This is a genomic window from Mesorhizobium sp. WSM4810 (genome assembly GCF_055811235.1).
This window is the reverse complement of sequence record NZ_JBVVQV010000014.1, coordinates 138,962-184,216: the sequence shown is the minus strand read 5'-3', so window position 1 is coordinate 184,216 and position 45,255 is coordinate 138,962. Positions and strand designations below refer to the sequence as shown.

Sequence of the window (45,255 nt, the reverse complement as noted above, 5' to 3'; positions counted from 1 at the left end):
TCCGCCGCTCCGCTAAACACGGGGGCTGCGCGGCGGACACGCCAACGTCACCGCTGAATGCCACGCCATTTTTGCAGTACTTGACGCACACAACTCAATGCCCGAGCTACAGCTCTGGGGTAGATTTGGGGCCGAGGCAGCCCCGCCGCTTCTGGCCTCGAATATTGAAGAGTGGACCTTCAGGTCGGCGCAAGCATCATCGCGATCTGATCCAAGCAGACGTGTCAGTAAAATCCGACGTCGCGCAAATGGGCTCGATTGCCTCAGACGTTGTGCTAACCTTCGGTCCTCTCCACTCGGATCTAGGGGAAAAGGATGCGCTTTAACCATCGCCCAATCCAGATACTCGTAGAGCCGAGCGACTATGTGCTGCGTAATATCGGTGACATGGCGATGCTCTATGCTGCCACGGAGCGGCTTGCGCGGCTGTGCGACAATTCGACGATCAACGTTCTGACTGACGATCCGGACGCGCTTCGCCTCTTCTGTCCCTTTGCCACCCCCCTGTCCGCCGAAGGGCGCGCCCTATGGCTCAAGCCTGATTTCAGGCCGGCCAAGTTGAAGCGGTTCGTGCCCAAGCACTGGCCCGATCGCATTCGCCGACACGCGCCGAGACTCGTTTCTCTGTTCTGGAGCCTTAAGTTTAGGCACATGCCGGATGCGCGCGCGGCACTTCTTCGCTTCACCGATGCTGTGGACAGGGCAGACCTTGTGCTTGTAAGTGGAATGGGCGGAATCACAGACGCTTTCCCAGAATATGCCCTGTCGGTACTCGAAACTCTGAATCTCGCGCTTGCAAGGAAAGGACGGCCGGTGGTCATGGTCGGCCAGGGGATGGGCCCGCTTGCCAATGCCGAGCTAAGAGCGCGTGCATCGGCCATATTGCCAAGGCTCCACTTGATCGCGCTTCGCGAAACGCGAGCCGGGCTTCCTCTGCTCGCGGAGCTGGGTGTTTCCAAGGACAGGATCTGCGCAACCGGCGATGACGCCATCGAAATGGCGCATGAGATGCGAGTGGATGAGCTTGGCACCGGCATTGGCGTCAATCTACGTCTTTCCTCCTATTCAGGAGTATCAGTGGATATTCTCGAAGGGCTGCGACATGTCTTAGGCGCCACATCGGATTCGCTCGAGGCACCCTTGATCGCCGTTCCAGTCTCATGGGTGCCTCGCGAAGCGGACATCGACGCAATTCGTGGACTGATGCCCACCGATGAGACCGAGCTGAACCGGGCACTCGCGATCCGCACACCGATCGACCTCATTCGGCAAATCCAGCGTTGTCGGGTCGTAGTCACTGGCAGCTACCACGCCGGCGTTTTCGCGTTGGCCAACGGTATCCCGACGATCGGGCTCGCCAGATCCGACTATTATGTCGACAAGTTCCTTGGCCTCGCCGATATGTTCGGCACGGGCTGCGAGATGGTGGCACTCGATCATCCCAACTCTGCCGAGAAGCTTCGATCGGCGCTCCGGCGCCTGTGGGAAGAGGCGCCCGCTATTCGCCCGGCGATACTGGCCAGGGCCGAAGCTCAAATCGCTGCCGGCCATACCGCTTACCGTCGCATTCGCGACGTGATCGGGGACCAAGGCTGAAGCAGGGGCCGCCATGCTGAAATATAACGGTTGGTCGACAAGACTAAAAGCGCTCAGATGCAAGCTGTTCGGAAAGACCGACTTTGAGCGGTGGACCGATGCATCGGAATTCGAGGACTGGGAGGAAAGGACGAAAATCATTGCCCGGTTAGTGCTACCTGGGGCGAGGGTGATCGAGTTTGGCCTGGGAATGGGCAAGCTTCAACGTCATGTCGACCCAAGCTGCCAATACACCCCGTCCCCTCGGCATCGCCGTGGGGCGTGCGAACCAGCGCCGCGGTTCGTGAAGACTGTCGAGCAGGGCGCCGGGCGGGATTGCCTCGACGGGCTCGACCCCGATCCCGTCGAAGGCCTTCAACTCGGAGGCGCGAAGGCGAGCCCCTCTCCGAGCTGCGCCACGTAGAGCGGCTTGATGCCGCGCGTGGGTCGCGCGCCGCGATGATCCGCTCCGGCGTCGCCAGCACGAAAGCGAACATGCCATCAAGGCGGGTCACCCATCGCAGATCGGGGTGAATTCGAGGCAAATGATATCGGTCATTCAGCCTGGCCTATCGTAGCTGACGGGTTCGGACCTTGACGAAGCAACGCCAAATCCGAAAAACAGACAAGGATCGGTCGCGTAACGCCGCCTTATTGGTCAACCGGCGCCGCCGCGCGACGCCGAATGGCGGCGGCCCGCAATGCCGGCCGGGCGCGTGCGAGAGGCCGTGCCGGTCTTCGTTGTTGATGATTGCCAGGTCTTGGGCGACTATCTCAGTGATTGGCAGCGACACTATGCCACTGGGAACGGGTCACCTGGGGAGGCCGCGTCCAGATTGGCGATGCCAGCGATCTGCCGTTCACGATCAAACGGTCGCCGGTCCGCGAGCGACTGACCCTGATGTCCATCCCGGCGGCTTTGTCCTGGGCTGCAGCATGACGATGTACGGCGATCTTGCAGCCCGTATCGGGCTTTTGGACGAGCGGTGGTTGGGACCCGGGGACCACGTTGGGACGAGGAAGGTCATCACTCGGCCGGGCGCGAGACGTTTGTAGCCGCAGCCTTGCCTCGTCGTACCGGTCGCTTCCCCGATTGCGGATCGGATGCCTCCGTGCGATCCGGTGCCGAGACGTTTCCGACGAGCGATGCGAGCTCGGCCTCGCTGAGCGTCTCGATCTCGAGCAGCTTGCGCGCCGTCTTCTCCAGCAGGTCCCGTCGCTCGGTGAGGAGCCCGACCGTTCGCGCGAAAGCTGTGTCGACGCTGCTGCGAACCTCCGCGTCGATAGCCTCGGCGGTGGCCTCGCCGTAATCGTGCTCGCGCGGACCGCCGGCAAGTGGGTTGGGGCTCAGGAAGGAGCGCTGGTCCTTTTTCAGCGCCACATGGCCGAGCTTTTCCGACATGCCGTAACGCGTCACCATGGCGCGGGCGATATCGGTCACTTTGGCCAGGTCGTCGGCGGCCCCCGTCGACAGATGCCCGAACACGATCCACTCGGCCGCCCTGCCGCCGAGCAGCACCGCCATCTTGTTCTCCAGTTCCTCGCGGGTCATGAGGAAGCGGTCCTCGGTCGGCCGCTGGATCGTGTAGCCCAAGGCGCCTACGCCGCGCGGGATGATCGATACCTTGTGCACGGGGTCGACGCCGGGCAGCGCCATGGCTACCAACGCATGGCCCATTTCGTGATAGGCGACGACCTCGCGTTCCCTCGGGTTCAACAGCCGGTTGCGCTTCTCGAGTCCGGCCACGATGCGCTCGACCGCATTGTTGAAATCGTCCATCGTGACGACATCCGCCCTCCGGCGCGTGGCGAGCAGGGTTGCCTCATTGACCAGGTTGGCGAGATCGGCGCCGGTAAAACCTGGCGTCAGCGCGGCGACTTTTTCTGCATCGACATCCGCCGCCAGCTTCGCCTTCTTCATGTGGACCAGGAGGATCTGGACGCGACCTTGCTTGTCCGGGCGATCGACCAGCACCTGCCGATCGAAACGGCCGGCGCGAAGCAGTGCCGGGTCAAGGATTTCCGGGCGGTTCGTCGCGGCGAGCAGCACGACGCCGATCTTCGGATCGAAACCGTCGAGCTCAACCAGGAGTTGATTGAGCGTCTGCTCCTTTTCGTCGTGGCCGCCCATCATCGGGCTCGCACCGCGGGCGCGGCCCAGCGCGTCGAGCTCGTCGATGAAGATGATCGCTGGGGCCTTGGCGCGTGCCTGTTCGAACAGGTCGCGCACACGGGCGGCGCCGACGCCTACGAACATCTCGACGAATTCTGAGCCCGAGATCGAGAAGAACGGAACTTTTGCCTCGCCTGCAACGGCTTTCGCCAGCAGTGTCTTGCCGGTGCCGGGCGGTCCGACCAGCAGCACGCCCTTGGGCATGCGCCCGCCAAGACGGCCGTATTCCTGCGGGCTTTTCAAAAAATCCACGATTTCCTGCAACTCGGCCTTGGCTTCATCGACACCCGCCACGTCCTCGAATCTGACCCCGGTATTGGCCTCGACATAGACCCTGGCCTTGCTCCTGCCGATTTGCATCAAACCGCCCATGCCACCACCCATTCGCCTCATCAGCAGCATCCACAAGCCGAAGAAGACGAGGATCGGGACGATCCAGGAGAGCAGGTCGCTCAGGAAGGTGCTTTCGATCTGGCCAGTGACGGTGACGCCGTGTTCCTGCAGCTGCCGCGCGAGATTCGGCTCGACGCGCGTGGTGATGAACAGCGGCTTGCCGTCCTGCGGTTCCTTGAAGCGGCCCTGGATGAAGCGATCGGAAACCTGCACGTCGGCGATCTTGCCGTCGCGCAGCAGGGTCTCAAACTGGCTGTAGGGAATCTGCGCGATATTCTGCGTGGCAGTGTAGACATATTGGAACATCATCAGCCCGACGAAGGCGACGATCCAGTACCAGATATTGAACTGCGTCTTCCTGTTGCCCATGTCCATGGCGTCTCCTCCAGCGTCATACCGATGTAGGTCGCCGAACCGCCACGGCACGCTGGGTGCCGTGGCCAGCCAGCGAAGCCGTTATGGCTCCCTCGCTCCAGCAATTGGATTTGCAATTGGAGCCGCGACAATCGGCTTCGGAGCGTGCCTTGGGAGAACGTCGGGGAGCGCAAAGTGTTGCAAGGAGTGCTGCGAGGGAGCCTTGGGATTCGCAGTCGCCCGCGACAGCTATCCGCCCAATCAGGACCGTCTTGAACGGAAATCGATTGCCGAAGGAGACGTTGCCGGACTCACGATGCCGAGCCTGCTGCAAGCCAGGCATCGTTTGGTGATCCGCTCCTCAAGAGGCGGCTGCTTCGGGCACGCCTTCCAAACAAAGCCATCCATGCTTTCTTTGAGGCCAATGGAGCATTATCGGGGGTGGGAATTCCCGGTCCTCCAGGCAGCCGACCGATACCGACAGCGCATCCTTGAGCCCTTCTGCCCGCATGAAGACGACCGAGCCGCATGTGGTGCAGAATGTCTGCTCCAGCCATTGTCCCGACGAGCCGGTTCTGCGCCAGGATCTGGTCTCGCCTTTCTGGTCGACGAGGGCAGAACCGGCGTAGATGGCCCGGTACGAGAACGCCGTTCCGGTGCAGCGCTGGCACTCCATGCGACTGCACGCATAGACGCGTCGCGGCTCGCCGGCGAGGACAAGTTCCACGCTCCGGCATGAGCAGGTTGCGGTTCGCTTTGTGTTGCCGCTATGCATTCGCTGTCTCCCGGCTGTGGCGCGACGAGCCATTTCGAAACAGGGGTGCCAGAGATGCACAATCATCTTCTATGCGCCCGAGCGAAAGCGCCTGTCGAAAGACCATATCCATGGCGCGCGGCATAGCCGCGTCGAGCCCTCGCTCCTCGCATGCCTCAAGCAGATGCTGGAAGGCGCTGTAGTGGGCGCCCAACGACGCCAGCGTCGCGTCGTCGCCGGCAAAACGGCGTGCATTCGTTCTATCCACCAGGTCGAACAGAGCGGCATCGACAACAGGCTTGAATCCGGAAAGATGGTTCCTGAACGTCGCCAGGTCGAGACCTTCGGTCTCGGCGACGGCCATGCCCTGGAGTGCTCCGAAGAGCCCGCCCCACATGTGCGTGAGCAGAGCGGTATCAAGCGCTGAGGCTTGACCGGCAGTTCCCCGACATAGCTCGTGGCGCCGCCGAGTGCGAAAAGCAGGGGCTTGTGCTTCTCGTAAACGTCACGGGAACCCGAATAATGCAGTGCGGTCTCTGATTTGCCGATAAAGTCCGGAGTGGCCATGATCGCTCCGTCCAGATACCCGGCACCATGCGCTTCCACCCAGCCGGGCTTCTTCCCGCGCCAGACGCGGTGAGCCGGAGGTGAGTTGCACGACGGCTTTGCCGGCCAATGCCGAAGCGATGCCAACCCGCTTCAGCAAAGCGTCGCTGGCGGCATAGTCGAGAACATTGATGATCACGACGTCGGCCGCTCGGATCCTATCCTCCACTGAAGGGGCTACCTTCGCGCCAAGGGCCGCCAATGGATCGCACTTTGCCGCGGTCCGATTCCAGACCCATGTTGGATAGCCGCGATCGAGCAGCGTTCGAGCAATGGACGAGCCCATTCGGCCCGCGCCGAGCACGCAGACATTCGATGTCATAATTACTTCTCCGATAGACTGATGGCCCTTTCGACGAGGGTCCGTTTTATGTTCGGCGCGCTCGATCGGAAGATATAAATTCTCGCTGCGTTGAAGAACTCCAATACCTGTTAGCGCGAAGCGCCGGCATGCTCCAACTTCCACATGTGGTAGAACGAGCTGTCTTCGTCGCTGAGCAATTCTCTAGGAGACCCCTGTTCAATAACTCGGCCCTGATGCAGAACAATAACATGATCGGCAGACTGTATCGTGCTGAGACGGTGTGCGATGACAACGATCGTCCTTTTGCCCCTTAGCTTGTCTATGCTAGTCTCTATTGCTGTTTGCAAAGCAGCGTCTAAGGCGCTTGTCGCCTCATCCAGGATCAAGATTTCTGAGTTTTTTCTCAATGCTCGGGCAATAGCGATTCTCTGTCGCTGACCTACTGAAAAACGGTGACCTCGCCTACGGACTGGAGTATCAAGCCCATCCGGAAGGAGGGCAACAAACTCGTGAACCTGCGCAGCCCGCGCGGCATCTTGCACGCTGTCGCGATCCCAATCTTCTGCTCCATAGCTTATCACATCTAAAATAGTGTCCCCAAGAAGTTCAGCGTCCTGCCCGGCAAATGCGATCCGCTCTCTCCAGTCTGTTAACCTAATGGAACGAACATCTACCTCATCGACCGACATCGTACCCCGGGTGGGGTCAAAAAAACGGCACAACAGAGCTGCCACAGTACTTTTTCCAGATCCAGAAGAGCCGACGAATGCAGTCAGACGGTTCTTCACTATTTCAAAACTTGCGTCACAAATAGCTGCCGTGTCGCTACCCACGTAGGTGAAGCTCACGTTCTCAAATCGAATGCTCCTGGCCAGCCCACTGAATGCCCGTGACCCGCTTAATTCCTCCGGCTTTTGAAGCACGTCCCTGATATGATCCAGCGTCGGCAAAGCTCGGGACAATTCGACTCGCACATGATTCAGCATTCGAACGTGAGGCTGCAGCCGGTACAGAAGGACGAGAAAGGCGACTAGCGTACCCGCGGGGATACCCATGCTCCAGGAATAAGCTACGATAACCAAAAGGAGCGGCGCAAAAAGAACTTCTGTAATGGGGCCTATTATCGCGGCAGCTTTTTCCACGTCAACTGACGCTGCACGATCACGCGCTGCTATATTAGCGAATCTTCTGAACTCCCGCTTCTCTCGAGAAAATAGTTTAATTACCTTTAGAGCCTCCAACGTTTCGATCAGCCTCGATGAGAGCTCTGCGCTGGTTTCTTTTGCGATAGCGGCTCGACGCCTCACTCTCCTAGTAAGAATGATAGTAACAACACCAATGAGCGCTAAACCAGCTAGGGAGACTACAGTCAGTCGCGGAGACAGAAGAAATAGAATTACGCAAAATGCAGTAATGGAGAACAGGCTAACTAATCCTTTCGCTACTGCAACCACGAACTCACCTGCGAGCCACGTCTCTCCCTGGACGATGTTGAACATTCGGCCAGAACTGCTACTGCTGACAAACTGAAAATCGGCGCGAAGCAAACTGTCAAATAGTGACGCACGCAGGTCTAAAACAATCTTTTTGCTGATAATTAGCGCAACAAAAGAATATAAGTATTGAATAGCAGCCTTGCTTGCGAACAGGAGTAATACACCAAATAGCAATGATAGTAAAACGGTTGTCTGATTAGCTGCCGGCCAGATATCCGTTGCGCGACCAAGTAAAGGGAATACTACAGCCACATCGGGCGATCGAAACAGGTAGGATATAAGCGGAACGAGTATCGCAACCCCGATGCCCTCAACCGCAGCAGAAGCTACGCCGAGCATGACCAGTGTTGGGAATGCCCACAAGTGTGGTCTCAGAAAGGATCTTAGGAAATATGCGTAGGCGTGGTTCACGATGTCGGTACCACGCCAGCAACGGCCAATCGTGCGGCTACCGCCCGGCGTCGGTCGTGCCTATCCGGAATACGCGGTTCAGTCTGCAATCCCTCCTCCGGCGATATTTCATGAAAATGGCGGATATGCTGTCTCTTGCTTTTGACGGAGTGATCTGAAGACGTCCAGCCGAACCAATCTTTCAGTCGGCGCGAAATCCCTCGCGTCAACGATCGCGCTATTCTCAAATTTAATGCGGATTGAGGATCGATCAATATCGTTCTCGCTAGAAGCGCCAGGCCTTGACGAAACTTCCCTTCACGCAGCGACCCCTCCGCTAGCCAGCTAGCGTTCTCGCCCACCGCCCAGCGGAAGAGAAAGGCCGGGAGTTCGGGGTGCCGATTCCGTACTTCACGCAGGACAATCTGCCGCGATTTAAACATTTTGAAGATATTGCTAGACATACTGCCATCCGAGAGGCGGTACCCCATGAGATAGGAATCGACTATTCGTACCGTGTATCGCTCCGAGATGGCGAGAAACGCCCTTGTGTCCTCTGCCCCTTGTGCTCCCCTGGCCCGAAGACTGGGATCAAATCCTCCTATCTCCAGCAGGCATTTCCGCCTTACCAATACCGCGCTGCCCCCGCCCATGAAATTGAACAAAACGAGCAATGGGTAAACGTACCCCTCATAGGGTGGGAAGTGTGGGCTATTTATAATCGCTCCATCGGAATCGACCTCTCGGTACCTGCAGTAGACTATACCAATGTCGGCGCCCCCGCGCTGCATGACCTCCATCTGCTTAGAAATCTTTTCACGGTGCCAGAGGTCATCCGCGTCGAGGAAAGCAACGTAATCGCCTTGCGCAGACGCGATCCCCGCATTCCGGGCGACAGCGACGCCTCCATTCGCCTGATGTATCAATCGCACTCGCTTGTCGCGAGCAGCACACTCACGCACGACGCTGGCGGTGGCGTCCGTCGACCCATCATCAACCACGATGATCTCAATTGAGGGCCATGTCTGCTCCGCTGCGCATCGAACAGCGTTTTCTACGAACCCACAGCCATTATGGACCGGTATCACCACGGATACTAGCGCAGCGGATTCATCACTCAGATTGGCCATGGATCAACCGCACCTGAATCTAGTGGTGATAGTTTGCTGCCATCTTAGTGACATCAGCGTTCAGGAAATTCAAATCCAAAACCACACTACAATTCACTGGCTTCCCTGCCCTGGTATTGGTTTAGAAGCTCCGACCTAGCAAATCAGTCGCCTGCGAGAGGCGCGGCACCTGACGCCACCTGCTCAGCACGTCAATGGGGTCCCCGGGGATAACCTAGTGATGATGCTATCAGATCGATGTAAGCAGCCGGCGCGTGCTGGCCAGCCCACGCAAGGGTCAGAATTGCGCTCCTGAATTTCCCGCTTCTGTTTAGATCCCGCACAGCTGCCTTGATCATTTGCCTACCGTACAATCTTTTCCAAAAGCCTATGCCGTCTCTATAAGCTGCTTTATAGGATCGGTCGCTGCCGGTGTGCATCTTTTGGCGCCTTAAAACCAACAATGCGCTCCGCAGCATCTTTTGGTAATTACGTGACATGTTATAGTCGTGCTGGCGGTACTCGGCAACTATTTCGCTGTACACTTCGATCGGGTACTTTCGAGCAAGGCGCAGGTAAACGTCATAATCTTCGCAGGCTTCCAATCCCGGATCGAAACCTCCCTCCCGAACCAGGATAGAGCGATCGTAGAGTACCGTACCGTGCATCGCGATAAAATTGCCCCTAAGAAATCCTTTATAAGGATCGCCTTCGTATGCGGGCGACCGTTCCCACAGGGCAACTCTATCCAGCGACACCCCACGGTGCCCGCCACATACAAACGCGTATCCAGCCCGCGTGATGAGTGCCGCCACGCCCAGCTCGACTGCATTGGGCAACAGAATATCATCGGCGTCTAAAAACGTCACGTAGGCACCAGTCGACTTAAGCAACCCGGCGTTGCGCGCTGACGGCAATCCGGCGTTCCTCTGGTGAAGAACAATGGCATGTTCTAACTTGTTCGCCACCTCAAGCGAGTTGTCAGTCGACCCATCGTCAACCACCAGTATCTCGACATTTCGATAGGTTTGCCGTCGAGCACTGTGAAAGGCATCTTGCAAAAAGGTGCCGTGGTTGAAGCATGTGATAACAATACTAACGAGTGGATCCCGCTCGCCCACGGTAAGCTTCCTCTCTATCTCTAGACGCACCTCGTATTCACGGCGCGCTCGAGCTCGTCAGACTGCTGTACGCGCGGGTCAACGTTCTCGCGACTCGACTCATTACTGGGTGCCGATACCGCCAAAGTGCGCGCTGAAGTTTTCTCCACTCGTTTGATTGCTCCATCCCAACAGATATCATATGACCTTCCAACCAAACGAGAAACTGGTGCCGGCACTTATGAAACTCACCTTCTTGGCGTACGATTTGGCTGCTCGACGTAGACCTCTGTCTGTAATAGTCGCAACAGGCGCTGGAAACGTAAACAGGCGTCGAGGTGTATACCTTCGCCAGGAACACTTGGTCTGTGAATACCCGTTTGAATTCATCGTTCCAACCCCCAATTCGGTCGACAACATCCGATCTCACCAGCACAGAATTCATCGACGGCGACGCGCCTTCGCCCAAAGGGTACAACGCTGAGAGCAGAGCAGGAGGCCGCGCCAAGCTGTTCTGAGGTGCACCGACGAGCACAAACTCATCTTTGTCTTTGTCTTCAGCGCGACCCGTCCACCGATGCCAATATACCGTCGACCCAACCACCATACCGGCTTCTGCTATCATTTCAAAAATTGATAATTGTTGATCCAGTCGATCTGGAAGCCAAACGTCATCGGCATCCAAGTATGCAATGTACTCGCCTGACGAATGTTCGCGCCCCAGATTGCGCGATGAACTCGCCCCCAGATTTCGATGCCCGAAATGCTCTAAGTATCGAATTTTACCCGGCGACTGCTCCGCGTAACGTTTGGCGACGTCTGTGCTCTCATCTGTAGAACCGTCGTCAATAAGGGCTAATTCCCAATTTGTGTAAGTTTGATCCAACACGCTCTCGACTGCCTCCTGTAAGAAGGAACCTGCGTTTAGAAACGGGGTTATGATCGAGACCAGGGGACGATGCGATTCCACCAAGTACTTCCGTTCCTGTTTGGCAAGTGGCGTTATGCTCGACATTTCTGAAGTGCCTCAATCCTGGAGAGGGTCCAATACCCGAATGCGGGGTAGTATGCCGTTGGCAGTCCAGGAAAAGCAGGCTAACCATTATAGCAAGTTGGTGTGGTCTCCTCAACTAGGCGTGCAGTGGGTGCCAAGGATTGGAGGTGGAGCGAAGCGGAACCGAAGTGTTACCCCGCGATACCTCAGGTGACGGCTATCTGAACCCATCCCCCCGAAATAGGAGGCCGCCTGCGAGCAGGTTGGCCAGATATCACTGACGTCTTTGCGGATGCTTTCGGATTGCAACAAGCACCGCGCTGTCGTCCAAGCTACATTCAACAGAACCTACCGCGGCCAGCGCGTTAGTGGCATCCACCGAACCCCCACCCGGCCCAGGCCCTCTGATAACGAAGTGTCCTTTCTCACATGTGAAGTCCCACTTGTGCAGCTGCTTGTACGATTCCGTCTTACCTTCGTTTTCAGCATGATAAAGCACGACGAAACCATCATGTTTTGTGACCGAGAGCATTTGTTGTATTGCCTTGAGTGGACTAGCGGTGTGGTCTATACAATTCTGTCCATGAACAATGTCGAAACTGTAATCGCCAAATTGGGTGGTAAGGTTTTCGGCGTCACCAAAGACTGTTCGAACAATAGGTTGAATGCCAAAATCTCTCAGAACTTGATCATATTCTGATGCCAGCAGGTCAGTTGCAATAATCCTGATCTCTTTCGAAGCATGCACTTTGCCGAGCTTCGTCAACGGGCCAGCCCCCACATCGAGTATGTGAACTGGGTTGGTCGTCAACCTGTCGACATATCGCCCAACGTGATCCTGAATTGGTAAATTGGGGTCAAGACGTTCCTCGTAGTCCTCTGGCCAGAATGATCCCTGAGTGGAGAACCAGTGTCTCCAAAACAGAACTTCGTCTCTGAGCTGTTGGGATCGGCTGTCTCCCTCCAGCCAGCGCAGGATATTTCGTCCGAGCCGCCGAGCCCTAGTCAACACCGATGTCGATCTTCTCAGAGACCGTTCTCTAGCCATGACGGGACTCCTCGCGGTGAAGACGGTTTACGGTCCGCTCTGGTCGCGTTTAGGCGTTGCTCGCCCTCGCCATGGCGTAAGCCCCTCCGGAAGTCAGGTCAAGTGCAACAAGCAGGTTGGGCATTGCGTTCCGCCATCCGGATCGGGGTCCGAGATCGTCAGGTCCGAAAGGTCCCAGTCCTGCGGCCGGAGTGATGTCGACTTCGAGGTCCGGCTGCGGCCTCAGCCCTGCTTCCTCGTAGCTCCACCCGACCAAGTCCATCGCCTTCTCGCGCAGGCCGGCCTCGACCGGAGCCGTCGGTTCCGGCCACGGTTCCGTCGACTCGCCGCCGCAGATCGCGATCCGGTAGGGTTCGCCGCTGCCCGAGTGCATCAATTGGCTGACGTTGATCAGGTAACCATAGCCGCTCGCACGAAAGGCGTGTCGGTCCACTTCGTCCACGAGATCCTTTATCGAAAAGACGACATTGCGACCTCGGCAACCTCGTTCGAAATCTCGCTGCCGCAATGGACTTGATGGCGTAGCAGACGACATTGTCTGCAGGCGCGATGCCCGACACTTGGATCAACGGCCGCCAAACAAGACAAACTGTGCAGCCCTATAAGCTTCCGCTCGACGGCATCCGCTTTTCGATTTCCTTTAATATGTTGGTTGCGCGTGCGATGCGGCTATGCTTGGCCAGAAAGTCCGTCTCCGCCTGCAGCCTAATCTGATCCCGAAACACCTTGTCTGATCCCGAAACACCTTGTTTTCGCGCAGGCGCTGAAGGGCTTTGACCCAGTCCGACCGGTTGTCTGGGGCCACCAGAACGCTGTGAACACTATCCCTCAAACCTTCACGGATAACTGGCAGGTCGGAGGATACTATCGGTTTGCCGTGCGCCATATACTCGAAGATCTTGAGCGGCAACATTCCCTCAGCGATATTTCGACCGCCGCCCTGGCCCTGTACATTTCTGAGATAGGGCGCGAGTACTCAGAACTTCCGTTCGTTCTCTGAGAAGTACGCACCTTGAGGTAAGCTATCTCCATCATGACAGGAGCTGCTAAATGAGGCGCAAGGAACCAGACAGCTGCGGTTTTGCTGCCGCGCTGCAGGCCGTCGGCGGAAAGTGGAAGACCTCGCTGCTATGGGAACTGCACCTGCGGCCTTACCGCTTTGCCGAACTGCGCCGCTTGCTGCTTGGCGTCAGCGAAAAGGTGCTCACGCAACAATTGCGGCAGATGGAAGCCGACGGGCTGATCAGCCGGCGCGCCTATGACGAGGTGCCGCCTCGCGTGGAATATTCGATTACGCCGCTCGGCTTTAGCCTGAACGATGCGGTGACAGTCATGTCGGCGTGGGGCAAGCACCACGAGACATGGAAATCGCACCGTAAAGCGGCCTGACGCGGGCAGGCCGATGGAGGCTTTGGCCGACCGCCGCACGACATTCCTAGTCGATGCGCGGTCGCTGCTTGCTACGGCGGGCCAGAAAATTGGCGACGACGAGCAGCACGATCGACAGTGCCATCATCAGCGTCGCGGCAGCGGTGATTGCCGGGCTCAGCTTCTCGCGCAGGCCGATGAACATTTCGAGCGGCATGGTGCGCTGATTGGCGCTGGCCAGGAACTGCACCACGACGACCTCGTCGAACGAGGTGACGAACGCAAAGGCCGCCCCTGACAGCACGCCGGGCAGGATCAGTGGCAGCATCACCCTGAAGAACGACGTGATGGGCTTTGCTCCGGAGATGGCGGCGGCGCGCATCAGATTGCGGTCGAAGCCGGTGAGGCTCGCTCCCACCGTGACGACGACGAACGGACTGGCGAGCGCGGTATGCGCCAGGATAATGCCGGCATAGGTGCTGGCGAGACCGACGCGGGCATAGAACAGATACGAGCCGACGGCAGTGATCACCACCGGCACGATCAGCGGTGACAACAGCAGCGGCATGACGATGCGGCGGCCGGGAAATTTTTCGTCGGAAAGTGCGATCGCCGTCAATGTGCCTAATATCGTTGCGATCAGCGTCGTCCCGAACGCAACGATCAGGCTGTTGCCGATGGCTGCCTGCCAGCGCTGGGTTCCGAGCACGACCTCGTACCAGCGCGTCGAAATTCCCTCCAGCGGAAAGATGAAGAAGGCGCCGCTGTTGAACGACAAGGGAACGGGAATAAGGATCGGCACGAGGAGGAACAGGATCACCATGCCGCACCACAGCCATAGCAGGGTGATGCGGATTCTCTCGCCGGTCGTAGGATAGGGAGACAGCAACATGGCTACACCAGCTTGAGACGGTCGAGGCCGAGGATGCGGGCGAAGATGCCGAACAGCGCCAGTGTGAACACGAGCAGGATGAAGCTGAGCGCCGCCGCCATCTCCCAGTTTAGTTCGACATTGACGTAACTGGCGATGAAATTGCTGATCAACTGGTCGCTGGCGCCGCCGATCAGCGCCGGCGTGATGTAATAGCCGAGGCAGAGGATGAAGGTGAGCAGACAGCCGGCCATCACGCCAGGAAAGACCTGTGGAAGGTAGACGCGGCGGAAGGCGGTAAAAGGTTTTGCGCCGAGCGAATAGGCAGCCTTCATCTGCGAGGGCTGGATGGTGCGCATGACGCTGTAGATCGGCAGCAGCGTGAACGGCAGTTGGATGTGGGTCATGGCGATGATCAGTCCGATGCGGCTGTACATCAGGTCGAGCCGGTCGTCGGCAACGCCGAGCCACAGCAGCAGGTCGTTGACCAGGCCGAATTTCTGCAGGAGCACCGTCCAGGCCGCGGTTCGCACCAGGATCGACGTCCAGAACGGCAGCAGCACCGCGACGATGAGGATGGCGGCGAGGCCCTTGGGCACGGAGGCGATGAGGTAGGCGAGGGGGAAGCCCAGTATCAGCGTGGCCAGCGTCACCGCAGCGGCGACGAAGAATGTGCGCATGAACACCTGCAGGAAAATCGCCTGTTCGGGCGGCACCCTTTCGATGCCGCCATCGGCATTCCAGCGCAGATCAAGCGCGCTCAGCAGGTAGAACGACGTCACGCTATGGGTGCCGCTCTCGATGACCGGCCATGTGCCCGGCGCCGACCAGAACGGCACCGCTTTCATCACCTCCAGCGGCGGCCTTTCGGCGGCCTCGAGTTGACGCACCATCTTGAGCACTTGGCTGCGTGCACCTGGTAGACGGGCGTTCAGGCTCTTGGCGAGTTCGTAGGCGGTGCCCTTGGCCTGATTGCTCCGAAGATCGGCGGCAAGGGCCAGGAACGCAGTATCGTCGGGCAGTCCCGTGCCGTTCCAGCGGGCCAATGCCTGGCTGGTCTGCGGCAAGGCGTCGGCAATCGTCGGATCATAAACAGCGCGCGACAGAAGCAGGACGATCGGGATGCCGAAGCTCAGCGCCAGCAGCACAAGCAAAGGTGCCGCCAGCGCCAGCGACCGCAGACGGTCGCCGAGATCGGCGCCGCGAAGCGCCGCCGCGACCGACCTTGCTGTGCCGGAATCGGCGGCCGACCAGTCGCGGCTTGCCCGCGGCCGGTCCAGTTTCGTGGGCTCAAGCGCCGACATTTTCCCCTACTGCGCGAGCCAGGCGTTGAAGCGCTTGACCAGGTCCTCGCCATAGTCGCCCCAGAATTCGGTATCGGCGACCAGGTAAGCGGTCATGTGGTCGGGTGCGTTCGGCAATTTCGGCAGGGCGTCCGGCGCGACGAAGGAGGCCGCATCAATGCGCACCGGCCCGTAGGTGATGTAGCTGGCGAGCTTGGCGTTGATTTCCGGCTGGCTGATATAGGCAAGGTATTTGTAGGCCAGATCCGGGTTCTTGGCGCCCTTCGGAATGGCGATCATATCATATTCGAGGATCTGGTTGTTCCAGACGATCTTGAACGGCGCCCCGTCCTTGTCGATGGCGTTCTGGATACGGCCGTTCCAGGCGGTGGTCATCACTACTTCCTTGGATGCGAGGAGCTGCGGCGGCTGTGCGCCGGCATCCCACCAGACGATGTCCTGCTTGATGGTGTCGAGCTTCTTGAAAGCGCGGTTGACGCCTTCGGGGGTTGCCAGCACCTCGTAGACATCGGCCGCCGCGACCCCGTCGGCCATCAGTGCCCATTCGAGGTTCTGTGCCGGAAACTTGCGCATCGCGCGCTTGCCCGGAAACTTCGTCGTGTCGAAGATGTCGAGGACCGAGGTTGGCGCCTCCTTCAGCACGTGGGGGTCATAGGAAAGGACATCGCCATAGGCGTCGAGACCGACGCCGCAGTCGAGCGCCGAACCTTCGATGAACTTTTCACGGGGGGCGATCCTGGAATAGTCGAGCCGCTCGAGAATGCCGGCGTCGCAACCCTGCAGCACGGTCGCCGTCTCGACAGTCACAAGATCGATCGGCACGTTGCCGGTATCGACCATCGCTTTGACCTTGCCGAGATCGCCAAGATATTCCTGCTCGACGATCTTGATCCCGGTTTCCTTGCTGAACGGCTCGAACCATGCCTTGCGCTGGGCATCCTGCCAGGCGCCGCCGCTGGCCATGATCGAAAGTTCGTCGGCGAAGGCGGCATTTCCCATGGTGATGAATGCTGTGGCTGCCGCGAAGGCGAACAGCCGGGCTTTTGTGATCTTCATTGTTCTTATTCCCCTGTTTTCGAGATGGAACCGCCCGTTCCGGCATCGGCCGGAAAGGCACGGCAGTCGGTGGGCGCGCAGGAAACCGTGACCGGCTCCCCGTTGCCCATGGTCGCTTCGGGGCCGACCTTGACGGTCAGCACCTGGCCGCTTTCCAGCCTGGCCAGAAGACGCTGGTGGTCCCCGAGATAGATGCGGCCTTCGACCGTGGCGGCTAACGCATTTGCACCGTTCGAAGCGGGCGCGAGCTTCAACCGTTCCGGGCGGATGGCGACATGGCAGGCCGCGCCTTCGGCGACGCCGATGGCCAGCGCGGCGACCGAACCGCCGCCGTACAGCGCGACGCGGCACTCCTTGCCGGAGACGCGCTCGACCTTGCCTTCCAGCGTGTTGTTCTCGCCGATGAAGCTGGCGACGAACGAGCTCTCCGGCGTGTTGTAGAGATCGTCGGGCGAACCGAGCTGGGCAATCCCGCCATTGTTGAATACGGCAACGCGGTCCGACATGGTCAGCGCCTCGCTCTGGTCGTGCGTGACATAGACGATGGTGACGCCGAGCATGGTGTGCAGCTGCTTGATCTCGATCTGCATGTGCTCGCGCAGCTTCTTGTCGAGCGCGCCGAGCGGCTCGTCCATCAGCACCAGGCTTGGCTCGAACACCAGCGCGCGGGCGAGCGCGACGCGCTGCTGCTGGCCGCCGGAAAGCTGTGCCGGCCGCCGGTCGCCGAATTGCCGCAGCCGCACCATGTCGAGCGCGCGGCCGACGCGGGATGCCACGTTCGCCCTGGCGGTCTTGCGGACCGAGAGCGGGAAGGCGACGTTCTCCTCGACGCTCATGTGCGGAAACAGCGCGTAGTTCTGGAATACCATGCCGATGTTGCGTTCGTAGGGCGGCAGCCTGTCGACCGACCGGCCTTCAAGCGTGATGACTCCGCTGGTCGGCCGTTCGAAGCCGGCAAGCATGTTGAGCGTTGTCGTCTTGCCCGAACCTGAGGGGCCGAGAAGGGTGAGGAACTCGCCGCGCGCTACGCTGAGGTTCAGCCGTGTCACTGCGAACGTGCGGCCGTCATAGGATTTCTCGACATCGACGAACTCGACAAATCCCCGGCCGTCATGGGGGCCGCTGGCATTGGCCCCCGGTGCCGGACCGGCGCTGTCGCGTGACAGGCCTGTCGCTTCGGCGATCACGGACGGAATTCCGTTGAGCGCCGGCAATGGCCGCTTGTCGAAACGAGGTGGTGCTTGCCGTCCATGTGCCGGTCTCGCTTGAGGCTGGCCGCGCAAGGCGGCAAACCAAACTTGTATGCTCACACAATCGATCGCTAAAGAAGCATAGATGCAGACAAGTTTGCCCGTCAAGCGGCATTCTTCGGTGTTGTGTGAGATTTTTCAGCCCGAATTTTGGAATCAGGCACCGGACAAGCGCTATTGTCCGGAGGATTGTCTTATGCTAGATGCGCCGGTAGCCAGAGCCTCAACACACCGAATCCGCCAATCCGCATGCTTCAGGACCTGCAACTCGCCTCGGAAAAAGGCCCGGTCTACCGGCGCCTTGCCGACGCTATTGCCGAACGGATTACAGCCGGCACGCTTGCCGTTGGAGACCGGCTGCCGCCGCAGCGCGAGATTGCCCGCGCGCTTGGCATCAACGTCACCACGGTAACGCGGGCGCTGTCGACGCTGCAGCAGCGCGGGTTGCTCGAAGCGCGGCCTGGACGCGGCACAACGGTGGCTGCCCGTAACGGCGGCGAAGGACCAGGTTTCGTGTCGGCGCCAAGCGACGACAGCGGCGTCATCGATCTTTCCGTCAACCGGCCGGCAACCTCGGCCTATCTCGATGCCCTGGCCCTGCTGCTGCCGCGCCTGGCCAAGGACCGGCACTACGCCACGCTTCAGGACTATCACCCGCCCGAGGGGCCGCTGTGGGCGAGGGCGGCGATCGCCGAGTGGATGCAGCCGGTCGCCGGCGACGGCGATCCCGGCCGGGTGGTGCTGGCGGCGGGCGCCCAGCATGGGCTGGATTGCGTGCTTGGCGCGGTGACCAGGCAGGGCGAGGTCGTGCTCGCCGACGAAGTGACCTACCAGGGCATCAATGCCCTGTGCCGGGTGCATGGGCTCGATCTCAGAGGCATCGCCATGGACCGTGGCGGCATGCGGGCCGACGCGTTCGAGGCGGCCTGCGCGCAGCTGCGCCCACGCGCGGTCTTCCTGGTGCCGACCCTGCACAACCCGACCACCATCACGCTGGGCGAGGAGCGCCGGCACGAGTTGGTGACTGTCGCCCGTCGCCATAACGTCCTCATCATCGAGGATGACGTCTATCGGCCGCTGGCGGACAATCCGCCGCCGTCGCTTGCCAGCCTCGAGCCCGAATTGACGGTTCACATCGGCGCCTTGTCGAAATGCCTTGCCCCGGGACTGCGCCTCGGTTTTGTGATCGCGCCACGCGCCATAGCCGGCCAGGTCGCCGCGGCTTTGCGCATAAACTGCTGGAGCATCAGCCCTCTGACCGCGCTGATCGGCGCACGGCTGATAGAAGAGGGCTCGGCGGCGCGCATCATCGAAGCCCAGAAGCAGGAGCTTCGCCAGCGCCAGGCCATCCTCACCGAAATCCTCGGCCGCTACGATGTCCAGAGCCACGCCACCTCGACGCATGCGTGGCTGCGCCTGCCGGAGCCGTGGCGGGGCGCGGGTTTCGCTCGCACCTGCCTGGAACGTGGCGTTGCCGTTCTTCCCGGCGATGCCTTCGCGGTCGGACGCGAGCCGGTACAGCACGGGGTGCGCATCAATGTCGGCGCCGCGCGCTCGCTTGACGATCTGCGCACGGCGCTGAACACCATGGCTGAACTGCTCGCGGCCGGGCATTTGCAACTGCCTGGCTTCGTCTAGACCATGATCCCGAAAAGTGGGGGCCGGTTTTCGGAAAAGATCATGGTCAAACAAGAAGATACGGTCTTGGCAGCAGCGGAAACCGTCGAAATCGCCATCGTTGGCGCCGGCATTGTCGGGCTGGCGACGGCACTTCGGCTTGCGGCCGAGGGGCGCGAGGTGCTGCTCATCGATCCCAACGAGCCTGGCTCCGGCGCCTCGTTTGGCAACGCCGGAACGCTCGCCGAATATGCCTGCATGCCGGTCGGCAACCCGGCCCTGCTGCGCCAATTGCCAAAACTGCTCCTCGATCCTGCCAGCCCATTCGCCTTGCGCTGGCCGGCGTTTTTCCAGCTTGCGCCCTGGCTGGTCCGCTTCGTGCGGCAGTCGCTTCCGGCAGCCACCCGTGCCAATGCGCTGGCGCTGGCCGGCCTTCTGGCTGAGGCCCTGCCGGCATGGGAGGAGATGGCGAAAGAGGCCGATATGGCCGACCTGCTGCGCCGCAACGGCTGCCTTTACCTGTATCGTCGCGAGAGCGATTTCGCCAGGGCCGCTGGGGGCAGGGCGCTGCGCGCCGGGTTTGGCGTGCATCAGGAGGTCCTGACGCCGGGTGAGGTGGCCGCGCTCGAGCCGCGCCTGCCTCCGACCGGGACCCGCGGACTGTACTTCCCGGATTCGATGAACGTCACCGATCCAAAGACGCTGATGCGGCGGCTGCTCGATGCCGCAACCGCCCGCGGCGTGTCGGTGGCGCAGGCTGCCATATCAGGGCTGCAGGTCGAGGCTGATGGTGCCAGGCTCAGCGGTTGCGGCCTTCGCATCAAGGCGAGCACGGTGGTGATCGCCGCGGGTGCACAATCGCGGGCGTTGGCCATGCAGGCCGGCGACAGCATCCCGCTCGAGACCGAACGCGGCTATCATCTCGAATTCCCGACCGAAGCGCCTTTGCTCAATCGTCCGGTCTGTCCCGTCGATCTCGGCTTTTACATGACGCCGATGGCCGGCCGGCTGCGTGTCGCCGGAACCGTCGAGCTCGGCGGGCTTGCAGCGCCGGCAAATCCGCGCCGGCTGGCGCTGCTGGATCGCGGTGTCAGGCAGTTCTTCCCCTCACTCGGCCGGCCCTCATCCGAATGGCTCGGGTTCCGGCCGTCGCTGCCCGATTCCCGGCCCGTCATCGGTCGGTCACGTGGCAGCCCCAGGGTGATCCATGCCTTCGGCCATGGTCATCTCGGCCTCACCCTGGCGCCGATCACCGCCCGCTTGGTCGCCGACCTGATTGCCGGACACGGCGATCCTGACTGCCTCGCGCCCTTTGCGGTGGGCCGCTTCGCTGCTTGACGCTAGGTCGGCTCCGCCGCGGCAGCGTAGAGCATTGGACAGGCAGTTCGGCACCATTCAAGCAAAAACCCGCCCCGGTCTCCGGAGCGGGTCTGTTGCCTGAGGCGGAACTCAACACATGTCCGCAGCCGCAAGGTCGCCTCGCGATGCTGAAGATCTGGTTAACCCGCCATATTTGATTCAAATCCAGCGGTGGATGTTCGCCTTTGGGTAAATCGAAATGGGCCATCCTGTCCAGCGGCGGGCAAAAGGAGAATCCATGACCAGTGACTTTGCCGCAGCCCACCTCCATCTTGAACGAGCCTGCCACTATTTGCGCGGCGATGACGAGACGAGCAGCGCGGCTCGCGCCGCCCTAGACATCCTGATCGATGCAATTGTCGCAGCTCAGTACAAGCGTCCGCCCGCGGACGTGGTGGAATTTCCCAGAACGGCAAAGCAGCGTTAGTCAGCGAAGCGCGGCGCATCCGCAGGATTAATGCGCCGCTTCAAGTTCTTGTTTCTTGACATGTCGTTGTCTTGATTCCGCTACGCGCCCTCGGATCAGGCCCGAGGGCATGCCTTGGGCGACATGCAGTCGCGGGCGAAACAAATGGAGCGGGATGGCCAGTTCAAATTAAACATCCCGCTTTGGGTCCGCCGTACCTCTCCCAATGGCTGATGCTCGGCAGCAGGAGCTACCGACGACGGCGGATTGACTCTTAATCTGCGCTCGTGCTGATGTTGCAGTGCAACATAGGACGGTTCCGAAGGCGCGCCAAGTCGTCACCAGTTGGACGCCAAAAGAACCTGCAGGGGAACTTGAGGGGGCTTAACTGGTGTTTATTGGGCAGCAGCAGTATTCAAGCGCGACACCGATATGGAACGTTGGTCGCGGCAAGATCACGAAAGTCAGAGGACGGGACGATACATTTGACGGGTTGACCGCATTTACCCCGTTCTGGGCAATGGCGGCGATCTTCAGTATCGCCGGTGATATCTACTCCATGCTTGGCTACAAGGGGCCGCTGTTTGCCGCTCTGAGCTGGTCGGTCGTCCTGTTCAGCCTGCTACTCCTGCTGTACCCGCGGCGGACCGAGTTCTTGATCGGGCTCGTGATGGTATCGCTTGTGCTGTACGCGCTGCGCATGCCGGTCGCTTCGAACAACAAGACGATCACGGCGGTGATGAACGGGGCTATCCTGCTCAGCGCAGCAGTGCTCTATCTGCGGGCCGCCGGCCGCGGCGCCGCGCTGGCCCGGATGGAGCTTTATCAACAGATCCGGATCGTCGCCCGGGCGCTGCTCGCCATCATGTATTTCTACGGCATCTTCCACAAGATCAACACCGATTTCCTCGATCCTTCCGTGAGTTGCGCGGTGGGCCTCTACGCTCCGCTGGCTCGTCCATTCGGCCTCGAGGACAATCTGTTTGGCCGGTATCTTGCGATCTTCGCCACCTTCGTCATTGAGGCGATCGCGATCGTGTCCCTCTACTGGAAGCGCTATTTCGCCGTGGGGTTCATCCTCGCACTCGTCTTCCATTACGTGATCCCGATTTCGGCTTATTCCTGGTACATGGACTTTTCCAGCCTGGTGTTCGCGCTGTATGTGCTGAGCATCCCCACGCCCGCCAGCGAGGCGCTCTATCGCACCTCGCTGGAGTTTACCAATCCGCTGCGCGAGACGTTCGGCCGGATCGGGATCTTGCTGCCGGGCGCCGCCGTGATGCTGGTCGCGGTCACTCTCGTCATTGCGCTCACCTATGCTTTTCCCGGGCGCTCCTTCGACATGATGGTCCACTCCGTCTGGATCCTCATTTGGGCGGTAGTGGGCGGCGCGGCGATGGTCGTGCTGTCCCATGTGGCTCTGCAGAATCTGCCTTGCAAGACTGTTTCCTCGCCGCGCCAGCCGCTCTGGGTCTATTTGGTGCCGGGCTTGTTCTTCCTCTCCTGCCTGTCACCCTATGTCGGGCTCAAGACGGAGAGTTCCATCAACATGTTCAGCAATCTGCACACGGAAGCCGGCCAGACCAATCATCTGCTCTTTCCCAAGCCACCATACCTGTTCAACTATCAGAACGAGGTGGTGAAGATCGTTGATTCCTCGGAGCCTCATCTCGTCCGGCAGTCGCGGGCGGGCAATCACCACGTCCTCCTCGATGTGAAGAAACAGCTGCGCCGGAAGCCGGAGGCCTGGGTGACTTACGTGAAGGACGGCGAGACGATTACCCGGGCTAACGCGTCGACCTTCGCGGGCGAAATGCCCAGCCTCATCGAACGCAAGTTGCTTGTGTTCAAGTTGGTGGATTTCTCGCGGCCGAAGGCCTGCACCCACTGAGCGCCGTTCTCACGAACGAAACTGGTAGATGTCGACTGATAGATGTCGCTGGGCAGTCAACTTAAGCCATCCATTTCGCCGGGAAATGTCCAAAGCGCCTCGCGATTGCAAGAGTCACGCGTCGCTTTAAGTTCATGTCGTTGTTGCAAACCACTGCGCACCCTCGGATCAGGGCCCGAGGGCATGCTTTTGCGCGACATGCTTTAGCGCCGTTCGAGATCTGCAGGGATCAGCGAGCGGCCGCGAAGCCTCAGGGTGGCCCGGCGTCCGAGCTTGAGCGCCGGATAGATCAGCCGCGCCGCCGTCCTGTTTGAGAGAATCCTGCGGTTGAGCCAGCCAAAAAGCGTCGAAGAGGAACTGAGGATCGCCAGGAGATTGATGGCTTCCTCGCCGTGGTAGACGCGGTCCTCGAAAACGAAGAGCATGCCCTCGTTCAGGTCGAAGCCCTGGCGCTGAAACTCGGCAACGCGCGGGTCGCCGGAGCGCGCGTCGAGCAGCTCGACAGGACCGACCGCGTCGCGCAGCCGGGCAAAGCGGACATAGCTCTGGCAGAAGATGCAGTCGCCGTCATAGACGATAAGCGCCGTCTTCCCGGGTGGCTTCATTGCAGCGTCGGATCCTGACTGTGCCCGATCGGTGCTTCTACGGCGCCATCCATCGCGCAATTGCTGTAGAATGCGCAGCCGGAGATGACGGGCAGGTTGCTGAAGGCGTCGAGGATGGCGACGAGCACCAGCCCGATAATGCCGAGCATCAACATTTTCTTGTAGGCGGGCAGGTCGCGAAGCATCTTGGTCCTTTGCTGCTTGATACGGACCTGGTCGATCCGACGTCAAAGCGCGATCGATTTCAACAGCCGGCCGCCTTTCGCAAAAACGGTAACCGGCGCCGGTCAACGTTTCCTATCGAAAGGCCTTGAACTGACACATCGGCACTACCCCGATATTGTGCAGCGCAACAATGGGTGAAGATCGGCGGAAAATCAAGCGGACTGCTGAATTTTAGTCTGCGCGGTCTGGGGTTCAGGGACGCGGCAAACGCATGGATTTCAACTCAGGCCATGGCTATTTCCTCATCCGCGGCCTCATCCTGGTCGGTGCCGGGCTTCTGATCCTTTCGCTGATCGTCAATATTCGTGTGGCGCACAGCGTGCGCCACGACATGCGCCATCGTGATAATCGCAACATCTTTTCCCAGCTTGGCGTGATCCTGATCGGTATTGGCGTTTCTCTGTTCATCTTCTTCTTCAGAAGAATTATCAGGACCAGCGCAAACGCGAAAAGGAGCTCCAGCTGGCTCTCGCCAAACTGGCCGCGCGCATTGCTCGCGGCGCCGCCGTCGTCGAATACCTTGGCGAATTCGATGCGCTGCTGGATGATGGCGGGCCCTACATCAGCCCGGAACTCGGTGGAACGAATGCCGCGCGCGCCGCGCTCCGAGGCGCGGGGCACTCGCCAGGTTACGAAGGTCTTGCGCCCCGCGACTGACACCCGTAACATGGGGTTGCAATCACGTCGAAAGGTCGAAAGGTGGTCAGGCCGAGTTCGCATCCCTCGGGAGCTAGGTCGATGACCAAGGTACGGTGCTCACCGTTCAGAGGGCAGCAGCCCCAGTAGCGCGAAGCCAAGGCGTGAAACCATTTGGCAGGACCCGACAGTATGTGATGCCTGAGAGCGCCTGGGGAGTTCGCTACGCAAAATGTAGAATGTTTGCCCATCGCCTCTTGCCGAAAATCGTCAAGAAACGATTGAGGCGGCTGATGAGATATGACCGACCCGGCGTCGGAAGGGTGCACTTTGGCGACTTTGAGCGGACCGATCCGATCAGTCGAAATTTCGGGTATGATCGCGGAACACCAATTGATCGTATCTACATCGAAAGATTTCTGGCGGAACACGCGTCAAGCATCCACGGTAGAACGCTTGAAGTCGTGGACGACGACTACACGGCTCGCTTCGGAGGACCGAGAACGACACAGCGTGATATCGTCGACTTGCGCCCTGAAAATACCCGCGCGACGATCGTCGGCGACCTCACGAGCCTGGGCGCAGAATGGAACGATAAGTTCGATGCGATCGTACTGACCCAGACTCTGCATCTCATCTTTGATCTGCAGAAGGCTGTTTCTGCGCTCTTCCGGCTCCTCAAGAGCGGTGGAACCGTACTTGTAACGGTGCCAGGCCTGACGCCCATTGATCATCATCAGGAATATGAAACCTGGTATTGGTCGCTGACGGAAGCTTCCGCTCGCCGATTGTTCTCGGATGTCTTTGGGGCGGACTCGACGCATATTGCTGTCTATGGAAACGTCTGCTCTGCGGTATGCTTTCTCGAAGGTATTGCTGCGGAAGAGCTCAAGCCAGAAATGCTACACGAGCAGGATCATCACTTTCCTGTCACCATCGGGATATGCGCCACAAAGGGCTAATAGAATGGCTTGGACGCTCAAGACAAGGTTGCGCCGCGTTTTACGTCGCTGCGTCTTCAAGCCGGTGATCCTGATGTACCATCGCATCGCTGCAACGGACCTGGACCCGTGGGAACTCGCCGTTTCGCCAACCAATTTCGAGAAGCAGGTGCGGGACCTCGCAAAGACGAGACGTGTGCTGCCGTTGCGCGAACTCGCATCGAGGCACATTGAAGGAAGCCTTCCACCTGACGCTGCAGCCATTACTTTCGACGACGGCTACGCGTGCAATGCCTTAATCGCGGCGCCTGTCCTGGAAACGCTCGGTCTTCCAGCTACGTTCTTTCTGGTAACGTCCATGCTCGGGAAAACCGACGAGTTCTGGAACGATGCTCTCGAACGGGTTATCTTCGATCCTAGGGCCGCAGGACCAGCCTCCATCGTCGTCGCCGGTCGCGATGCTCATGTTGATCTGGGTGAACAGGCCGATGACTATCAATTGGGCCGAGGGTGGCGAGCTATGCACGAGCCGCCTCGAACTGCGCGCGAGCAGGCCTATCTCAAGCTTTGGAAGGTTCTGAAGCCGGCCTCTTTTGATGTGCAGTACCAAGCAATCGAATCACTCGCTCGCCAGGTCGGCAGTGACTTGGCGCCTCGAACCAGCCACCGACCCATGACGATTGATGAAGCCCGAATGCTCTCGCGAAGGTCGCGCTTGGACATTTCAGGTCACACGGACACCCACGTTTCCCTCCCATTGTGGGATCGGCACATCCAGCTGAAGGAGATCCAAAAAAGCTGCCGGACGTGCGAGGACCTGTCGTCCCGCCCATGCACCACATTCGCCTACCCCTATGGCGACTATTCCGACCTGACCATCGAATGCGCAAAAGAGTCGGGGCTGGCCTGCGCCGTGTCGGCCTACCCCAGACCTGTGGCGAACACGGACCTCCCTCTGGTGCTGCCGCGGATCATGATGACGAACGAGAGCATTGTCGGATATCTGGACGCAAATTGATGCATAAGCCGATGTTCGGCGAGCGCGGTCGCGGCGTTATTGTTCAGTTCGTGATCTGGCCTTCAGTCGGGTCGAGATCACGCCAGTCTCCACGATCGGAAGTACGAAATTCTGCGCCATCACGGCTTGGCAGATCTGCTTCTTGAGCAAAGGGCCCACCGAGCGCTCTCGTAGAAACTTTATAAAAGATGAGATAAGTTTCTTCTGAGCGATTAAATGTGTGGTCGTTCCAAAAATCATAGAAAACGGAGCTCTTTTGGAGTAAGTCGACAACACCTCTCTTAAGTACCGCTCGATGATCATCTCCCTAACACGTGCACTAGAGAAATTCTGGTCAACGAGGACTTCCAATTGTCCGACCTCGGCTCGCTCGGGGCGAACGACGGCAATGAAAGACCTGATGCCTGGACCAAGATTGATCTGCGGAATGGCTCCGGGAATTCGGACGACCCGCGAGGCCACACTTCCGACAACGCCGATGGTGTCGGACGCATTAGCGGTAGCGGCGAGACGTTCTGTATGGTCCAGCACGTCGTTCACGAAAGAAGGCCCGCAGTGAGCAATCGTGCCAATTTTTTCTAGGAACTCTTGAAGGTGAGGTTTCAGTGTAGGCCAGCAGGTTTCCCAATTGGGCCTGAAGTCGCCTAATCCGATGGGAATGGCGTCGAACAAGGCCGCTCCGATATCAGAAGCTGCCAAGGGCTCGGCAGGAAGAGCTTGCATCCCTCTCAAGACGCCCTGGAGTGAGTGCTTGCGTGCGATTGCAAGACCCGCCAACCAACTGGCAAAGCGATATGCCGCAGCGGGGAACTCTGCAGGCGATACGCCTTCGGCATACATGGGATGGGGTCTTGGAACTCGGGGATCGGGGCCGTGCCCGCGGGCGATGACGATGAGCCGTCTCGAAACTCCTGCTCGTAGTAGGTACTGAGCGAGGATTCTGTTTGGCGATAAAAGGCCACGAACTCATCAACGCCCCTGCAGAGGGCGCCAGACCGGATGACACGCTGCCAGAGATCCCAGTCCGCGCAGCCATCAATGTTTCATCAAAACCGCCAAGCTCGTGAAAGGTCGAGTTTTTCAAAATGCATGCATGGACCATAAACGTTGCCGTTGATGCAAGGCGATGGAATAAGTCGCCCCCGGGCAGGTGTACCTGCGATCGATCCTGGCTGCGGCTCCCGCACACGCGAAGGCCTAAGGCGTGCACAAGATGCACATCCTGGCCGGCAACGCGCAATAGGGAGCCAAGGGCATTAGGAGCGAGCCAGTCGTCGCTGTCGAGAAAGAGCAACCAATCTGCCTTTGCTTTTGCCACCCCTGTGTTTCTGGCCGAAGCAGCACCTCGCTGTGTCTGCAACCAGAGCGAAATTCTGGGGTCATGGGACGCGAGATTCTGAAGCACGGCGGGTGTTCCATCGGTTGACCCGTCGTCAACGAGAATGGCTTCCCAGTCGGCGAGGGATTGCGCCTTAAATGAAGCCACCGCTTCGAGGATTAGCATGGGCTGATTGTGTACGGGGATGACTATGGAAACCTGCGGCATAGTGGTCCTGTCCAAGGCATCCGGACGCTCGTGACCTTTTGAGGATATCGCGAACAGGATGGTGAGCGCGCCTTCGCGGCGGCCATTAGTCCGTAGAAGGTTAACTTTTTCTGGGAGCGGTTCAAGATGGCAAAAGGCAGCTCAGCGGCCGATGGTGCGTCGAGGCAGTATTCCGGCGTGTGGAGGTAGCCACTTAGATCCCGCGCGAACGCCAGGATCCGACTCTCCGCGGCCGCATCGACATCACAACAGCTTGTGGAGCCTCGCCGACGTCCGAATTGGGGTCGCGACTTGCCCTGCCTCCGAAACTTGAACGTCGCCAACGGGTCAGCAGCGCTGGTCGCGCGCATGTCGGATTTTTGAACGGAAAACGGCCCCCGAAGGTCTCGGAAGGGCTCTTTCCGGATGTTGACGCCCCCTACGAACATGTAGGCGTAGAAGCCGAATGGTATCGCCCGACTGAATGGGACTATCGGCAATCCGTCAAGCCGGGCCAATTCGCACTTGCCACACAGTATGATGCAATGCACAATCGCCATCGAAACCGAAGGACCGGGCCGGCCGATAAGCCGTATCCAGGAAACGCTGAAGTTGAACCTGCCCATACGTGAGACTTGGCTAGACACTGCCAAGGGCTTGGGAATCACCCTCGTCGTCATGGCCCACGTCCTCGACCACAGCACCTGGCGATGGGCGCACCCGATTTACTTTACGGCATCGCTGTTCTTCATGCCGTTCTTCTTCATCATATCCGGCTACCTTTTTGCCGTGACGGAGAGGAAGGCGCTTTTCCGCAAGCGCGTCCAGGGCCTGCTCATTCCCTATGTGATGTTTCTCGGCGCGATCATGGCGAGCGTGCTCGTTGTGGACTTTTTGCGCGGCGACACCCCGGCGCCCTGGCAGATCAGGGAACTCATCACCGACGCGCTGCTGGGCGGACGGCACCTGACGCGCGAACTCGGCGTGTTCTGGTTCGTCACCTGCCTCGTCGCCACGCAACTTGTCTATAACGAGGTGGCGATCAGGACCAGCGGGCCGACCGATCCCGGCATGCTGGTCTTCGTCGGCGCATCCGTCGGCCTCGCCTATTCAATCCAGGCCTACTGGCAGGAGGTGCGCGCGCCGCTGGCTCTGACGAACGTGCCGCTCGCCATCGGCGCATTCTGGTTCGGACATTTCCTGCGCGAACGCGGCATGAGCGCGCTGTGGTCGGCGGTGTTTGTCGTAACGGTTGCCGGGGTTGCGCTCGCGGCGGCGCGGTCGGGGTCCGACTTTACCTTCAGCATGAAGAACGCCATCTTCGGCCCGCCACTTCTCGGCCTGCTCGTTGCATTGGCGATCTCGACCTTTATCCTCGGCCTCGTCCGCTTCATGGCGATGCCGAGCTTGCGCATCGCTCCGTTGGCGGAAATCGGCGCGGCCTCCCTGGTGATCATGTTAGTCCATCAGTTCGTTCATTTCACGCTGCGGGACTTCGGAATGTCTTCCGAGTTGGCACTGATCGCCCTGTCGCTCGGACTTCCCTATCTGCTCTATCGCGGACTGAGATCGTCCCGGATACTGTCTCCCTGGTTCATCGGAAGCGGAGACCTGGCGCTCAGCATCCAACTGATGAGGCGGAGCCTCGCGTTCCGGGCAGGCTGAGCACGAACGCGTCCAGGTGACGGCAGCAGCGGTTTGCTTCCGGATCGGAGCTGTCCGGCGCCCGGTTCGTCTGCCTTGCCGGCCCGTTTCGGCCGAGCGTGTGGGCATCCGAGTACGATTCCGGGCAGACCTTCCTGGCCCCTGTTCCCGCGAGCGCGGCGGGCGTATTCTCGCGGTCCGACGGGTCGAAAATCATCAGGGGAGGAGATTGCGATGGCTGAGGCAACGCGCCACGACGCCTGGCAGGCCGGGGATAGCTACGACCTCTATATGGGACGATGGAGCCGTCAGATCGCTCCACCGTTCGTGGCTTGGCTCGATCCGGCGGAGGGTCTGGACTGGCTGGAGGTGGGTTGCGGAACCGGGGCGCTGTCGGCAGCCATCTTGGCCCGTTGCAATCCCAGGAGCCTGGTGTCCATAGATCCGTCGGAGGGTTTTCTCGCCAAGGCGCGGGCAAACGTGCCGGACAAGCGTGTCGCGTTTCTCGCAGGCGATGCGCAGGCCTTGGCAGTCGAATCGGGCAGCAAGGACATGGTCGTGTCGGCGCTTGTTCTCAACTTCGTCCCCGACAGGCAAAAGGCGCTCGCCGAGATGCGGCGAGTGGCCCGCCCTGGAGCGACGATTGGATTCTATGTGTGGGATTATCCTGGCGGCGGGGTGGAATTCATGCGGGCCTTCTGGACCGCTGCAACGGCGCTTGACCCCGGTGCCATCGACCTTACCGAGGACAGGCGTTTTCCATTTTGCACACAAGATGGATTGACCGATCTCGCGGAGAAGGCCGGCCTGGGCTCCATCGACTCCACCCGGATTGAAATGCCCGCTGTGTTCAAGGACTTTGAGGACTACTGGCGCCCCTTCACCCTGGGTGCGGGACCGGCGCCCGGCTACTGCATGAGTCTCGAACCCGCAGCTCGCCAGAGATTGATGGAGAGGCTCCGCGACAGTCTGCCGCGCGGCGAGGGCGGGTCCATTCCCCTGAAAACGAGAGCCTGGGCAGTCAAGGCGAAGGTGCGCTGATGACTGGCAGCCATGTCGCGGCAAACCGGCAGGCGGCCAATCATAGACTGCCGGCGCAAAGTTCGGGTTGACCGGCCTTGTGCGCGAAGCGACTATTCGTCTGGACAGCCGAGATGCAGATTGCGCGAGGAGATTACGATGGACGAGCCCGATCGCTGGCGTCACATGTCGAGCGCGCCAAGGGATGGCAGCCGAATCCTTGTCACGGTTCGGCCGTCCGAACAGGGACCGGCGGAAGTCGACCTGGCTTACTGGTCTCGAGCCGACCAGTTCGGCAGCGAAGGCTGGCGCGCTTCCGACTCGTCGCCCGGACGCGTGGTTGAATACGCCGAACCCGAGCTGAAGTGCTGGATGCCGCTGCCGACAGCCAATCTGAGCAAGGGTTCATTGCCCAGCCCCTGGGACGAAGAAGATGTCCCGCTGCTGGATGGATCGGGGATATGAGGCTGAGCGCGAAGGGGAGTTTTCACCGTAAAAAGGCCATTGGGATCGGGCCGAAACCCGCTGTCGTGCTCACCGGCGCCAGAACGAGTTGCTTATCTCTGCTTCGATCTGCGCCAGCCTCAAGCCAATATCGTCGGTCAACTTAAGTGCATTTTTCATAGCGATGCGCGGTTTGAATGGATGCAGTCGCCGGAATAAATCACGCCCAAGTCGCGCGATCAGCGCGCATGCGCGGATCGCGGTGGTCCGGAAATCGAACGAGCGGACCGTTGATACCCGGCAGGCCCGCTGCTTCTCGAGATAATGCGTAAGTGCAATATCGTGGCGTAACGGGCCGCCGCGCGGCTGCTCATTTTGACCGGGATCATCATGCCAGATGGGCCATTCGGACGAACTCGGGCGTAGCATAGTGTGAAATAAGGGCTGCTCGTCCGGACACTCTCCACCACGGACGTGAGAGGCGCGTTGGGGCCAGCGTGAAGGATTCGTGAAAACGCCAGGCCGATGAAAATGAAGGTTGAATTAGGGGCAACTACAGGAAAGGATCGCAACCAAAGTTGTGGCCGTGGGCGGACCCGATGTCGCACCCTCATCTCTGTCTGCTAGGCGGTTTCGACTTCGCCGGAGGCGCAGCGGCGGTCCCGGTTTTCAGCCGCAAGGCGCGCGCTATGTTGGCTTATCTCGCCCTGCAATCCGGACACTCGCAGTCACGCGAGAAGCTCGCAGCGCTTTTGTGGGGCGGCAACGGTGAGGCCCAGGCGCGGATGAACCTCCGGCAGGCCCTATCGGCTATCAGGAAAGGGTTGGACGGATCCGATGGCCGAGCGTTCCTCACCGACGGCGACAGCATTACCCTCAATCTCGACGATCTTGATTTCGATGTCGTGCGGTTCGAGGCGCTGGCCGCCGGTTCCGAACCGGAGCAACTCGAACAGGCGCTTGTCGTCTATCGCGGCGACCTGCTCGACGGCTTCGGCCTGAAGGAGGAGCCGTTCGAGGATTGGCTGCGGGTCGAGCGCGAGCGCCTGAGGGCGATGGCCGTCGCGGCACTGGACAAGCTCGTCGCGCATTACTGCACCACGAACGAACCTGCCTCATGCGTGCGCGCGGCAACACGCCTGCTCGCCATCGAGCCGCTGAGGGAGGATATCCACCGCGCCCTGATGCGAGCCTATGCGGCTCAGGGCCGGCTCACTCTCGCGCTGAAGCAATATGAAAATTGCCGCGGTGCGCTGCAGCGGGAACTGAACCTGCAGCCCGAGCCGGAAACCCGACATCTCTATGAAGACCTGCGGACGCGCCGCATGACACCGCAAGCCGCCTCCCGGGCAGCTGCCTCGGTGTCGTCTTCCCAGACACCGCCACCGTCGCCAGCCCGAACCGGCGAGCGGCCGGCGTTCCGGGCCGAGCCGATGCGCCCCGCGACCCATTACGTCAAATCGGCCGGGATCAACATCGCCTATCAGGTGACCGGCGACGGCCCGGTCGACCTGATCTACGTGCCTGGATGGGTCTCCAACCTTGATCTTGCCTGGTCGTCGCCGCGGCTTTCGCATGTGCTCCATCGCCTCGGCGCCTTCTCGCGCCTGATCCGCATGGATAAGCGCGGCACGGGGCTGTCCGATCGAAATGTCGGTTTGCCAACGCTGGAAGAGCGAATGGAAGACATGCGGGCGGTGCTGAATGCGGTCGGCTCAAAGCACACGGTTCTGTTCGGCGGTTCCGAAGGCGGCCCCATGTGCATGCTGTTCGCGGCGACCTATCCCGAGCGGACAGCGGCTCTCGTCCTCAACGGAACCTATGCCAGAGGTCGATGGTCGAAGGATTACCCTTGGGCAAGGACAAGCGAGCAGGTGGAAGAAGATCTGGCCGCCGTCGAGAGACAATGGGGGGAGCCGGCGGATATGAGCAACGCCGCGCCCAGCCTGATGAATGATAGTTTCGAGAGAGAATGGTTCGCCGCGTATCTCAGGAATTCGGCCTCGCCTGCCGACGCGATCGCGCTGTGGCGCTGGGCCACCGAAATCGATGTTCGCGCCCTTCTCCCAGCCATTCACGTCCCGACACTGATCGTGCAGACGGCAGGCGACCGCTGGGCAAAGCTGGAAGAGGGGCGCTATCTGGCAACGCATATCGAAGGCGCCAGATACATCGAGCTTGCCGGCCGTGATCACGTAATCTGGGGCGAGAATTCCGATCGACTTGTCGACGAGATCCAGACCTTCGTCACCGGCGCCTTGCCGGCAGCGCCGGGCGAAGGGGTTCTGGTGTCGGTGCTGTCCCTGGAGATAGCCGGCCCCCCTTCTGGTGTCGGCGCAGATCTGATCGAGCGATACGCCGAAGAGATCCGCGGCGAACTGCTCGCTGCCGAAGGCAGACAGATCAGGCGCTCCGCAAGCGGATTTTTCGCCGTGTTCCAACGGCCGACGCGGTCGATCCAGTGCGCGATCGCAATCCGTCATCGCCTGAGGCATTCCGGTCTCGATGTCCGCTCGGCAGTCCATACCGGCGAATGCCAAGTGCGCGGCGATGACTTCACTGGCGTTGCAATCGAGCTGTCATCGCGGCTGCTCGATCACGCGCGGCCGGGCGAGATCATCGCGTCGCGGACGGTGCGCGATCTGGTAGTCGGCTCCGGCCTGACTTTCGAAGAGCATGGCGAACTGGAAGCGAGCGGGCTGCCAGGCAGCCTGCAGCTTTTTTCCGTCAGTAAACCGGCTGTCTGACATTGGCCGGCAACAAATCGCGGCGTGCAGGCTCGGCATCGGGCAGTCGACCGTCGCCAAGCGGCCGCTACCCTCACGCCATCCGCCTTCGCTGATCTGGCCGAGTCCCGTCGCTGGTTAGAACAGGAACGCAGCCGTGGCCGGGTTCGCGCCCGTACGGCCGTTTGATGAATCCATACCTCGAATGAGCTCGAGGTCCTTTGAATCCAGCTCGAAATCGAAGACGTCGAAATTGGCGGCAATCCGGTCCTGGTGGATCGACTTTGGAATGACGATCAGCCCTTCCTGAAGATGCCAGCGGATGATCACCTGCGCCACGGACTTGCGGTGTTTTCCGGCGATCTTTTCGAGGGTCGGGTCGCTCAACAGCCGGCCGCTGCCCAGCGGGCTCCAGCTTTCGATGCGGATGTTGTGCGTGCTGTGAAATTCTCTGGTCTGGCGCTGTTGAAACCGGGGATGGAGTTCGATCTGGTTGACTGAGGGTGTGACACCAGTTTCGCCGATGATCCGCTCCAGATGGTCGTGGTTGAAATTCGAAACGCCAATCGACTTGGTCCGGCCGGATTGCCTGAGTTCGATCAGCGTCTTCCACGCCTCGACATATTTGCCCTGGCTGGGCACTGGCCAGTGGATCAGGAACAGGTCGATCTGCTCGATGCCCAGCTTGTTCATCGTCTCGTCGAAAGCCCGCAGGGCGGCGTCACGCTGATGCGCGCCGTTTCGCAGCTTCGAGGTGATGAACAGTTCGCTTCTCGGCACGCCAGCCGTGCGGATCGCCTGCCCGACGCCCTCCTCGTTCTGGTAGCCTTCGGCGGTGTCGATCAGTCTGTAGCCGGCCTTGATTCCCCAACTCACGACTTGGGCCGTAATGGCTGGATCGACCTGCCAAACGCCAAGGCCGATCTGGGGAATGGCTGAGCCATCATTCAATGTGATCTGCTCAACTTTAGTCAGGGTAATTTGTTCAGGCATGCTCAGGTCCTTCTGCATCGCTCCGCCCCGGCGCAGTGCTTATCTAGGCGCGGCGTCCGCCAATGCGAGTCGACAGGAGGAGAAAGTAGAAGTGCGCCGTGAAGCCGGGATGAGATCCGGTTCGAACCGCCCAGCGTTTCCAAACACGATTCCAGAGATCAATAAATTGGACCGGGGGATGGCACGCCAATCCGGATCGATCTCGAAAAGTCTGGCGAAAGGCCCGACTCCCGCGCACGGCCGTCAATGTGGGCTGCCTCCCTCAAAACCGACATCGGCAAGCTGACATCGAGCGCACCCCGTGCATACGCATATTCGGGAAGATAGCCGTTAACGATGAGGCGCCAGTCAAGAGGCACCACGTCACCGACGGCTCGCATCATCTTGACGATCGTGGTCGTGCAGTTCGTCGTGATGGAATTATAGAATTCTGGAGTCGTGGAAAGTGCATTTGCGTCCAAGACGTATTCCAGCAAGAGCGCCCGGGCCGCTTCCGGTGACACTTTTAGCCGATAGATTTGGACATCCTCTCCACGAACGTTTGACCTGACGCCGACGACGTCTCGCTCATCAGCCGCAATAATGACCAGGGGATTGCTCTTGAACAGGTCTGCCATGGGTGAAAACTTGCCGCCTCCATGGCGCCGCACCTCAATCGACCAGGCAAGATAGTCACCTCCTGCAAAGCCGAAGCTTATGATGACATGGGCGATTTTGGTCCCGGACCAATAAGACATGAAGAGATCCACCGTCTGAACGTTGGAGAGGTCGTAGGTCCGCGTTGTCCAGCGTTCGGTGAAATCAGTAGCGCTACGCCACTCGAAGTCGCGCACATCAGTCAGCGTCAACAGGTTTCCGTCGCGGGTGCCGGTTACCTGACGGGCGACGTCGGGCGCCCAGTCCGCGTGATCGAAAGGCCTGATGGTGCTCCACCAAACCAGAACCACAGCTAACGCAGCTGCAAACAGGACAAGCGCCCTGATGCGAAACCGGCTGAAGAGGGCGATGATAGTGGCGAGGCCGAACAAGATGAACAGGACGCCGGCCAGAGCCCGTCCAAGCTCAGCCACAGGCAGACGATACCACATGGCAAGTCCGGCCCAGGCAGTCAGGATTGCGACGGCTAGCGAAAGGATGATGGCAAGCGAAATCCGAGCGATGCGACGCATTTATACCCCCCTCTGGCAGTCTGTCATTGCCTGGATGCCATTTCTCACGGAACGCTCGAAGACAACAACTCTACATGTCCATATTGGAGCACCAATCGGTCCGATACCATTTTCGCCGCGGATTTCGCAGGCGTGGAGCGAGCGAGAAGGTGCCCACGCGAAACGGACGCGCTCGGCATCGGCCGTTCGATGAAGTGACCGCGCGAGCTCACGGGCCCCAACAAGTTCCTTCATCCATCCATCCGTACCTCAAACGCCCGTCCATCTACCCGGAACAGGTTCTCTCTGTTCCAGTCCAACAAAACCGATACTCGCCTCGCTGGAATATCTAACGCGACTCCGTCATGATCTTTCCGCCTTGCCGAGCGTCGCTGCCGAGCGCGGTGACGCCGACGCAGGTCATGAGAGTAGGCTAGGCCAGTGCAGCGGATCCACCCGACGACCTTTCTTTTTGCGGCCCGAGCCCTGCGCGATATGGGCGATGGGTTCGTGGCCGTTCTGTTGCCAGTCTACCTGCTCGCATTGGGTTTCACGCCTCTGCAGGTCGGCATCATCGCGACCGCATCGCTACTCGGTTCAGCGCTCTTGACCATCGCCGTCGGAGTCCTTGGTGCCCGACACGATCACCGCCGTCTCCTGCTTGCCGCCACCAGTCTGATGGTCGCCACGGGTGTGGCCTTTGCCCTGGTTCATGACTACGCGCTGCTTTTGGTGATCGCGTTCGCAGGCACCATCAACCCGTCGGCCGGCAGCGTCAGCGTGTTCGTGCCATTAGAGCATGCCGTGCTCACACGCGAAGTCACTGATGCAGCCCGGACCAAGATGTTCGCGCGTTACAGCTTGGTGGGCGCGCTTGCAGGCGCCGTTGGCGCACTCGCTTCGGCGACCCCTGATCTTGTTGCTCCATCCGGCCCCGACCAACTCACCGGCATCAAGGCCATGTTCGTGCTCTACGCGTTGCTCGGCCTGCTAGGCGGCCTCTTCTACGCGCGGATCCCGCAGCGCCGTCCCACGTCGGACACAGGTACCGCGTCCGCGCTCGGCCCCTCGCGCAATATCGTTCTCAAGCTTGCGGCTCTTTTTAGCCTTGATGCTTTCGCCGGCGGCTTTGTCGTCCAGTCGCTGCTTGCCCTATGGCTGTTCGAAAAATTCGACCTGTCGCTTTCGGAAGCGGGATTTTTCTTCTTCTGGTCCGGCGTGCTTTCGGCGTTCTCATTCCCCGTTGCAGCTTGGCTGTCCCGGCACATCGGACTCATCAACACGATGGTGTTCACACACATTCCGTCCAGCATCGCCCTGATGCTGGCGGCGCTTGCGCCGACGCTACCTCTGACACTGGCCCTGCTGCTGGTCCGCGCTGCGCTTTCGCAGATGGACGTCCCGACGCGCTCATCTTACGTCATGGCCGTTGTCACGGAAGCGGAGCGGGCGGCGGCCGCGAGCTTCACATCTGTCCCGCGCAGTCTGGCCGCGGCAGCCAGTCCGGCGCTGGCGGGCGCTCTGCTTGCTGCCTCTTTCCGAGCTTGGCCCCTCCTCATCTGCGGTGCATTGAAGATCATTTATGACCTGCTGCTGCTGCTGCAGTTCCGGCTCTTGAAGCCCCCAGAGGAGCGGTGAGGCCAGCCTTGTCGGTTTGGGGCGTTTAGCCAGGAGGGATCGATCGCGGCGGCAAAGCGTTTGAAAGGTGTCGACCGTTTTGAGCTGGCTCGGAGCGTGAAATGTCGCCTCGCTTCCTGCTGACGTTATTCGCCGCCCTTTATCCGGCATCATCGGTGCACGCCGGTGTCGATGTCGAGCGCGCACTGGAAGCCTTCCACAGCACCTGCCTGGCACACGTTGACCGCTTCGACCGAGCGGGTCACGACCGCGACGAGTTTTGGACGCGATTTCAGCAGACTGATCAGCTGGCTGCGGCAGAACACCGTGACAATGCTCGCAGAACGTTCGCCGCCTGACTACACCACCGAGCGATCACGGGTTCCATCCGCCGCTGCCGTACTGACGGGTAATGATCTCGAGAAGATGACCGTTCGGGTCCTCGAAATAAACGCCGCGGCCGCCGTCGTGGTGGTTGATCTCGCCCAACTGCGTCCGGCTGGGGTCAGCCCAGTACGAGAGGTTCCGTTCACGAATCCTGGCGAAGATCTCGTCGAACTCGGCTTCGCTGACCAGGAAGGCGTAATGCTGCGGCCTGATTTCGCCTGAGGTATCCATATAGTCGAGGTTGGCACCGTTTTCGGTGGTGACCATCTGGAAAGGACCCCAGCGCCTCGCGGCTGGAAGGCCAAGCATTTCCGCCAGGAATTTTGCCGACGCCTCGCTGTCGTGGGCCGGCAGTATTGTATGGTTGAAATCGATAGCCATGCCATCACTCCCTTTAATTTCTCCTCGCACGTCGTTGTTCCGCGACAGAAGCGGTGCTGCACGAGATGGGGTCGATGGCCATGATGCTCAAGCCGGCGTGGCAACCTGCCCGATGACCTGCACGGGCTCAGCTTCATGAATACGGACGATGATCATTTCGCCGCTATCCGGCACCTCGCCGGTCAAACCGGTGATGTTGACCTGATGCGTGACAAGGACCACAGGCCCGCCGAAACGCTGCCCGCGGAGCCAGGCCAAAAGGGCAGCGGTGCGCACTTCTGCGGCCGAACTGTCGCCAAAGAACGAATTGAGCAGCTCAAGAGGCACGACGTCGCCGATCCCGAGCAGGCGAGCGGTGTCGAGGCAACGACACCACTGGCTCGAATAGACGGCTGCCAACGAGATGCCGTTCGCACGGAACAGGTCGCCGATCGCGCGGGCCTGCGCACGACCTTCTTCCGACAGATTCCGCTGGGTGCTGCAATCACCGAGCCTTAAGCCAGGCGGATCGCCGGAGCCTGGGGCCGCGGCATGGCGCAGCAGCGCCATGGCTTCTCCGGATCGCAGGGCTGCCCAGAGTGGCCCGGAGGCGTGTGCCTTGCCGAAGGCAGCCGCTCCGAGCGACAGGACAAGAAATCGCCGACGTCCAATTCGCATCTTGCTTCTCACCTTATCCGATTAGCAGCCTGACGCGGACCAGCACTTCATTCCGCAGGTAGCGACATAAATGTTGGTTTCGACGATTTCAGGACCGATCAGGAGCTGGAAAGATTCAAGCCGCGAGACAGGCCCCGCGTCAGCCTCCGCGACACCCGCCACATCAGCAAGGCGGCGGCCAGGCTGTAGACGCCCATCAACGCCAGTTGCAGCGAGTAGTCGACGCCGGCGTCGATCAGGTATCCGGTGATGCCGGGACCCATCGCCGAGGCCAGAACCATCACGGCCACCACAACCGAGCGGATCGCACCGAGATGCGCGGTGCCGTAGATCTCCGGCCACATGGCGCCCTCCAGGGTCGAGGAGAAGCCGTAGCTGATGCCAAGCAGCGCCATGAAGACGAAGATGGCGAAAGGCGCCGTCAGATAGGCAGCCGCGAAGCATGCCAGCGCCAGCGGCAGAAGGAATAGAGGCAGCAGCTGGACCGCCGAGAAGCGGTCGATCAGCCACCCGGCCAGAAGCGCAAAACCCATCGTCGTGGCGGACAGGACGGCGAAGCCGCTGGCGAAGAGTTGCAGCGGCCAGCCCCGGAGCTCGGTTAGATAGACCTGGTGAAAGAAGATGGTGGTGCCGACGAAGGCGGGAGCCAGGACGCCCAGGCAGATGGCGTAGAAGGTCGGATCGCGCAGGACTTCCGCCCGCGTCCAGTGCTTCACTGCGCGTTGCGCCCTCGGCTGGGCCTCGCTCTGCGGATTGCGTTCCTTCCAGACCAGCGCACAAACCAGAGGCAAGGCCACGACCAGGATGAAGGCTGCGCAGACGAACCAGCTTCCCCTCCAGCCGACGAGGCCGGCCACGAGGACGAACAGGAAAGGCAGCAGAGCGCCGCCGACATGAAAGCCAAGCGTGACGACCGAGACGGCGCGGCCCCGGTTCGCGGCGAACCAGCGACCAGTCGCCGTCAGAGCCGTCTGGGTCATCATCCCCTGGCCAAAAAGGCGCAGCAAATAGAGCGCAAGGAGCAGCGTTGGCAGCGACCCGGCGAACCCCATCGCAATGCTGGCGCAGGCAAGCATGAGCATCGTCGCGATCGCCATGGTCACTGTCGAATACCGGTCCAGCGACCGACCCAAGAACGGCAGGGTCGCCGCGCTAAGCAGCGTTGCCAGCATGTAAAGGCCGCCGAACTCGCCATGACTCAACCCGAACGTCTCGCGGATACCGCCGTTCGACAAGGCGATGAAGAAGGTCTGCCCGAAGGACGAGACGAGGGTCAGCAAAAAGGCGCCCGCGAGCCAGCGGACATTGTTGACGACGAATGCACTGAAGGACTGCATGTTGTTTCTCGATTGAGTGCGCGCTTCCTGTTCGTCTTTATCGGCCTCCGCTGTCGGAGGATATCGGCCAGTTCCGCTTTGATCAGTGGCCTGGCTTCACGTTCGAGCCGGTCGAACTTCCATGCCGATTACCAACCAGCCAGTCCGACTTCGGCGTCCTCGCCACTCTGCTTGCAAGTGAAGTCAGTCGGATGCCGTCGCGCTCTTAGGTCAGGCACTCAAAGGCATCATGCCTCTCGCTCAAGCTCAGGTTCGCTATCTTCTCCTTCTTCCCCTCTCGGATTGTATTTGCGGACACCGTCGAATGAGAAAGGCTTTTCGATGGAAGCCGGTCATTCGGTGGATGTCGGCCGAACCGGAACAATGGTATCCTGCAGGGAGCATTCGGGGAGGCGACTGCATTGACCGAGAGCTTGGAAGTCGAAGGGGCGAGAGGTTGGTCGAATCTGCTGATCGCGGCAGAAAGCGGCGATGCGGGGGCCGTTCGAGCGGAATTGGCGGCCGGCGCCAATATCAACGAGGCGGACGGCGGCGGCTGGTCAGCCCTTCATCTCGCAGCCCTCAATGCCCGCACCGCGGCGGTCGAGGCGTTGATCGAACACCCAGCAATCGATGTGAATTCCAGAAACAAATGGAAGAGCACGCCTTTGAGCCTTGCTTCGGCCAAGGGCCACTACGCCTCTATTTTAGCCCTCGTGAAACATCCCGAAATAGAGATTAATGCAAGAGCCGACTACTACGGCAGAACGGCCCTTATTGAAGCGGCAAAGAACGGGCATCTGGATGTCGTTAAGTTGCTTGTCGAGAATGGCGCCGACGTGAATCTTACTGACAAGACCGGAAGAAACAACGCGCTTATCGAGGCAATCAAGGGACGGCACTACGAGGTCGCGGGATACCTGCTTGATTCCCGGAAAATGAACTTTCTCAACAAGGATATGAGACTGAACGCCCTGATCTGGGCTGGAAGCTGCCATAACCCTCAACTCATCGAAAAGCTGGAAGTCTCGATTCATACTTTCTTCGAAGGCAAGTGAAGGTCCCGCTTCCGCCGGCCCTTGCACTGGCCGAATGTCTTCGATCGCCGCAGACCGCCTGTGGAACTCCCTTCCAAGATCATTCAACCAATCGGTTGACAATTCGAAAGCGTGCCTCTATATTCAACTACATGGTTGAATTAGAGACACCCCAGATCGACGCGGTTTTTCACGCGCTTGGTGACACCACCCGCCGGCATATGCTTCGCGACCTCGCCGGCGGCGAGCGAACGGTGAGCCAGTTGGCGGAACCCTTCGCCATGTCGTTGGCGGCCGCCTCCAAGCACATTAAGACGCTGGAGAATGCAGGGCTTATTCGTCGCGAAGTGAGGGGCCGCACACATATTTGCCGCCTCGAACCCGGACCGCTGGCCAGCGCCCACCAATGGCTCGGCTTCTACGAGCGGTTCTGGACCAACCGTCTCGACGTCCTCGAGCGTCTGCTTCGCGAGGAGGACGCACGCAAAGCCCCGGGTGATTCCTGGGCCCGGGATGATTCCAGGAAATCGCCCGCCTCAAAAGAAGGAGACGACCAATGAACCAGATGAAAGCCATCGAAGCCTATGGCGAACTGACCGAGCCCGCCACGTTCACTATCCAGCGGCTTTTGCCCGGTCCCATCGAGCGGGTCTGGGCTTATCTCACCGAGAGTGACCTGCGCCGGCAGTGGATGGCTGCGGGCCAGATGGAAATGAAGGCCGGCACCTCGTTCGAGTTGGTCTGGCGTAACGACGAGCTGACCGATCCGCCCGGCCAGCGCCCCGCCGGCTTTCCCGAAGAGCACCGGATGGAGGGACGGATCACCGAGCTCGATCCGCCTTACAAACTTGCCATCACCTGGGGAGACACCGGCGGGGTTTCCTTCTTGCTGGAGCCGAAGGGCAATGAAGTGCTGCTCACCGTCATCCATCGCCGGCTGCCGGAACGCGCCATCCAGCTCAACGTCACCGCCGGCTGGCACATGCACCTCGACATGCTGGCTGCCCGCCTCGCGGGCAAGACGCCGACCTCGTTTTGGGAGGGCTGGAGCCGCCTGCGGGAAGAATACGACCGCCGCCTGCCGGCCTGACACGATCGCGCCGGCTGAAGTCACCGCCCAGCCTCCACCGGCATCCGTCCGTGGAGGCTCGCACACCAGTAACGATGAAACGATGAAACGTGCTTGCATTGGGCAAGCCTGATGGAGGACGTCATGCGCAAATTGATCGCCGGAATGAAGGTTTCCGTCGACGGCAAGATGGAGGGACCCGAGGGTTACGCGGAATGGGTCGACGCGTGGTCGGAGGAGTATGGGCTGATGCCGCAAATCGATGCCTGCCTGCTCGGGAGCATCATGTACGCCGGCTACGAGCGCTACTGGAGCGCGATCCAGAATGAGCCGGACAAGCCGTTGCCGATGACCGGCAAATTGCCGACGCCGGAGGAGCTCGAATGGGCCCGCTTTGCCGAACATACCCCGCATTATGTGCTGTCGAACACGATGACTTCGGCGGCCTGGCCAAAGACGCGCTTCGTGCGGAGCCTCGAAGACATCGCTGGCCTCAAGCAGCAGCCCGGCAAGGATATCTATCTCATGGGCGGTGCGCGAATGACCGCGAGCCTCATCGATGCCGGGCTGGTGGATGAACTGCGGCTTATCCTCTATCCACTGCTCGTCGGCGAAGGGAAGGCGCTGTTTGGAGCAACGCAAAATCGTCGCGGGCTTGAACTGCGGAAGGTTCAGCAGCTCACGGATGGGCGCGTGAGCCTGGTCTTTGGAATTGGCTAACTCAGCCGGTCTTCGCAGATTTCGCAGCGCTGCCCGGCTGAAATTTATTCCTGAAAGGCACGTCGCCGGTCAGAGGGAAACCGACAGCCCACCGTCGACGGCCAGCACATGGCCGTTGACGTAGGCGGCAGCGTCTGAGGCGAGAAACACCACGGCTCCGCCGAGTTCCTCAGGCTGGGCCCAGCGGCCCGCCGGGGTTCGTGCCTCGACCCATTTGGTGAAGGCCTCGTCGCTCATAAGTGCGGTGTTGAGCTCAGTAGCGAAATAGCCGGGGGCGATCGCGTTGACGGTGATGCCGTGACGGCCCAGTTCAGCGGCGGTAGAGCGTGTCAGCCCGTGCAGGCCCGCCTTTGCCGCCACATAGGCGTGAATGGTGGGACGGCCAAGGATCGCCGCAACCGATCCGGTGTTTATTATGCGCCCGAACTTGTTTGGCAGCATCAGGCGCACCGCGTCGCGCATCATGCGGAAGCAAGCCGAAAGATTGACGGCAATCACATGGTCGAAATCCTCGTCCTGCCATTCGACCAACGGACTTCGATGCTGGATGCCGGCGTTGTTGACCAGAATATCGAGGCGGCCGTGGCGTTCGACGATCCCTTCCAGCGACGCCCTCGAGATCGCCGCGTCGGTGACATCGAACGGCAGGGCTTCGGCCCCGATCCTTTCGGCCGCCGCGGACAGCGCCGCCGGATCGCGGGCATTGACGATCACCGTCGCGCCGTTTTCCGCAAGTGCCTTGGCCATGGCGAAGCCGAGGCCACGCGAAGCACCGGTGACCAACGCGACACGGCCGTTGAGCGAGAACAATTCCGACATTGATAATCCCCCAAGAAAAGGGCGGGCTATGAAAAGGGCGGGAGTTTGCTCCCGCCCAATTAACGCTATTTGGAGCACTATTTGGCGATGCAGGTATCCGCTGTCTCCGGCGTGCAAATGTCAAGGCCGGTATAGGTCGGGTCGGCCGGCGAAGCCTTGCCGTCCTTCATGTCCTTCAGCGCCATCATCGTCTTGTAGCCCATTTCGAACGGCCGCTGGCCGACCTGGCCGAGCGAGAACCCTTCCTTCATCTGGTCGATCTGTACGGGAAGCGTATCGGCGACGACCAGGGCCAGGGCCTTCGAGGCGATCTTGTCCTTGTACGGCGCGACCGCGGCGCGATTGGCATCGGGGATGAACTGCGGGAAGCCGCCGGTTGGGATGAACGCGTCGAGGTTCGGGTTTTTCGCCATGATGTCCTCGAACTGCTGCACCGAGCGCGGGAAGTCGTCGTCGGTGTAGAGTGGGCAGCCCTCGATTTCGGTCCAGCCGTTCTGTCCGGTCAGGCGGTCGCCGGGTGAGGCTGCCGATTTGGTCCCCGAAAGCGTGTCGCGAATGCCCTGCATGCGCTCATTGTGGTTGGCCGCCGCCGCGCCGCCCGACTGGATACAGATCGTGCCGCCCTTGGGCTTGATCTGCATGGCGAGCTTGGCGAGGTTCGCGCCGATCTCATAATTGTGCGTGCCGATATAGGCGACGCGCAGGTCCTTGTTCTCGGGCAGCAGATCGGAGTCCCAGGTGAGGACCGGAATGCCCGCGTCCTTGGCGGCCTGCAGCGCAACCGCCATCGCCGCAGCGTTCGATGGCGATACGGCGATGCCGTCCACCCTCTTGGCCACGAGATCCTGCACGATCTGTACCTGCTCGTCGCCGCCGCCATGCTCGCCGGGGCCGATATACATGCACTCC

Annotated in this window: 44 protein-coding genes and 3 pseudogenes (1 of these 47 running past the window's edge); 20 read left to right on the top strand and 27 right to left on the bottom strand. The window is 60.3% G+C overall.

Annotation, left to right across the window (positions count from 1 at the left end):
• Positions 1-315 precede the first annotated feature (315 nt).
• Both AC0L3O_RS20955 and AC0L3O_RS20950 read left to right on the top strand, forming a co-directional pair.
• Positions 316-1,596, top strand: coding sequence for a polysaccharide pyruvyl transferase family protein (locus tag AC0L3O_RS20955; protein ID WP_287364064.1), 1,281 nt, complete (start codon positions 316-318; stop codon positions 1,594-1,596).
• Positions 1,597-2,251: 655 nt separating this feature from the next.
• Positions 2,252-2,565, top strand: a pseudogene (locus AC0L3O_RS20950) (glycosyltransferase family 2 protein); the annotation flags it as partial.
• A gap of 37 nt (positions 2,566-2,602) precedes the next feature.
• Here the strand turns inward: AC0L3O_RS20950 and ftsH are convergent.
• The 11 genes and pseudogenes from ftsH to AC0L3O_RS20895 all read right to left on the bottom strand — a co-directional run bounded on the left by ftsH (position 2,603) and on the right by AC0L3O_RS20895 (position 13,209).
• Positions 2,603-4,516: an ATP-dependent zinc metalloprotease FtsH gene (ftsH, locus tag AC0L3O_RS20945; RefSeq protein ID WP_473616490.1), complete on the bottom strand. Its 1,914-nt coding sequence runs from the start codon at positions 4,514-4,516 to the stop codon at positions 2,603-2,605.
• A 340-nt stretch (positions 4,517-4,856) separates the two neighbouring features.
• The gene (locus AC0L3O_RS20940) at positions 4,857-5,270 is read right to left on the bottom strand and encodes a GFA family protein (RefSeq protein ID WP_473536928.1); all 414 of its coding nucleotides are present in this window, start codon (positions 5,268-5,270) and stop codon (positions 4,857-4,859) included.
• Positions 5,263-5,676: pseudogene (locus AC0L3O_RS20935) on the bottom strand (imine reductase family protein); the annotation flags it as partial. The gene AC0L3O_RS20940 and the pseudogene AC0L3O_RS20935, both read right to left, overlap by 8 nt.
• Before the next feature lie 78 nt (positions 5,677-5,754).
• The gene (locus tag AC0L3O_RS20930; RefSeq protein ID WP_473616489.1) at positions 5,755-6,321 is read right to left on the bottom strand and encodes an NAD(P)-binding domain-containing protein; all 567 of its coding nucleotides are present in this window, start codon (positions 6,319-6,321) and stop codon (positions 5,755-5,757) included.
• Entirely contained in the window at positions 6,288-8,018 is a 1,731-nt protein-coding gene (locus AC0L3O_RS20925) for an ABC transporter ATP-binding protein (RefSeq protein ID WP_473616487.1), read from the bottom strand. The genes AC0L3O_RS20930 and AC0L3O_RS20925 overlap by 34 nt, the downstream gene beginning before the upstream one ends.
• 44 nt (positions 8,019-8,062) lie before the next feature.
• The gene (locus AC0L3O_RS20920; protein ID WP_353842965.1) at positions 8,063-9,175 is read right to left on the bottom strand and encodes a glycosyltransferase family 2 protein; all 1,113 of its coding nucleotides are present in this window, start codon (positions 9,173-9,175) and stop codon (positions 8,063-8,065) included.
• Between the two features lie 191 nt (positions 9,176-9,366).
• Positions 9,367-10,275, bottom strand: a complete 909-nt coding sequence (locus AC0L3O_RS20915) for a glycosyltransferase family 2 protein (RefSeq protein ID WP_287292327.1) — start codon at positions 10,273-10,275, stop codon at positions 9,367-9,369.
• Between the two features lie 37 nt (positions 10,276-10,312).
• Complete coding sequence (locus AC0L3O_RS20910) at positions 10,313-11,269, bottom strand: glycosyltransferase family 2 protein (RefSeq protein ID WP_473616486.1); 957 nt, start codon at positions 11,267-11,269, stop codon at positions 10,313-10,315.
• A gap of 253 nt (positions 11,270-11,522) precedes the next feature.
• A complete protein-coding gene (locus AC0L3O_RS20905) occupies positions 11,523-12,296 on the bottom strand; it encodes a class I SAM-dependent methyltransferase (RefSeq protein ID WP_473616484.1) in 774 nt (257 codons plus the stop codon).
• A 49-nt stretch (positions 12,297-12,345) separates the two neighbouring features.
• A complete protein-coding gene (locus AC0L3O_RS20900) occupies positions 12,346-12,738 on the bottom strand; it encodes a hypothetical protein (protein ID WP_473616483.1) in 393 nt (130 codons plus the stop codon).
• A 198-nt stretch (positions 12,739-12,936) separates the two neighbouring features.
• A complete protein-coding gene (locus AC0L3O_RS20895) occupies positions 12,937-13,209 on the bottom strand; it encodes a glycosyltransferase (RefSeq protein WP_128246936.1) in 273 nt (90 codons plus the stop codon).
• Between the two features lie 137 nt (positions 13,210-13,346).
• Here AC0L3O_RS20895 and AC0L3O_RS20890 point away from each other — a divergent pair, with 137 nt between their 5' ends.
• Positions 13,347-13,685 (top strand): winged helix-turn-helix transcriptional regulator, encoded by a 339-nt coding sequence (locus AC0L3O_RS20890; protein WP_128246937.1) that lies wholly within the window; start codon positions 13,347-13,349, stop codon positions 13,683-13,685.
• Positions 13,686-13,731: 46 nt separating this feature from the next.
• Here the strand turns inward: AC0L3O_RS20890 and AC0L3O_RS20885 are convergent, their stop codons facing one another.
• From AC0L3O_RS20885 to AC0L3O_RS20870, 4 genes are read right to left on the bottom strand one after another with little or no spacing between them, the layout of a single operon-like run.
• Positions 13,732-14,556, bottom strand: coding sequence for an ABC transporter permease (locus AC0L3O_RS20885; RefSeq protein WP_128246938.1), 825 nt, complete (start codon positions 14,554-14,556; stop codon positions 13,732-13,734).
• A gap of 2 nt (positions 14,557-14,558) precedes the next feature.
• The gene (locus tag AC0L3O_RS20880; protein ID WP_473616482.1) at positions 14,559-15,839 is read right to left on the bottom strand and encodes an ABC transporter permease; all 1,281 of its coding nucleotides are present in this window, start codon (positions 15,837-15,839) and stop codon (positions 14,559-14,561) included.
• A gap of 6 nt (positions 15,840-15,845) precedes the next feature.
• Positions 15,846-16,895 (bottom strand): ABC transporter substrate-binding protein, encoded by a 1,050-nt coding sequence (locus tag AC0L3O_RS20875; protein ID WP_473616481.1) that lies wholly within the window; start codon positions 16,893-16,895, stop codon positions 15,846-15,848.
• A 5-nt stretch (positions 16,896-16,900) separates the two neighbouring features.
• Positions 16,901-18,082 (bottom strand): ABC transporter ATP-binding protein, encoded by a 1,182-nt coding sequence (locus AC0L3O_RS20870; RefSeq protein ID WP_287364062.1) that lies wholly within the window; start codon positions 18,080-18,082, stop codon positions 16,901-16,903.
• 312 nt (positions 18,083-18,394) lie between these two features.
• On the opposite strand from AC0L3O_RS20870, the gene AC0L3O_RS20865 reads away from it, so the two are divergent.
• The 4 genes from AC0L3O_RS20865 to AC0L3O_RS20850 all read left to right on the top strand — a co-directional run bounded on the left by AC0L3O_RS20865 (position 18,395) and on the right by AC0L3O_RS20850 (position 23,418).
• Positions 18,395-19,783, top strand: coding sequence for an aminotransferase-like domain-containing protein (locus tag AC0L3O_RS20865; RefSeq protein ID WP_128246941.1), 1,389 nt, complete (start codon positions 18,395-18,397; stop codon positions 19,781-19,783).
• Between the two features lie 66 nt (positions 19,784-19,849).
• Positions 19,850-21,100 carry an NAD(P)/FAD-dependent oxidoreductase gene (locus AC0L3O_RS20860; RefSeq protein ID WP_473616493.1) on the top strand — a complete coding sequence of 417 codons (1,251 nt, stop codon included), beginning with the start codon at positions 19,850-19,852 and terminating at the stop codon, positions 21,098-21,100.
• 259 nt (positions 21,101-21,359) lie between these two features.
• Positions 21,360-21,548: a hypothetical protein gene (locus AC0L3O_RS20855; protein WP_023799140.1), complete on the top strand. Its 189-nt coding sequence runs from the start codon at positions 21,360-21,362 to the stop codon at positions 21,546-21,548.
• 472 nt (positions 21,549-22,020) lie between these two features.
• A complete protein-coding gene (locus tag AC0L3O_RS20850; protein ID WP_287364060.1) occupies positions 22,021-23,418 on the top strand; it encodes a thiol-disulfide oxidoreductase in 1,398 nt (465 codons plus the stop codon).
• A gap of 203 nt (positions 23,419-23,621) precedes the next feature.
• Here the strand turns inward: AC0L3O_RS20850 and AC0L3O_RS20845 are convergent, their stop codons facing one another.
• A complete protein-coding gene (locus AC0L3O_RS20845; RefSeq protein WP_287238549.1) occupies positions 23,622-24,023 on the bottom strand; it encodes a thiol-disulfide oxidoreductase DCC family protein in 402 nt (133 codons plus the stop codon).
• Positions 24,020-24,208, bottom strand: a complete 189-nt coding sequence (locus AC0L3O_RS20840) for a hypothetical protein (RefSeq protein ID WP_128246943.1) — start codon at positions 24,206-24,208, stop codon at positions 24,020-24,022. Before AC0L3O_RS20840 ends, AC0L3O_RS20845 begins: the two co-directional genes overlap by 4 nt.
• 251 nt (positions 24,209-24,459) lie before the next feature.
• On the opposite strand from AC0L3O_RS20840, the gene AC0L3O_RS20835 reads away from it, so the two are divergent.
• From AC0L3O_RS20835 to AC0L3O_RS20825, 3 genes are all read left to right on the top strand, one after another.
• Positions 24,460-24,990 (top strand): hypothetical protein, encoded by a 531-nt coding sequence (locus tag AC0L3O_RS20835; protein WP_473616480.1) that lies wholly within the window; start codon positions 24,460-24,462, stop codon positions 24,988-24,990.
• 133 nt (positions 24,991-25,123) lie between these two features.
• The gene (locus AC0L3O_RS20830) at positions 25,124-25,846 is read left to right on the top strand and encodes a class I SAM-dependent methyltransferase (RefSeq protein WP_287238545.1); all 723 of its coding nucleotides are present in this window, start codon (positions 25,124-25,126) and stop codon (positions 25,844-25,846) included.
• A 4-nt stretch (positions 25,847-25,850) separates the two neighbouring features.
• The gene (locus tag AC0L3O_RS20825; protein WP_287238543.1) at positions 25,851-26,843 is read left to right on the top strand and encodes a polysaccharide deacetylase family protein; all 993 of its coding nucleotides are present in this window, start codon (positions 25,851-25,853) and stop codon (positions 26,841-26,843) included.
• Positions 26,844-26,879: 36 nt separating this feature from the next.
• On the opposite strand, the gene AC0L3O_RS20820 is transcribed toward AC0L3O_RS20825, so the two are convergent.
• Both AC0L3O_RS20820 and AC0L3O_RS20815 read right to left on the bottom strand, forming a co-directional pair.
• Positions 26,880-27,683 (bottom strand): hypothetical protein, encoded by an 804-nt coding sequence (locus tag AC0L3O_RS20820; RefSeq protein ID WP_287238541.1) that lies wholly within the window; start codon positions 27,681-27,683, stop codon positions 26,880-26,882.
• A gap of 331 nt (positions 27,684-28,014) precedes the next feature.
• Positions 28,015-28,389, bottom strand: a pseudogene (locus tag AC0L3O_RS20815) (glycosyltransferase family 2 protein); the annotation flags it as partial.
• A 591-nt stretch (positions 28,390-28,980) separates the two neighbouring features.
• On the opposite strand from AC0L3O_RS20815, the gene AC0L3O_RS20810 reads away from it, so the two are divergent.
• From AC0L3O_RS20810 to AC0L3O_RS20800, 3 genes are all read left to right on the top strand, one after another.
• Complete coding sequence (locus AC0L3O_RS20810) at positions 28,981-30,033, top strand: acyltransferase family protein (protein ID WP_473616478.1); 1,053 nt, start codon at positions 28,981-28,983, stop codon at positions 30,031-30,033.
• Between the two features lie 213 nt (positions 30,034-30,246).
• Positions 30,247-31,053 carry a class I SAM-dependent methyltransferase gene (locus AC0L3O_RS20805; RefSeq protein WP_287238537.1) on the top strand — a complete coding sequence of 269 codons (807 nt, stop codon included), beginning with the start codon at positions 30,247-30,249 and terminating at the stop codon, positions 31,051-31,053.
• Positions 31,054-31,191: 138 nt separating this feature from the next.
• Positions 31,192-31,497: a hypothetical protein gene (locus tag AC0L3O_RS20800; protein ID WP_023799134.1), complete on the top strand. Its 306-nt coding sequence runs from the start codon at positions 31,192-31,194 to the stop codon at positions 31,495-31,497.
• A 69-nt stretch (positions 31,498-31,566) separates the two neighbouring features.
• Here the strand turns inward: AC0L3O_RS20800 and AC0L3O_RS20795 are convergent, their stop codons facing one another.
• A complete protein-coding gene (locus tag AC0L3O_RS20795) occupies positions 31,567-31,905 on the bottom strand; it encodes a hypothetical protein (RefSeq protein ID WP_128246950.1) in 339 nt (112 codons plus the stop codon).
• 170 nt (positions 31,906-32,075) lie between these two features.
• Between AC0L3O_RS20795 and AC0L3O_RS20790 the strand changes: the two genes are divergently transcribed.
• A complete protein-coding gene (locus tag AC0L3O_RS20790) occupies positions 32,076-34,223 on the top strand; it encodes an alpha/beta fold hydrolase (protein WP_473616477.1) in 2,148 nt (715 codons plus the stop codon).
• A 117-nt stretch (positions 34,224-34,340) separates the two neighbouring features.
• Here the strand turns inward: AC0L3O_RS20790 and AC0L3O_RS20785 are convergent, their stop codons facing one another.
• Positions 34,341-35,195 (bottom strand): aldo/keto reductase, encoded by an 855-nt coding sequence (locus AC0L3O_RS20785; protein WP_128247039.1) that lies wholly within the window; start codon positions 35,193-35,195, stop codon positions 34,341-34,343.
• Positions 35,196-35,353: 158 nt separating this feature from the next.
• The gene (locus AC0L3O_RS20780; protein WP_128246952.1) at positions 35,354-36,364 is read right to left on the bottom strand and encodes an Lnb N-terminal periplasmic domain-containing protein; all 1,011 of its coding nucleotides are present in this window, start codon (positions 36,362-36,364) and stop codon (positions 35,354-35,356) included.
• A gap of 474 nt (positions 36,365-36,838) precedes the next feature.
• Here AC0L3O_RS20780 and AC0L3O_RS20775 point away from each other — a divergent pair, with 474 nt between their 5' ends.
• Positions 36,839-37,981, top strand: coding sequence for an MFS transporter (locus AC0L3O_RS20775; RefSeq protein WP_473616491.1), 1,143 nt, complete (start codon positions 36,839-36,841; stop codon positions 37,979-37,981).
• A 101-nt stretch (positions 37,982-38,082) separates the two neighbouring features.
• Positions 38,083-38,319, top strand: a complete 237-nt coding sequence (locus AC0L3O_RS20770) for a hypothetical protein (RefSeq protein WP_473481307.1) — start codon at positions 38,083-38,085, stop codon at positions 38,317-38,319.
• Between the two features lie 16 nt (positions 38,320-38,335).
• On the opposite strand, the gene AC0L3O_RS20765 is transcribed toward AC0L3O_RS20770, so the two are convergent.
• From AC0L3O_RS20765 to AC0L3O_RS20755, 3 genes are all read right to left on the bottom strand, one after another.
• Positions 38,336-38,728 (bottom strand): VOC family protein, encoded by a 393-nt coding sequence (locus AC0L3O_RS20765; protein ID WP_473481305.1) that lies wholly within the window; start codon positions 38,726-38,728, stop codon positions 38,336-38,338.
• 87 nt (positions 38,729-38,815) lie between these two features.
• Complete coding sequence (locus tag AC0L3O_RS20760; protein WP_473616475.1) at positions 38,816-39,277, bottom strand: histidine phosphatase family protein; 462 nt, start codon at positions 39,275-39,277, stop codon at positions 38,816-38,818.
• 206 nt (positions 39,278-39,483) lie between these two features.
• The gene (locus AC0L3O_RS20755; RefSeq protein ID WP_287077300.1) at positions 39,484-40,722 is read right to left on the bottom strand and encodes an MFS transporter; all 1,239 of its coding nucleotides are present in this window, start codon (positions 40,720-40,722) and stop codon (positions 39,484-39,486) included.
• Between the two features lie 401 nt (positions 40,723-41,123).
• Between AC0L3O_RS20755 and AC0L3O_RS20750 the strand changes: the two genes are divergently transcribed.
• From AC0L3O_RS20750 to AC0L3O_RS20735, 4 genes are all read left to right on the top strand, one after another.
• Positions 41,124-41,759: an ankyrin repeat domain-containing protein gene (locus AC0L3O_RS20750; protein ID WP_128170327.1), complete on the top strand. Its 636-nt coding sequence runs from the start codon at positions 41,124-41,126 to the stop codon at positions 41,757-41,759.
• 131 nt (positions 41,760-41,890) lie between these two features.
• Positions 41,891-42,298 (top strand): ArsR/SmtB family transcription factor, encoded by a 408-nt coding sequence (locus AC0L3O_RS20745; protein WP_473481418.1) that lies wholly within the window; start codon positions 41,891-41,893, stop codon positions 42,296-42,298.
• On the top strand, positions 42,295-42,828 hold the full coding sequence (locus AC0L3O_RS20740) for an SRPBCC family protein (protein WP_473481300.1): 534 nt from the start codon (positions 42,295-42,297) through the stop codon (positions 42,826-42,828). The genes AC0L3O_RS20745 and AC0L3O_RS20740 overlap by 4 nt, the downstream gene beginning before the upstream one ends.
• 123 nt (positions 42,829-42,951) lie before the next feature.
• Complete coding sequence (locus tag AC0L3O_RS20735; RefSeq protein WP_287188064.1) at positions 42,952-43,527, top strand: dihydrofolate reductase family protein; 576 nt, start codon at positions 42,952-42,954, stop codon at positions 43,525-43,527.
• A gap of 69 nt (positions 43,528-43,596) precedes the next feature.
• Here AC0L3O_RS20735 and AC0L3O_RS20730 read toward each other — a convergent pair whose 3' ends face one another.
• The gene (locus tag AC0L3O_RS20730; RefSeq protein WP_292483966.1) at positions 43,597-44,346 is read right to left on the bottom strand and encodes a glucose 1-dehydrogenase; all 750 of its coding nucleotides are present in this window, start codon (positions 44,344-44,346) and stop codon (positions 43,597-43,599) included.
• Between the two features lie 77 nt (positions 44,347-44,423).
• A protein-coding gene (locus AC0L3O_RS20725) for a sugar-binding protein (RefSeq protein ID WP_287284401.1) crosses the window boundary here: on the bottom strand, positions 44,424-45,255 show its 3' portion. The gene runs 173 nt beyond the window's last position; only the last 832 of its 1,005 coding nucleotides appear in the window; the start codon falls outside the window, past its right edge — the gene reads right to left on this strand; the stop codon is at positions 44,424-44,426.

What these genes read in the sequence shown, in the direction of transcription:
- AC0L3O_RS20920 (WP_353842965.1), bottom strand. Translation starts at nt 9,175, where the DNA reads ATGGCCAATCTGAGTGATGAATCCGCTGCGCTAGTATCCGTGGTGATA.
- AC0L3O_RS20775 (WP_473616491.1), top strand. Translation starts at nt 36,839, where the DNA reads ATGGGCGATGGGTTCGTGGCCGTTCTGTTGCCAGTCTACCTGCTCGCA.
- AC0L3O_RS20745 (WP_473481418.1), top strand. Translation starts at nt 41,891, where the DNA reads ATGGTTGAATTAGAGACACCCCAGATCGACGCGGTTTTTCACGCGCTT.
- AC0L3O_RS20765 (WP_473481305.1), bottom strand. Translation starts at nt 38,728, where the DNA reads ATGGCTATCGATTTCAACCATACAATACTGCCGGCCCACGACAGCGAG.
- AC0L3O_RS20895 (WP_128246936.1), bottom strand. Translation starts at nt 13,209, where the DNA reads ATGTTGCCGCTCAAGATCTTCGAGTATATGGCGCACGGCAAACCGATA.
- AC0L3O_RS20755 (WP_287077300.1), bottom strand. Translation starts at nt 40,722, where the DNA reads ATGCAGTCCTTCAGTGCATTCGTCGTCAACAATGTCCGCTGGCTCGCG.
- AC0L3O_RS20790 (WP_473616477.1), top strand. Translation starts at nt 32,076, where the DNA reads ATGTCGCACCCTCATCTCTGTCTGCTAGGCGGTTTCGACTTCGCCGGA.
- AC0L3O_RS20905 (WP_473616484.1), bottom strand. Translation starts at nt 12,296, where the DNA reads ATGGCTAGAGAACGGTCTCTGAGAAGATCGACATCGGTGTTGACTAGG.
- AC0L3O_RS20845 (WP_287238549.1), bottom strand. Translation starts at nt 24,023, where the DNA reads ATGAAGCCACCCGGGAAGACGGCGCTTATCGTCTATGACGGCGACTGC.
- AC0L3O_RS20840 (WP_128246943.1), bottom strand. Translation starts at nt 24,208, where the DNA reads ATGCTTCGCGACCTGCCCGCCTACAAGAAAATGTTGATGCTCGGCATT.
- AC0L3O_RS20955 (WP_287364064.1), top strand. Translation starts at nt 316, where the DNA reads ATGCGCTTTAACCATCGCCCAATCCAGATACTCGTAGAGCCGAGCGAC.
- AC0L3O_RS20855 (WP_023799140.1), top strand. Translation starts at nt 21,360, where the DNA reads ATGACCAGTGACTTTGCCGCAGCCCACCTCCATCTTGAACGAGCCTGC.
- AC0L3O_RS20780 (WP_128246952.1), bottom strand. Translation starts at nt 36,364, where the DNA reads ATGCGTCGCATCGCTCGGATTTCGCTTGCCATCATCCTTTCGCTAGCC.
- AC0L3O_RS20805 (WP_287238537.1), top strand. Translation starts at nt 30,247, where the DNA reads ATGGCTGAGGCAACGCGCCACGACGCCTGGCAGGCCGGGGATAGCTAC.
- AC0L3O_RS20880 (WP_473616482.1), bottom strand. Translation starts at nt 15,839, where the DNA reads ATGTCGGCGCTTGAGCCCACGAAACTGGACCGGCCGCGGGCAAGCCGC.
- AC0L3O_RS20800 (WP_023799134.1), top strand. Translation starts at nt 31,192, where the DNA reads ATGGACGAGCCCGATCGCTGGCGTCACATGTCGAGCGCGCCAAGGGAT.
- AC0L3O_RS20740 (WP_473481300.1), top strand. Translation starts at nt 42,295, where the DNA reads ATGAACCAGATGAAAGCCATCGAAGCCTATGGCGAACTGACCGAGCCC.
- AC0L3O_RS20770 (WP_473481307.1), top strand. Translation starts at nt 38,083, where the DNA reads ATGTCGCCTCGCTTCCTGCTGACGTTATTCGCCGCCCTTTATCCGGCA.
- AC0L3O_RS20890 (WP_128246937.1), top strand. Translation starts at nt 13,347, where the DNA reads ATGAGGCGCAAGGAACCAGACAGCTGCGGTTTTGCTGCCGCGCTGCAG.
- AC0L3O_RS20910 (WP_473616486.1), bottom strand. Translation starts at nt 11,269, where the DNA reads ATGTCGAGCATAACGCCACTTGCCAAACAGGAACGGAAGTACTTGGTG.
- AC0L3O_RS20865 (WP_128246941.1), top strand. Translation starts at nt 18,395, where the DNA reads ATGCTTCAGGACCTGCAACTCGCCTCGGAAAAAGGCCCGGTCTACCGG.
- AC0L3O_RS20820 (WP_287238541.1), bottom strand. Translation starts at nt 27,683, where the DNA reads ATGTATGCCGAAGGCGTATCGCCTGCAGAGTTCCCCGCTGCGGCATAT.
- AC0L3O_RS20875 (WP_473616481.1), bottom strand. Translation starts at nt 16,895, where the DNA reads ATGAAGATCACAAAAGCCCGGCTGTTCGCCTTCGCGGCAGCCACAGCA.
- AC0L3O_RS20825 (WP_287238543.1), top strand. Translation starts at nt 25,851, where the DNA reads ATGGCTTGGACGCTCAAGACAAGGTTGCGCCGCGTTTTACGTCGCTGC.
- AC0L3O_RS20785 (WP_128247039.1), bottom strand. Translation starts at nt 35,195, where the DNA reads ATGCCTGAACAAATTACCCTGACTAAAGTTGAGCAGATCACATTGAAT.
- AC0L3O_RS20760 (WP_473616475.1), bottom strand. Translation starts at nt 39,277, where the DNA reads ATGGCGCTGCTGCGCCATGCCGCGGCCCCAGGCTCCGGCGATCCGCCT.
- AC0L3O_RS20885 (WP_128246938.1), bottom strand. Translation starts at nt 14,556, where the DNA reads ATGTTGCTGTCTCCCTATCCTACGACCGGCGAGAGAATCCGCATCACC.
- ftsH (WP_473616490.1), bottom strand. Translation starts at nt 4,516, where the DNA reads ATGGACATGGGCAACAGGAAGACGCAGTTCAATATCTGGTACTGGATC.
- AC0L3O_RS20735 (WP_287188064.1), top strand. Translation starts at nt 42,952, where the DNA reads ATGCGCAAATTGATCGCCGGAATGAAGGTTTCCGTCGACGGCAAGATG.
- AC0L3O_RS20795 (WP_128246950.1), bottom strand. Translation starts at nt 31,905, where the DNA reads ATGCTACGCCCGAGTTCGTCCGAATGGCCCATCTGGCATGATGATCCC.
- AC0L3O_RS20940 (WP_473536928.1), bottom strand. Translation starts at nt 5,270, where the DNA reads ATGCATAGCGGCAACACAAAGCGAACCGCAACCTGCTCATGCCGGAGC.
- AC0L3O_RS20730 (WP_292483966.1), bottom strand. Translation starts at nt 44,346, where the DNA reads ATGTCGGAATTGTTCTCGCTCAACGGCCGTGTCGCGTTGGTCACCGGT.
- AC0L3O_RS20835 (WP_473616480.1), top strand. Translation starts at nt 24,460, where the DNA reads ATGGATTTCAACTCAGGCCATGGCTATTTCCTCATCCGCGGCCTCATC.
- AC0L3O_RS20830 (WP_287238545.1), top strand. Translation starts at nt 25,124, where the DNA reads ATGTTTGCCCATCGCCTCTTGCCGAAAATCGTCAAGAAACGATTGAGG.